Source organism: Flavisolibacter ginsengisoli DSM 18119 (assembly GCF_900129295.1).
GTDB lineage: Bacteria > Bacteroidota > Bacteroidia > Chitinophagales > Chitinophagaceae > Flavisolibacter > Flavisolibacter ginsengisoli.
Genome location: NZ_FQUU01000005.1, coordinates 173,015 through 229,743, shown reverse-complemented (window position 1 = coordinate 229,743; position 56,729 = coordinate 173,015). Strand labels below are relative to the sequence as shown.

Sequence of the window (56,729 nt, the reverse complement as noted above, 5' to 3'; positions counted from 1 at the left end):
TTGCATATACACAGGCAATGTTCTTCCTTGCCAGAATTTGAAACACTTTTGAAAGAATCGATATTCAGAAAGTATGAGCGGTATAGTATTGTTTACCTGGCCTTCCATGGCCACGAAGGGATATTGCAGGTAGGAAAAAGATCCACTATCTCTATTGATGTTATAGCAGAAATGCTCCAGGGTAAAGCTCAAAACAAGATCATTCATTTTGGAAGCTGTGAAACACTGAAAGTAAAAAAGCCACAACTGAACCGCTTCCTGAAAACTACAGGTGCACTGGCCGTATCTGGCTATGAAAAAAGCATTGATTTCATGCCAAGCACCTTCCTGGACCTGCTCTATTTCCAATTTTGCCAGCAATACCAAAAGATGTACCTGGTGGAGCAGGATGTGAAGCAATACTATGGCAAACTGGCAAGAGAGCTGGGTTTTAGATTGATCTATGAGAAATGATCAACTAAGATCCCTGATAACCTAACCTATCACATCTTATCAACTTTTCAACCTATTCTTCTATTCCCCCCAACTTTACCGCTACAAATTTGTTTCATAGCAGATGAAGCTGGCAATACTATGGTTGAGAAGAGACCTGAGACTGGAGGATAATACAGCCCTGCTGCAGGCGATGGCCTCAGGATTCCCGGTGCTTCCCCTTTTTATTTTTGACGAAAACATATTGAAGGAATTGCCGGAGGATGATGCCCGGGTAAGCTTTATATTTCATTCGCTGGAGCATATACATCAGCAACTGGAACAAGAAGGAAGTTCATTGCTTTGCAAAAAAGGTGATCCCCTGGCTGTTTGGAAAGAGTTGATCAACGAATACGATATAGCGCAGGTCTTCACCAATAAGGATTATGAGCCCTATGCCAGGAAAAGGGATGCAGCTATTGAAGCCCTTCTCAGTAAGAACGGCATTCCATTTCATAGCTATAAAGACCATGTGATATTCGAAGAAGGTGAAGTGGTAAAAGATGATGGAAGACCCTACACTGTATTTACGCCTTACAAGAATAAATGGTTACAGTCATTGGAGCGTTCATCCGCATTAAAATCCAAGCCTATTCAATGGGATAGATTTTACAAGGGCAGGTTTCCTATGCCACGGATCACGGATATTGGTTTCCGTGAGTCTATAATAAAAGTGCCCGGTTTTGATACTACTGTTTTGGATGACTATGCTGCCAACCGTGATTTTCCCTCACGTTCAACTTCTCACATTGGCCCACACCTGAGGTTTGGAACAATAAGCATCAGGCAGGTAATTTCCAGTTTGAAACCTATCCACGCTACTTACCTGAGTGAATTGATCTGGCGTGAATTCTTTATGCAGATCCTGTTTCATTTTCCCCATGTGGTACATCAAAATTTCAGGGGAGCGTACAACGGAATTCAGTGGAGGAATAATGAGGCTGAATTTGAGAAATGGTGTAGTGGTCAAACAGGTTACCCGCTGGTAGATGCCGGCATGCGCCAGCTGAATGCCACCGGTTTTATGCACAACAGGGTGCGTATGGTAACAGCTTCCTTCCTCTGCAAGCATTTATTGATAGACTGGCAATGGGGTGAAGCCTACTTTGCCAAAAAACTTTTGGATTATGAACTGGCATCCAACAATGGTAACTGGCAGTGGGCGGCAGGAACCGGATGCGATGCCACTCCCTACTTCAGGATCTTTAATCCCATGACACAGGCAAAAAAGTTTGATAAGGACGGAATGTATATCCGGCAATGGGTACCTGAACTGGATGGCTTTGAGTATGCCGAACCGATGGTGAACCATGAAATGGCAAGGGTACGTGCGCTGGAGGTGTATAAAAAAGGATTAGAGAAATAGAATGAAACCCACCCGCGGTTGAAACCCCTGGAATGCATCAGGAAGGCATACCATTCTGATCACACATAGGGCGCATGTTATAGAAGACTATTTGGGCAAAAATACATATCAGCTTTTCCACCTGTAGTCACATTGACCAGGGGTTTTGGAGGGGAAGATGAAGTTATACTTACTAAGCTTCATCAGTTCCAATAGCTTTGTGGCACTTACACCATATACCTGGGTAATTTCCTGGTATTCTTCATCACTGAGACCCATATGTTGCATGATAATTTGTTCGGAGGCTGTTTCAATGGCAGCCGCGGACAGAAGCCGCCTTTTTGTAAAAGAAGTTTTCATAGGCTGGAATAGGATAGTGACACAAATTAATGACTCCTTTAACACGGACATCATTTCTACCAGACGAATATAGAGCGCTAGTGGTTTTTACTTATTTCTATAAGCAATAATTATAATGAGAGCTAAGGTAAACTGCTGTAACTGCAGAGGTTTGTGATAAATCCTGGTACTTACGTCACCTCTTCCCGCATTCATTATAATGAGAAATGCAACGAAGGAAATATCATGCCTTTCTAATACTTTTTATTACATCTTAGCTTACATGTAATCAGCTTGTTAGTTTATCAACCTTACCACCTTTGACAAAGGCCTGCAACAGGTCAATAGGCACAGGGAAAATAGTGGTGGTATTATTTTCCGAGGATATTTCAACCAGTGTTTGAAGGTAGCGCAGTGTTAGTGCACTTGGATGGCTGCCAAGTATTTCCGCGGCATCTGCCAGACGCTGTGAAGCCTGGAACTCACCTTCGGCGGATATAACTTTTGAACGTCTTTCTCTTTCAGCTTCTGCCTGCCTGGCCATAGCACGTTGCATTTCCTGCGGCAGGTCAATCTGTTTCAATTCTACATTCGAAACCTTAATGCCCCATGGTTCTGTATGGGCATCAATGATCTGCTGTAATTGCTGGTTGATCTTATCCCTTTTAGAAAGGATCTCGTCAAGCTCTGATTGTCCCAATACACTGCGAAGCGTGGTTTGGGAAATTTGCGAAGTAGCAGTGAGAAAGTTCTCCACCTGCACAATAGCCTTTTGAGGTTCTATCACCCGGAAATAAACAACGGCATTTACTTTAATAGAAACGTTATCCTGCGTAATGACATCCTGTGGGGGCACATCCAATACCACTGTTCTCAGGCTCACCTTCACCATTTTATCAATGATTGGAACTAAAAGTATCAGGCCGGGACCTCTAACGCCGTCCCTGCCAGCCAGGCGCCCCAGCCGGAACACCACACCCCGTTCATACTCGCGGAGTATGCGAATGGCATTACTTAAAATGATCAGTGCAAAGACAACGATTACAATGAGCACAATGGGATACTGTTGCATATTCTTTCATTAAGTGGTTTGAAGAGGTTCGACAGTGAGGCGAAAGTTTTTCATGGAAAGCACGCGTATTTTTGCTCCAGCTTCAATACGCCCTGTAATGGACTGAGCCTGCCATATTTCCCCATGCACCCTTACGTTACCCAATGGGTCCAAAGGTTCCAGCACTATCCCTGTTTCCCCGATAAATCCTTCAAGGCCCGTGACCGGCTTGCCACGCTGGGCCCTGATGCCAGCTCCTACTACGAATAAAAAGAACAAGGCAGTAACAGCAGTGGTGGAGATGATGACAGTGGTGGATATTTTAAGAATAGGAAAGGCGGTATCATCGCGGATCAGCATCAGTGATCCAAGTAATAAGGAAACGATGCCCCCGATAGTTAAAAGGCCATGGCTGGTGATCTTTATTTCAAGCAGAAAGAGTATGATCCCAAAGATGATCAGGGCAAGGCCCGCATAGTTCACTGGCAATGTATGCAGTGCATAAAGACCCAATACGAGTCCTAAAACACCGGCAATACCCGGAAAGATGGCACCCGGATTATATAACTCGAAAAGCAATCCATAAAATCCCAGCATCAGGAGCATATAGGCCAGGTTAGGATCACTGATGATATTGAGTACCTTTTCAGAAAAGCTCATTTCCAGCGGTTCGACGGAAGCTGCGCGGGTGTGTAAAGTGGCAGTTCCGTTAGTGAGTTCTACTGTTCGGCCATCAATCTGCTCCAGCAGTTGTCGTGTATCTGTAGCCAGCAGATCCACTACTCTTTGTTGCACGGCCTCGCTGCCAGTCAGTGATACACTTTTACGTACGGCTTCTTCCGCCCAGGCTATGTTGCGTGATCTCTTTTCAGCAATGGTGCGCACAAAGGCAGCGGCATCATTGGTTACCTTCTCGTTCATGGTCGTATCCATCTGACCTTCTGATACCGGGTGGGCAGCACCAATATTAGTGCCCGGCGCCATGGCAGCCACATGTGCCGCCAATGTAATAAATACACCTGCGGAACCGGCATGGGCTCCACCGGGAGAAACATAGACAACTATGGGTAAAGGTGCGTCCAATATGGTGCCTACTATGACCCTGGTTGATTTTAATAACCCCCCTGGAGTATTTAAATGGATTAACAGGCATTGTGCATTCTGATTCGCTGCTTTTTGGATACTTCTTTCAATAAAGCTGGCCGAGGCGGGGTTAATGGTCCCATCAATTGTAATGGACATTACTTTTTGCGCTGGTAACACAAAAGGAATAGAAAAAAAGAACAGTAAAAGGATTGCTTTCACAATACTGTAATTTACAAAAAAGAAAGTGCAACCATACTATATAGTTGTAATTGGTTTAATATTTGCTCAGGAGGTGGAAGCGAACTGGCCTATGTGAGCGGCAATAGAGCAGAAGACCGGAACTGGCAACCTTTTTCTTCATTGAAAACCACCAACATGCAACTGTCCACCCGGTTAGCAAGGCTGATCTTTATAGCCACCGCCTGCATACTGCTAATATTATCCTTTATATTATATGCACAGGTAAAAGACCTTATTACTTCCTATAACCAGGTCAATGAAGCAACTGTTGTCAACTTAAAACTGGAACAGGTACTCTCCACCTTGAAAGATGCTGAAATAGCCCAGCGGGGTTTTCTGTTGACGAAAGACTCAGGGTTTTTAAAACCCATGGAAGGGGCTAATGAAAGATCCGAAAACCTATTAAAACAATTACATAATCTCACCCATAATAATGCAGAACAACAAAAGAACCTGGATGCGCTTGAAACTTTTGTCAGGATCCGTTTCCGAAACTTCAACACAGTAATAGAGCAATACAGTATGGAAGGCATCAGTGCTGAGACCAGAAAAATGCACCTCCTGGCCAGTGCCAGTTCCATGGACAATATCCGCCAACATATCGCAGCCGTACAGGATATTGAAAAAAAGCTATTGTCAGAAAGAGAGCGTATTAAAAGAAAACATAGTTTGCTGGCGCCCTTTTATGCTTTCATACTCATACTAACGGCACTGAGCATCCTCATTTTCTTTTATGACAGAACCATGAAGCAACTCTTACGCACCAGGAAGTTACTGGCAAAACTGAGAATTGTAAATGGGAAGCTGAGGCAAAAGAACCACGAAATGGAATTGTACAACAAGGAACTGGATTCCTTTACTTACATAGCCAGCCACGATCTGAAAGAACCGTTAAGAAAAATAACCACGTATTCCAATCTTGTGGCCGAGGAGGCCGGTGAAAACCTAACGGAGAAGCACAGGTCCTATTTTGAAAGGATACATAATTCTGTAAAGCGGATGCAAAACCTCCTTGACGACCTGTTGCTGTATTCACACAGCACAAAGCCCACTGCAGATTTTGAAGCCGTTGACCTCAATACCATCATTAAACAGGTAGAGGAAAACCTGGCTGAGGAAATTAAAGAAACTAAGGCCAGTGTGTATACTGAAACCCTGCCTGTGATCAGGGGACTTCCCTTCCAGCTAAAACAGCTCTTTGAGAATCTTTTTCTCAACTCCCTCAAGTATAAACAATCTGGTACGGCACCAAGCATAACCATAGAAAGTTCGCTGATTGATAAAACAAAGATTAAAAAGGCTGGTTTTACAAAGGCCAACCAGTACTATAGAATAGTTTTCAAGGACAACGGCCTGGGATTTGAACAAACCTATGCAGAAAAGATCTTTCAATTATTTCAGCGGGTACATACCAGCCAGAGCGATGAAAGTACAGGCATCGGACTTACCATCTGCAAAAAAATAATAGAAAACCACAATGGATTTATAAGAGCTACAAGTAAGGTCAACAGGGGCACTTTGTTTGAAATCTACTTTCCTTATAATAAAATATAAATAAAGAAGATATTTTAATAAGTATAGCACAATTATTGCTGTTATTAAATCAGTTTTCATAGGGTACGGATTATAAACGGGCTAAGGTTTCTACCTTGAGCCCTATTTTTTTGCCCGGGCACAAGGAATGGCCACCTGTTTATAGACATAGAGAAAAATATGGCATCTGAGGAAAGGTAAAAGATCAGAGACTGATGGAATTGTAATGGTTGTTCTTTTTAACCAGGCCGGTTTGGATAGTGCCCAGCAAGGCTTCTTCGGTAAAGGGTTTGAATAAGAATTGATGTCCCTCATTTACCATGCGGGTGCGCACTTCAGGACTAGGAAATCCTGCCGTGAAAAATATAAGAGGAATTCCAGCAAGGTTACCGTCTTCCTTTGCTAATTGTAAAAAAGCATTCCCGTCAGTTTCGGGCATCATCATATCACAAAGGATCAGGTCGGGCTGGTATTTTTTTGCCAGCTCATAGCCAATATAACCATTGGCAGCAGTAAATACTTTGTAATTACTGAGTTCCAGTAACTCCGCTGTATTTTCTCTTACCTCCCTGTTATCCTCTATGATCAGAATATTGTTCACAAAAACAAAACTACTTTTCCCCGCAAGAGAAAATAATGAGTTTAATCAGTCTTTTGTCTAACTATGGACAGTAAAAAGGGCTTTTAAGAATTCGTTGTGAACCTTTTAAGACGATGATCAGAATTTTAGAAGAAAGATATAGACATGGGCGGGCTAATCATTTACTTTGGGGATCTCAACTGTAAAAGTAGATCCCTCATTCTCCTTACTTACAAATGAGATATCTCCTCCAAGGAGTTCTACGTATTTTTTTACGATATTCAATCCCAGCCCGGTTCCCTGGATCGCATAGGCATTGCTGGCCCTGAAGAATTTGCCGAAAAGCTCTTTCTGCGCTTCTTCGGGTATACCGATTCCCTCATCCCTGACAGAAAAAATGGCCTGGTCGCCTTTTTCATCTACTTCCACATAAATATCTTTTCCTTCGGGAGAATACTTTACAGCATTGGAAAGCAGGTTGAGTAATATGTTGCGCAAGATCTTTTTGTCCTGGTATACCTCTCCTGGTCCATTGAAATTTACATGGATATTTTGATTCTTTTTCCTCACCATACCTTCCATTTCCTCCACTATATCTTTAATAAATTCCGGCAGGCTTATTTCCTGGCATATCACTTCTGTCTTACCCTGTTCCAACTTATCCAGGGATAGAAAATCATCCAGGATATCGGTAAGGTTGCGAACAGATGCTTTTATACGGTCAATATGTTTCTTCCGCTTCTCTTCCTGTTCCGTTGTTTTATAGTGATCTACCAGTGAAATGCTGGAAAGTATAGCACTTAAAGGAGTGCGGAACTCATGTGATGCCAGGGATACAAAACGGGATTTCATTTCACTCAGCTCCTGTTCTCTTTTTAATGCTTCGGTAAGCTCCAGGGTTCTTTCTGTGACTTTATTTTCCAGGTCCGCATTGATCTGTAATATTTCTTCTTCTGCCAGCTTGCGTTGCGTGATATCAGACCTGATGGCTAAATACTGGTATGGCTTGCTCTTTTCATCCAGGAAAGGAACAATAGTGGTATCTACCCAGTAAAAAGATCCGTCTTTAGCCTTATTCTTCAATTCTCCCCGCCAGATCCTCCCGTTTGCGATAGTTACCCATAGGTCACGAATAAACTCTTTGGAGTGATAACCGGAATTAATGATCCGGTGGTCCTGGCCCATTAATTCCTCAGGGGCATATTTAGAGATCTTACAGAAATTCTCATTCACATGCTTTATCACGCCCTTCTGGTCAGTTATAGCCACTATAGATGACTCATCAATAGCATATTTATAATAAGAAGTCTCAGACTGACTTTTCTGTAGCCTGTTTTCCAGTTGAGCATTCAGACGCTTGATCTCTTCTTCAGCCTTGTGCCTCCTGGTAATGTCCCTTGTAACTTTTCCAAAACCTACCAGTTTACCTTGTGGATCTCTCAAGGCCGTAAAAACAACGCTGGCCCAGAACTTTGAACCGTCCTTACGAACACGTAAACCCTCCACTTCAAACTGTCCCAATTCCCTGGCCAGTTGAAGGTTTCGCTCTGGTTCATCATTTTCTAATTCATCCGGAGTATAAAAAATGGATATGTGCTTGCCAATGACTTCAGATGCGGTGTAGCCTTTGATGTTCTCTGCCCCTTTGTTCCAGCTGATGATATGACCACTGACATCGATCATAAAAATGGCACAATCCTCAACGCTTTGAACTAACAGGCGATAACTTTCACGGTCAATATGAATTTTTTCGTCCAGCATAATGCTCTATCCGGGCTCTTCCCTGGTTTGTAAAAGTAAGTCCGTTGTGCGTTACACTATTACTAAACTTCAATTGCAGTATTATCAATGGTTTTCAGCCATTCTATCACATAGGAAAAATACTTAAATTAGATAAATATTCCTTTTGAAATATTTACCATGGGGCATTAGTTCATATTGCCGGTTTCCTTAGTAACTTTGTTAACCAATTGGTTAAATCTTATGGTTAATACCCGTGACAGATCAACCGAAGAAAAGATCCTGGCGGCAGCCCGCAAAATATTCCTTAACAAGGGTATGGACGGTGCACGCATGCAGGATATAGCCGACGAGGCGGGGATCAATAAAGCCTTGCTACATTATTATTTCCGAAGCAAGGATAAACTGTTTGAACAAATATTCCTGGAGGTAGCCTCCTCCATGCTCCCACGCATATTTAGCATCTTTCAATCGGATGATACACTGTTTACCAAGATCGAAAAGTTTTGCGACACCTATATAACCCAGGAGATCAAAACACCCTACGTTCCCATTTTTATCTTGAATGAAGTAAACCGTCAGCCCCAGGCCTTTTTGAAAAAGGTGCTGGGCAATACAAGACCTCCTGTAGAAAAACTATTACAACAGATAGAACAGGAAACAAAGGCAGGTCTCATTAAACCTATAGATCCCCTGCAATTACTATTGAATACGTTGTCTCTCTGCATATTTCCATTCCTGGCCTCCCCTATGATACAGTTGCTTACAGGAATGGAAGCAAAAAATTTCAGGGCCCTGATGGAAGAAAGAAAAAAGCTGGTGCCCCAACTCATTATAGAATCCATTAAAAACTGATGGTATGCCCCTGATATCAAAATGGTTGTCCCGGTTAATGAAAATGGTGCCACTGATACTGGTCGTCCTGGCTCCGCAACTGTTAAAGGCACAAGGAAGGGAAAGTCTTTCATTGTCCGAGGCTATTCAGCTGGCACAAAGCCATTATCCCATGCTGGGACAAAAAGACCTGGTGCAATTAACAGAAAACCTCTCTACTCAAAATATAAATACCGCCTTCCTGCCGCAGCCAACCATCAGCGGGCAGGCCACTTACCAATCAGATGTCACAGGCCTTTCCCTGCCAATACCTGGATTCAGCATTCCCTCCCCGCAAAAGGACCAATACCGTATGGTAGCCGGGGTGGAACAACTGGTATACGACGGTGGAATGGTAAAAACGCAAAAAGAGATACAGCAACTCAATACGGCTGTGGAGCAAAATAAAGTGGAGGTGGAGTTATATGGACTGAAGACCAGGATCAACCAGCTTTACTTTAATGTGTTATTGCAGGAAGAACTACTGAAACAGAATGAGCTGGTATCAAAAAACATCCAGGCAGGCATAGCCAAAGTGGAACCCCAGGTGCAGAATGGAAACATGTTGCGCTCCAACCTATTGGTGTTGCAGGCAGAACGGCTGCAAGTGAAGCAAAAGAACATAGAAATAACTGCTGCCAGGAAAGGATTGCTGGAAATGCTTTCCATTTACATCGGGCAGCCATTACCAGTAAACCTTCACCTGCAAAAACCTCCCGGGACCTGGGTTGCTGATACCTTGCTGCTTCGGCCTGAATTACAATTATTTCAAAGCCAGTCGGACCTGGTGGCGGGACAAAGAAATCTGATCCGGTCAAGGAACCTGCCAAAGGCCAATGCTTTTTTCCAGGGTGGCTATGGAAGGCCAGGGCTCAACCTGCTTTCCAATGAATTTAAACCCTTCTACATAGCTGGCTTTAAGGTAAACTGGCCATTGGGTGGCCTGTATACATCGGGCAGGGAAAAAAAGCTGGCAGTCATCAGCCAGCAAACTATTGACCTTCAAAAGCAGACATTTTTATTGAATACCAGTTCGCAGTTGCAGCAACAGCAGGCAGATATAGATAAGTATGAAGCCTTGCTGGCCACAGATAAAGAGATCATAGAGCTCCGCCGCCAGGTGACAGAATCGGCAAAGGCCCAATTGGAAAATGCTGTAATCACCTCGAATGATTTCCTGATCCAGGTGAATGCAGAAGATAGTGCGCGCCAGGCAATGATCCTTCATGAATTACAATGGCTGCAGGCACAGGTAAACTATCTAATCATATCGGGTAAATTATAAACTGGCTTTTATGAAGCGTATTGTTTTTTTATCTCTGGTTCCCTTCATTTTCTCCTGTCATTCCAACAAAAAGGAATTTGATGCCTCGGGTAGTTTTGAAGCCGACGAAGTGGTGGTGTCATCACAGGTTAACGGGCAGCTACTGAATTTTTCAGTGAATGAAGGCGATTCTCTGGCCCCGGGGCAAGTGGTGGGTACCATTGATTCCAGCTCCCTGTCGCTGCAAAAAGCCCAGGTCAATGCCACCATTCATTCCCTTTCAGAAAAAACACAAACCGTGGCCCCGCAGGTACAACTGCTCAATAACCAGTTAGCGGTTCAACAGGCGCAATTAAAGAACCTGGCACATGAAAAAGAAAGGATAGAACGCCTGGTAAAAGCTGATGCAGCCACCGGCAAGCAACTGGATGATATCAATTCTCAAATAGAGGTTACCAAACGGCAGATGGAAGTGACCCGCCAGCAGATAGCCGTGCAACGTTCCAATGTAGCCACGCAGAACCGCGGCATCCTGAGTGAAAAAGCACCCCTGGAGAAACAGGTAGCCCTGGTGGAAGAACAATTATCCAGGGCAAGGATCACCAACCCCACCAACGGCATAGTGCTCACCAAATACGCCGAACAGGGAGAGGTAACCACGGCCGGTAAGCCCTTATATAAGATAGCGGACCTTTCTGTAATGACACTAAGAGCCTATGTAACAGGGAGCCAGCTTTCACAACTAAGGCTTAACCAACAGGTAAATGTGGGTATTGATGATGGCAAAGGAGGTTATCGCATGTATAAGGGAACCATAACATCGATATCAGACAAGGCAGAATTTACTCCAAAGACCATCCAGACAAAAGAAGAAAGGGCCAACCTGGTATATGCGGTAAAAATAAGGGTGCCCAATGACGGCTACCTGAAAATTGGCATGTATGGGGAGGTAAAATTTCCAAACCCGGCGCCATGAGTGCTGTACAAGCATATGGGTTGCACAAACACTATAAAAGCGGAAAAGCTTCTGTTGAAGCTGTCCGCAATGTATCATTTGAAGTGTCGCGGGGAGAATTGTTTGGCATTATTGGTCCTGATGGTGCAGGTAAGACCAGCCTATTTCGCATGCTGACCACCCTGCTGCTTCCCGATAAAGGAACTGCCACGGTTGATGGCTCGGACATTGTAAAAGACTATAAGGCTATTCGCAATAAGGTGGGCTACATGCCCGGGAAGTTTTCTTTGTACCAGGACCTGTCAGTGGAAGAAAACCTGGAATTCTTTGCCACGCTTTTTAAAACCAGCCTTGCCGAAAACTATGATCTTGTCAGGGATATCTATGTACAGATAGAGCCTTTTAAGAAACGTAGGGCCGGAAAGTTATCCGGGGGTATGAAGCAAAAGCTGGCGCTTTGTTGCGCCCTTATCCACAAACCCGTCGTATTGTTTTTGGATGAGCCCACAACTGGGGTGGATGCCGTGTCAAGAAAAGAGTTCTGGGATATGCTCAGTAAACTAAAAGCCCAGGGGATCACCATTTTGGTTTCAACGCCCTATATGGACGAAGCGTCCCTTTGCGACCGGGTTACCTTAATGCAGGAAGGAAGATTTATGACCACTGGCACCCCCGGTGAGATCAGGGATTCTTTCAAAAAAACTATCCTTGCTGTCAGGTCAGCCGATATGTTTCGATTGTTACAGGATCTGCGCTCCTTTAAGGAAATAGAAGATGTGTATTCTTTCGGAGAGAGCCACCATGCAGTTATGAAGGATGGTTATTCGCTTGTCAATATGGAATCATTTCTAGCAAGCAAGGGACATACAGAAATTTACATCCAAACTGTCCCTCCTTCTATTGAAGATTGTTTCATGCAACTAATGCAATACCCGCATGAATGAACAATCTATCATACACGTTGAGCAGCTGACCAAACGCTTTGGTGACTTCACCGCAGTAGATGCTATCTCCTTTGAGGTACAGAGGGGTGAGATCTTTGGATTTCTCGGCGCCAACGGCGCTGGTAAGACCACTGCCATGCGCATGCTCTGTGGCTTATCGATGCCCACTTCGGGGAAGGCCTTTGTTGCAGGATTTGATGTGTATAAACAAACGGAAGGCCTGAAAAGAAACATAGGATATATGAGCCAGAAGTTCTCGTTGTACGAGGACCTGACCATCAAAGAAAATATCCGGTTTTATGCGGGTATCTATGGAAAAAGCGATGCCTTCATTAAAGATAAAACGGCCAGGTTGCTGCATCAACTGCACCTGGAAGACCAGGCAAATAAACTGGTAGGCTCCTTACCACCTGGATGGAAACAAAAGCTGGCCTTCTCTGTGGCTGTTTTTCACGAGCCACGTATTGTATTCCTTGATGAGCCAACGGGTGGGGTTGACCCCGTAACCCGTCGTGAATTCTGGAACCTTATTTACGAGGCTGCGGCCACAGGCATCACCGTATTTGTAACTACCCACTATATGGACGAAGCTGAATATTGCAACCGGGTGACCATTATGGTGGATGGCAGAATAGAAGCACTGGACACACCATCTGCATTAAAACAAACCTATAATGCGTCGAGCATGAATGAAGTGTTCCTGCAACTGGCACGCAAAGCAAAAAGAAATGGCGATGAAGTAAAAACAGCATAACATTTTCTAACAATTGGGGTTAAACGTAAATGGGATAAACAAGTATGAAACAGTTTTTATCATTTGTACGGAAGGAATTTCACCATATCCTGCGAGACAGGCAAACCCTGCTCATCCTGCTAGGCATGCCCATAGCCCTGATCATGATCTTTGGCTTTGCACTGACTACCGAGGTCAAGAACGCCCGCTTTGCGGTGCTTGATTTTTCCAAAGACAACGCTACAAGAGAGATCACGAATGAAATGGAAACCAGTCGTTATTTTGACCTTGCTGCTGAAATTCATGGCTATAATGAAATTGAGGACATCTTTCATAAAGGCAAGGCAAAGCTGATCCTGGTTTTCCCTCCCTCCTTTGAAAGCCAGTTACAGCATGTGCACAATCCACAAATACAGATCATAGCAGATGCTTCAGATCCCAACGTAGCTACCACGCTCACCAATTATGCCGGCAACATCATTATGGATTTCCAAAACCGCTATAACCAGGAAAGGAAATATCCATATACCATTCAAACGAGGGTGCGCATGCTCTATAATCCGCAGCAGAAAGGCACTTACAGCTTTGTGCCCGGTGTCATTTCCATGATCCTGATGCTGGTGTGCACCATGATGACGGCCATAACGGTGGTAAGGGAAAAAGAAACAGGGACCATGGAAGTATTGCTGGTATCTCCTGTATCACCCATTAAAGTCATCGTTGCCAAGGCCGTTCCCTACCTTATTATATCCATAATCAATATCATCAGCATATTGTTACTGAGTTATTTTGTACTAGAAGTGCCCATTCGCGGAAGCTTGTTCCTGTTAATGAGTGAAAGCATTTTGTTCACCATCACCTGCCTTTCTTTTGGTTTATTGATATCTACAGCGACGGATTCCCAAATGATGGCCATGTTCATATCTCTTACCGGTTTATTCCTGCCTACTATCATGCTCAGTGGTTTTTTATTCCCCATTGAAAACATGCCAAAAGCTTTGCAGGTAGCGTCCAATATTTTCCCTGCCCGCTGGTTTTACCAGGTGGTACGCGCAGTTATGATCAAGGGGTTGCCACTAGCTGCCGTTTGGAAAGAAACAGTGATACTGGGTGGAATGGCAGTTATGCTTTTGCTGGCAAGCCTGAAAAATTTTAAAACAAGACTGGCATGAGAACACTCCGTTTTTTACTGGAAAAAGAATTCCGGCAGATCTTCCGGAACCCGGCCATCCTGCGCGTGATCTTCGTAGTGCCCATACTTCAATTATTGCTGTTACCCTGGGCTGCTGATTATGAAGTGCGGAATATAAAACTGGCCGTTATCGATCATGACCATAGCAGTTACACCAGGCAGATGATCTCAAAGATCACATCATCTGGTTATTTTTTACTTGACCAATACACCAATTCCTATAAAGAAGCCCTGGTGGATATTGAAAAGAACAGGGCTGATATCATCCTGGAAATACCGGCTCACTTTGAAAAAGACCTAACGAGGGAAAATGAGGCCATTGTGCTTTTATCCATTGATGCCATCAATGGCGTCAAAGCCGGACTGGGAGCCTCTTACCTGCAATCGATCATTCATGATTTTAATAATGAAGTACGCAGCAAATGGATACAGCTGCCCCGCTTCAATCCTGAAGTCAATATAGACATCAGGCCTTCCAATTGGTACAATCCCCTGATGAACTACAAGTTTTTCATGGTACCGGGTATCCTGGTGATGCTGGTAACTATTGTCGGCTCCTTCCTTACCTGTCTCAACATTGTAAAGGAAAAGGAAGTAGGGACTATAGAGCAGATCAATGTAACGCCCATAAAGAAATACCACTTCATTTTGGGTAAGCTGATACCATTCTGGTTTTTAGGTATTATCATATTATCCATAGGATTGTTCATCGCCTGGTTGCTCTATAGCATAGTGCCCGTTGGCAGCCTTTTCACTATTTATGTTTTTGCTGCAGTGTACCTGCTGGCTGTGCTGGGTTTTGGCTTACTCATATCCAGTTTTGCATCTTCTCAACAACAGGCCATGCTGATCACTTTCTTTTTGTTCATGGTGTTCATCTTGTTGGGAGGTCTATATACTCCCATAGAAAGTATGCCCATTTGGGCTCAGTGGTTTACCCGCTTCAACCCTGTGACCTATTTTATTGAAGTTATGCGCCTTGTCGTATTAAAAGGGAGTGATCTTTCTGATATCACCAGGCATATAATTACTGTTTTCGGGTTTGCTATTGTACTGAACACATGGGCTATTATAAGCTATCGCAAAAGAAGTAGTTAGCACTGCAATTTGCTAATGACTATTCATTACAAAAGCTGTAACTTATACTATTCTTTCCTTTATCCCCCTGTTGAAGACGAATAAAATAATTACATATGGCTACTCAACAGGATATAGATTTTACCTATTCCACCATGGACCGCATATTCCGCCAAAGCATGGGCGAAACGGCAGACTTTAGCGGCGCCATGTACAATGGAAATTTTAAGCTTTCACTGGAAGAAGCACAGGCAGCCAAGCATGGTTATATGGCAGAGCAACTTCATATTGGAAAGGGCAGCAGGGTACTGGATATGGGATGTGGCTGGGGGCCCTTCCTGTCCTATATCACTAAACGGGGAGCAGTAGCTACAGGCCTTACCTTCTCCGAAGGACAGTATAAGGCATGCAGGAAAAATGGATTTGATGTACATATCAAAGATGCCCGCTCTATTCAGCCTGGAGATCTTGGAACCTTTGATGCCATCGTTTCTGTAGGCGCCTTTGAACATTTTTGTTCCTACGCAGAATACCAGGAGGGTAAACAGGAAAAGATCTACCATGATTTTTTTGAAAGGGTTTATAACCTGTTGCCCCCAAAAGGAAGATTTTACCTTCAAACCATGGCATGGGGAAAGAATATGATACCAGTGGATGCACTGGATGCAAATGCAGCGCCGGGGTCTGATGCTTTTCTTATCAGGTTGATGACGGACCACTTCCCTGGTTCCTGGCTACCCTATGGAAAGGAAATGATCTTTGATACTGCCGCACCTTTCTTTAACGTAATTGATTACAGCAGCGGCCGGCTTGACTATATTGAAACCACCAAACAATGGAGAAAGCGTATCAGGCAATTCAGCCTGGAGAAATATGCACTATACCTGAAATTATTACCCAGTTTCATTAAAAACAAAGAGTTCAGGTACAAGCTGCAGGTATTCAGGCATAAGGCCAATCAAAAATGTTTTGAAAGAGAATTGATGGATCACTTCCGTATTGTTTTTGAAAAGAAATAAAGGATAATAAGAATTATAAGACTGAAGAAAATGATAAACTTATCAGTGGTCCTTTTTTTGCAACTCATAAACAAAAAACTACTTATGAATAAATTATTACTCCTGCTGCTAATTAGCTCAAGCTTATCTATATCTGCAAAAGCCCAACGCGGAACCTATGACTTTCTTTTAGGTGTGGAAGCTGCCTTTCCTACCGGTGATTTTAATTCTTATAAAACAGGTGTTGGCGGATGGGTGCAGGGACTGTTGGGTGTAGGTGAATCAGGACAGGTTTCTTTTACCACCGGGTATAATACGTTTACGTTCAAGACCCCTCCTGCCAATGAAAAAATTAAAACTTCTATCATCCCCTTGCTTATAGGATATAAATACAACTGGTCCGTATTTTATGCGCATCCGCAGGCTGGCTTGGGATTGTATCGCTTTAAAACAAAAGTTGATAATGGTGGTACCAGCACAACAACAAAAAGTTCAGATTCCGGGTTCACGCTCGGCTTGGGCGCGGGTGTCAAAGTCAGCCGTTTAGACCTGGGATTACGCTACCAGGCAGGCTTCCCGGGAGGTGGTACTATTAGCTATTTTGGCATTAATGCAGGGTATAGCCTCGTCAAACGATAACCGGGTATCATACTGGTGACTTCAAACTGCGTAATGTAATAGAATAACGGACTTCTTTTACAGGCGAGGTGCTATGTTGCCATTCTGTTCGGGCTGTTCCCTGGATGATGTACAGCGAACGCCTTTGAACAGTAAATGAAATAACAGACTTCCTGTTTTGTTTGGCTTTTTCCTGTGGTCGCAGGCGAAACACACAATCGGTATGTAATGAAATGCCCGCAATAATATCAAATGGCGGAGCATCCCGGTGCCAGTTGATCACGGAACCCACGGGGTATTCAGTCACCAGCAGTTCTGCAAAATGATCAGGGGTTATATCCATGAATGCAGCAACTTTCTGAACTACCCAGGAAAAGCTTTGCGGGATTTGCTTTCCTTTTGACAGCACTCGTTTTTCAAAGCTCCAGTCATAGCCAAAACTGGCCACCTTCCTCTTCGCTTCATAGCCCTGGAAATGAAAAGTATGCAATGGTGTTTCTCTTATGGCAGAAACTAACTTCGCCTCTTCAGCTTCATTGATAAAATCAGGATAATAGTGAAACCCAGGTGGAAACTCAGGCGCAACAGGGAATAAGGTGTTCATATAATCATTGAAGTAAAAGCTATGCCAGCATGTGAAACTAGTTTTTATAATTGCCTTAACAACAAAGAACGGATAGCCTTTCACGTTATATTTCAATATTTTAAGTTAATGATTCCATCACAGGAATTTTTAAAATTGTTGGCAATAGTTTCCCATCAATAAACCTTTCAACCACTGATTAGTCATACGGCCATGCATCCAAAACAATACAGGCATTACGCCCTTTTTCTAATCATACCTGCTCTCCTGGCCATACATACCCAGGCCCAGTCATTCAAAAAACTCGATAACTGGATGGAAGAAAACACCCCGGCATTGGGTGGACGCTCGCTGCTATTGATTTATAAAGATGGACAAATAGTCTATTCCAAAGCCGTGAATAAAATGAGCCCCAAACAAAAACTGGGCAACCGGCTGATTGCCCGGCGACAGGGCAAAAATGCCAATATAGAAGATTATGATGTGAACACCAGGCAACCAATTGCCAGTTGCAGCAAATGGCTAAGCGCAGCACTGGTGATGACCTTTATTGATGATGGAAGCCTTACACTCTCAGACACAGTGGGGCTGTATTTACCAGTGTTGACCGCGCATGGAAAAGGTGGTATTACCATTAGCCAATGCCTGTCGCACCTTACAGGCATCAATGCTCCTCCATTGAAGGAAAGCCTGGCCGGGATGAAGCAAATACAAACTATGGATGAAGCCATTGAGCTAATAGCAGACATGCCAATGGAAGGAAAACCAGGTTCAGTTTTTCATTATAGTAATGCTGGCCTGCAGATAGCAGGTGCAGTCATTGAAAAGATCAGTGGCAAAAGCTTTGAAACGCTGTTTGCTGAACGTATAGCAAAACCTCTTGGTATGACGAATACTGATTTCGGGAAAAACAAAGTGGCACTGCCGGCGGGGGGAGCATACAGTACACCCAATGATTATTTGAACTTTCTTGTTATGATACTTAACAAAGGAATGTTCAAAGGCAAAAGAATATTGAGCGAAAAAAGTATCAATGAAATGCAGGTAAACCGGCTAAATGGTCTAAGGATCGCCTATTCTCCGGCTGAAGCTGGTGGATTTGGCTATGGCTATGGAGAATGGATCATGGACAAGACAACAGGATCAGCTAATGCCCGTGCCGTATCAAGCCCGGGACTGTTTGGTTCGTTCCCCTGGATTGACAATGAAAAGCATTATGCCGCTTTTTTAATGACCTATAACCTGAGGAATAAAGGAAGGAATGAAAAGTACCAGGAATTAAAAACCCTGGTCGATGAGGCTTTACAATAATATCAATCATCCATTATAACAGCGGCCTTGGTGGGGCTTTTGATACTGGCTTTCCGGAAAAATTTATAGGGCCGATAATATCTATATTTTGAAAAAGCATCGGATCTATCAGAAGCTCCGTTCCGGTTAAATTGTAATAAAGGTTTTGAAGTTTGTGTAAATAAAGTGGCTGGTATATCAACCTGAAATCCTTCAAAAACCAACCTTCCTTTGGATTCCAGCTTAAGAAAGGTTGCTCATCTTCCCAGGGAAGGTTTACAGGATTGATATACCAAACATTTTTATTGAATGTAAAACCGCATTTGCTGAGTAGTTCGGGTGACAACTTTATTGGAAAACAGAATTTCGCCCAGGTAAAAAAATATTCATCTATAGCAACAGGAGTGTATTCAAAAAATGATTTGCCTGTAACGTCTTTACCCGTTACCCTTAATACCATATTACCCGGCCGTATGTCCTTTGGATCTACCATATCATATTCTTTCAATTAATAATCATCAGGCTGCAGCACGGAAATGAATATATATAATAGAACATTCTCCGGAAATGACAGCAAGCATCGCGATTTCTTTAGCTAATTCAGTATTTATCAACCTTATAAGTAGAAGAAAATACACAGCGGAAGGTAACCCTATTCTAATGAACGGGGTGTTAATGCATTGCTTTGCATACCAGTTTCTCACAACTTGACAGCGGATAAACAAATACAACAAAACAAATACTAAGAATAGAGAAGATAGGTCTACCTTGTGCTGTTCTCATCCCTCGTTTCCGCAGTTTAGCCATATCTTTTTTTATACCTTTTTACGCAATTCTATGTTCGAATATCCAAGGTTTTTAGTCAAAGACACAGATCAGTTCAATTCATATAACTTCCCAATGATTGAAGATGACATTGCAGGCATCAATGCAGGTACATCACAATTTCCTGGTATATACAGGCAGGAAATGCTGATTTCCTTTATGAAATATAACAGCATGAACGAGAAATGGGTGGAAGCAAATCCTCAGTTGGCATCCGCTATTACATCAGGTACCCTACCCCTGGATAATATTGGTTCACTCTTAAATTGTAGTAAAAACAATAGTGTTTTCAGCGACCAGGTTGCTGAATACCTGCAAAGCAAACTTACCTGATTGACCACATAACTATCCATGAGATGCATCATATGCTGCGCATGAGCAAATAATTAAATTTATAACGCACTACTTAAGTGTAATCAAAAATCACCTTTCATGATAACTCCCTTTCAAATCATCTTAATACTGGTCACACTGGCTTTAGTGACCTTTGCATTGATAACCAGCTTGAGTTCTTCTAAAGCTTCATTAAGTGTAATGGCATTAACAACCTATTTGAAAGATATTCAAAACAGGCTTTGGAATAATGCACCTATAGATGCAGCAAAAGAAAGAGCCAATATGGAAATACTTTTCAATAAAGTGAAATCAGATTGTGGCGAAGCTATTATTTCCGGCAACCTCGATTTGAAAGGCCTTGTTAAAGAAACCAGCGATAAAATCAGCTTCATCTCAGACAATAATGTTTCAGACAAAAAAACTGCCTGGTTGCAATATAAAGCTTCCATCATGGGCTTCAGGGACATTTATTACAAAGGCTGATTATAATTGATTCTTCTATAGCTGGTTGCAACACTTTCATTTTTACATAATGCATTAGCAGTTATGCATTCCTGCCCTGTTACAGTTCTATAGATTTTCTATACAGGTGGATCTGGAATGATTTTTTAAGTGTTTATCCTTTAACTCATCTATCATTAAAAAAGAATTGTATGCAAACAAAGGACGATAAAACAAATGTGGGTAAAGAGGAACCAAAAATGCCCAACCCCAGTCACCAGGAAAAAGCAGATCCTAACCTTACAGAGTTGAGAGGTTTTACAGATCCCAATGAAAGGCTTGAACCACTTGATGAGGGTAAAGAAAACACTTCCACAAAAGAAGATAAATAATATCCGCATCTGTCAGGCGAAATCCAGGCAATCATCAGGCATTGCGATGGGCCAGAAGCTGTATGGAGATACAGGGAAGGAAAATGGCAGGGGTCATAGTTTTATTGACCTAAGTACTTTTTATTTGCATTCATAATAATGCACCTCAATTAAATATTTCCAAATGAATAAGGCCTTTTCCTTTCTCCTGTTGCTGATGTTAACCGGCAGTATTGTTATTGCCCAATCCATTTCCTCCCCGGATGGACAACTGCAATTGCAGTTCTCTATAAAAGACAGTGTACCCTATTACCAGTTGAACTATAAAGGCACTGCCGTTATCAAACCAAGCAAATTGGGTTTGTCAACCGTAGATGTTCCCCCATTCCTTTCAGGATTTGCACAGGTAAACCAAAAGACCGCTTCATTCAACGAAAGCTGGCACCCGGTGATGGGTGAATTCAAAACTATTGTCAACAATTACAATGAACTGGAGGTGACACTGGCACAACCAGGAGTTGCCAACAGGCAATTGGTTTTACGCTTCAGGGTTTTTAATGATGGCCTTGGATTCCGGTATGAATTCCCGCAACAAAAGAACCTGAATTACTTTGTTATCAAAGAGGAAGAATCACAATTCGCTCTATCTGGCGATAACAAGACCTGGTGGATACCTGGGGATTATGATACGGAAGAATACAGCTACACCACTTCCAAACTTTCAGAGGTATCTAAGCTGTTTGATAAAAGCTACGATGGCAATGCTTCGCAAACCCTTATTCCAATGGGATTGCAAACACCCCTGATGATGAAGACCAATGATGGTCTCTATGTGAATATTCATGAAGCGGCCTTATTGGGTTATGCAGGAATGAATGTGACTTTGGATGATAAAAACTTTATTCTGAAAACGCACCTCACTCCTGATGCACAGGGCAATAAAGGATATATACAAACACCGTTTCATACACCATGGCGTACGGTGGTGGTCTCCCCACATGCAGAAGGGATACTGGCTTCTAAACTCATATTCAATTTGAATGAGCCTACAAAGTATGCTTCCACGGATTGGATCAAGCCAGTAAAATATGTTGGGGTATGGTGGCAGATGTTCTTGCCTGGACAGGGATCATGGAGCTATGCCGACACCAATAATGTGCACCTGGGTATCAGTGATTATACAAAGATGAAACCTAATAAGACCCATGCTGCCAACAATGCCAATGTTAAAAAATACATAGACTTTGCGGCTAAGCATGGCCTCAATGGCGTGCTGGTAGAAGGATGGAACCAGGGTTGGGAAGACTGGTTTGGTCATTCCAAAGAATATGTGTTTGATTTTGTAACGCCATATCCTGATTTCGATGTGGACATGCTTACCAAATATGCTGACTCCAAAGGCGTCAAGATCATCATGCACCATGAAACTTCTTCATCAGCCACCAATTACGACAGGTTAATGGACACAGCCTACCGCTTTATGGTGAACCATGGCTATAATGCAGTAAAATCAGGCTATGTAGGTAATATCATTCCCCGTGGCGAGCATCACTATAGCCAGTGGATGGTAGATCATTACAACAGGGCCATACAAAAAGCAGCCACCTATAAGATCATGGTGAATTCTCATGAATCGGTGCATCCAACAGGGTTGAACCGCACCTATCCTAATTCCATTGCAGCAGAAGCAGCAAGAGGAACCGAATTTGAAACTTTTGGTGGCAACAATCCAGAACACACAACAATCCTTCCTTTTACCAGGTTGATGGGTGGACCCATGGATTATACGCCCGGCATTTTTCAGACAAGACTGGACTACTATCAGAAAGGCGATACCCGCTATGTAAAAACGACACTTGTAAAACAGCTTGCTTTATATGTTACCATGTATAGCCCATTGCAGATGGCTGCTGACCTGGTAGAGAACTACGAGCGCTTCCCAGATGCTTTTCAGTTCATCGAAGATGTAGCTGTAGACTGGGACGACACCAAGATCCTCGGCGCTGAACCCGGCGATTACATCACCATTGCACGTAAAGCAAAAGGAAAAGATGAATGGTATGTGGGTGGGATCACCGACGAAAATCCCCGCACCAGCTTAGTGGACTTTAGTTTCCTTGATCCAAATACCTCTTATGTAGCTACTATATATGAAGATGGCAAGGATGCACATTATATTACCAATCCACAGAGCTACCATATTTATAAAACAATCGTAACAAGCAAATCGAAGCTAAAACAGAAACTGGCAGCAAGTGGCGGCTTTGCCATCAGCCTAAAGAAAGCAGGGAAGGATGACATGAAAAAATACAAGAAGCTGAAATAACTACATCAAAAGCCCGGCACCTCCGGGCTTTTTTAATGCAATCAATGAAACCTGGTCAATGACCGGTTACTACATACAAAGGCATTTCTGTAAGGGCTTCCTTACATAGCAGCATGTCGCTGTATCACTTAGCTATTGCTCCACCAATTCAAAATGCTCCTCGCGCTCCTGCACTTCTTCCACATTCTCCAGTATGCGCTGGTGCCGTGCATTGCTGGCAATGTAAAGAGCAAAGGCTGCCAGTGCAGAGTCCTTGAGTAAATTGTACAATGCCATTTGGCGGTAAGCCTTATCTGCCGTATCCAAAAAGTTAGGCAGGTGAATAGTGAGAACAAAACTAAATAGCATCAGGGCCAACAGGTAAGCTGCGGTTTTCACCCAAATGTTGGTCATGAAGGAAATAGCCGCTAAAATAAAAGCGGTTCCCACCAGGTAAACCCAGGCTATGCCTCCGGGCAAAAAATCAGGGACTTTGACCAGCAGATCGTAAGGGTGGATGAAATGTTGAATTCCAAAAACGATCATTGCAATAGCTAAAATGAAGATGGCGATCCTCGAAACAATGTGTTCTTTCATCACCATAGATTTTGTTCTGTAAAGTTACCCCTTTTAAATAGGAGCATACTCCATAATGGATAAACGGGCGGCCTTCCTTCCTGGCAGGTGCCTCCCGTTAAACTGCTTAACAATTCAAGCCATTTATCCTGTATTCCTTTTGCCTGTCAGTAGCAGCACAGCAGTACCTATTGATTCAAACTTGTGTAGAAAAAGGGAATACCCTCCAATAACCGCACAAAACAACCGGGCTATTTGACCACCTGAGGCAGCAATTGCTTTTTATCCAAACCGCAGTCTTTTCCAAAGTTGGTGCGGATATGATTCATAAGGCACTCTGCACGTAAAGAAGAAAATGGGTGCGTACGAAAGAAATCTTCCAGTTCATTATAGCGGTTCTCATGACTTGCCATTTCTTTCCAGAACGAAACGGCCGTGCAGACATCATAACCGAGTTCATTAGTTAGGTTGATGCCATAATAATCTGCTTCCAGCTCGTTCTTTTGGTTAAAGGAAGCCGTGAGAAATTTTTTCAATTCAAATACGGTAGCTCCTGTTTGTTCACCAAAGACCTTGGTAGATAATTCCATTTCCTGTATGGTTGACTTGATATGTCCCATTTCTGAATGACCTATTTCATGTCCTATAATAGCATACAGCAGGTCATCCTTGCCCTTGCATTTTTCCAGCATGCCTGAGGTGACATAAATGCGGCCACCAAAAGTAAAGGCATTGATCATGGTATCCTTCAAAGCATAGATGGCATATTGAATATGTGAAGGATCTTCCCGCACACTCAATAAATCGTTCATCACTTTGGTAAGTTTTGTTTTCAGCGCAGCATCATTAACCATTTTAAACTCGCCTTCCTGCACCATCTGCTGATGAAACATCAATCCATAGGCTGTCTGCACACTGTCTGTGATGGATTTGCGGGAAACTCCAAGGTTGCGGATCAGGTCACCGGCCTTCTCCAGCTTGCGGCTGATAGGCTTGGCCGCTACACCACTGTCAATGCAACTGTAAGAATAAGTCTGTGCTCTTTTGTTGACAGGTTTTTCAGTATCCTGCGCCAGGTTATCGCAGGCCATCAATTGAAATAATGCAACAAATAGTACCAGGTAACGTATCATGAGTTGTAGACTGCAAAAGGAGCGCCAATTCACTTACCGTTTCTTTTGAATATAATGTAGATATCAAAGCTTGACCCTGGAAACGAGAAAGGGCGTTAAACAGCATGGATATTTGAAAAACCTCAGTTCAGCCTCTGTTCGATTTCTAATAAAAATATAATATTTAGTACCTCTTCAAAAGTCCATGTTGCTTGAAACCTATGTTTGCGACAGATCCGTATCCAGGCAGCTATCTATTATTGTTCCTTTATTGCGTCAAGATCTTTTCTTCGCTGTGCAAGGATTTGTAGGTACAACATCGCTCCTGCCAATAATGAGAACGGAATTGTTTTTGGCTTATATATTATCTGCACAATGATGGTTGTTATAAGCAAAAGAGTTAAAACTGCTATAAAGTATTTTCCAGCTTTAGTAGCGAATAGGTTTGGTATTAGTCGAATCTTTTGTCCCTCTGCCCTAGATTTATTAAAGATTCCTATTGACTTGTGTAGGATATCAACAATATCATCTTTGCCACCATATTGTTCGACAAAAGTATACTTGGTCTTTGTGCCATCGGCTAGAATAAACTTTATGCTTGAAAAGTCATTTTTGCTGGATGCCCATGCTTTATAAGACTTAATATCATTGAAAGGTAACTCTGCCACATCATCAGGCTCATTGTCTGAAAAACGATATTGTTTTATCTGAAGGCAATCAGAAGCAAATACGACAGTTGCCTTTTTAATAAACCTTTTACGAAACTGTTTTTCAAAAAATAGGGGACTAATCATTACCGTAATGTAACCTCCAACACCTATTATTACTGAATGTAACGACAATCCCACAAGCATAAATAAGGCTATTCCTCCAAAGATGTAAACGAAAATAAATATCCCGTAGTTTTTGTTATTTATAGTTGTCGTCTCAATAGTTTGTATAAGTTCCAATTAATTTTAAATTTTCTATAGGAGTAATGATTTGCCGCTAACAGTGACATTTACGCCATCATACGCACCATCTGCGCAGCTTCAATCGCTTTCTTCTGGTTAAATTCCAATGTCAGTCTTTTAATATTTACCAGGTCAATGATAGTACCCACACCACAAAATCCAAGTGTGAAGAGGTAAAGTATTCCAAGTGCTGTTTCACCTGTTACCAGCCGGTGTATCCCAGCCACACCAAAAAAGCCGATAATGGCCATGATCATCAGACTTTGTTCTTCCTTTCGCTTTCCACTGTAAAATAAAATGAATTGCCGTTGCTGATCTTCAGTCATGTCCCTGGTAATGTCCTGGATAGTTTGCAATTCATCGGGCTGAAGTCCCGGCAACATCATAAGCATTCTTTGATCCATATAATTGGTTGGTTGTTTTGGTTATAGAATATATGCTTTTGGCAATATGTGAAATCAGTAACATAACAGCAGGCAGTCCAAGCATATGATAATTAAAAGACGCCTTCCAGTTGCCATGCAAGGCTTCGTGCATGGAATGACCCAATCCACATCCCGGGCAGGAATGAAAACCTATCCAACGAAACAGGCATAGGGAAGGTCCACTGGTATCCATGCAAAACAATACGACCAATACCCCCAGCCATATGGCAGGTTCCCTGTAACGTTGTATGATCTTTAGAATTGGCATTTGCAAAATGATCCGGAAAGGAAAGTAAATATAAACCAACCATCAAGCAAGCTACCTGTTCATTTCTTTACAACTCCTCGTCCTCCAGCAGCTCCTTAGTGGTCACATTCGACAACACCACCTGCGCCTCTCCATCCTCCAGGGCTTCCACTCCTTTCAGCTTGCGTTGAATGGCACGTGTGCGCTTGCCCATCACCTCATCCAGTTGGTTGCTGGCAGTTTGAATATTTTTCTGTGCTTTCTCCAGCATGCCACCAAAGGCCTCGAATTCCTTCTTCACAGCTCCCAGTATCGTCCATACCTCGCTGCTTCTTTTTTGAATGGCCAGGGTGCGGAAACCCATTTGCAAACTGTTTAGTATAGCCGCAAATGTGGTAGGTCCCGTTACTACCACTTTACAATTCTTTTGAATATCCTCCAACAGGCTGGCCTTTCGTACTACCTCCGCATAGATACCTTCAAAAGGCAGGAACATGATGGCGAAATCAGTGGTATTGGGCGGGTCAATGTATTTTTCGCAAATATCCCGCGCCATCTTTTTAATGGTGGCCTCCAGGTTCCTTTGCGCTTCTTCTATTCTTACTACATCATTGGTGTCATATGCTTCCTGCAAATATTCGTAGGCATCCCTTGGGAACTTTGCGTCCACCGGCAGCCAAACATAATTACGGTCTTCATCGCGGTTGGGCATCTTGATGGCAAACTCAACCACGTCAGAACTACTTTGCTTGGTGCGCACATTAGCCTCGTACTGGTCAGGCGCCAGGATATTCTCCAGCAGCATCTCCAGTTGCACTTCTCCCAATCCACCACGCATCTTCACATTACTCAGCACTTTTTTTAGTCCTCCTACATCCTGTGCCAGCGTTTGCATTTCACCCAATCCTTTCTGAACACTTTCGAGCTGCTTGCCCACCAGTTCAAATGACTGACCCAGCCGCTCATTGAGGGTCTTCTGTAACTTCTCATCCACCGTTTCCCGCATCTTTTCCAGCTTCTCCTCGGTCTTTTGCACCAATTCGGTCTGCTTCACCTCCATCTGTCCAAACTTCTCGCGCTGCAGGTTGTTCATATCCTCCACGCTTTTAGAGAATGTTTCTCTAAAGCCCTTGAAGGAAGCTTCCAGTGCCTGGCGCATCTGGTTACTGTCCGCTTTTGATTGTTCGTTGACAGCGGTAAGCTTTTCTTCCACCCGGGTGGTGATCTTGTCCAGTTGCTCCACTGTATTTTTCGTCCCTTCCTTTTGCAACATCTTCCATTCGTCAAACTTATTACGCTGCACCAGTGAGAATTCCTTCCAGTCGGTGCTGATGGCTTCCCGGCTTTCCTTATGGCCGCTTTCCACCTTTTGTACCAGGGCGGAAATCCTGTCTTCCAGGGTCTTGTTAATGGTGTCAGCACCCACACGGTTCTGTTCTGTTATCAACCGAAGTGTTTCATTCATCTCGGTTTTAAAATTCAGCAAAGTCTGGCTTAATTCTTCCCTGTTATCCCTTGATACCCGGGAGATCTCCTCCCGGTTGGTCCGGAAATCCTCTTTCAGGTTATCGGTTATCCTATCCAACCTGGAAAACAATTCATCAAGCTTACTGGACAAGGCAAAAAGGTTGTTATTAGGACGTGGACGGAAAACGATGATCAGCACAATAGTCGCAACCACCAACGCACACAGCACAATAAGAAGGATATCCATAGAGAAAAGTATAGGGAAAAATGAATGAATAGATAAATTAAACGAATATAATTGAGAAATGGTATGATGCAGAGCCAACTAGGCTGACCTTTTGCCATTATAAGCCATTCTGATTCAAAAGGTTACTCCTATTTATAAGGCTTATAGCCTTTGATTATCCTTAATTTTACCTGAAACCAATGAAATTATGGCAACAACAAAGCTCGTGATCAATAGCAATGGATCTACCCGCATTGAAGGGGATTTTGAAATAGTGGACAAGGACGGCAATGCCTATGACCTGGGAGGTCGTACGGTTGTTTCCCTTTGCAGGTGTGGTCTTTCTAAAAATAAACCTTTCTGTGATGGATCGCATAGGGGGCATTTTGAACATAATGCTGTGGCCTTTGCACTGCCTCCCAAAAAAGAAGCTTAAACCAGTTATCTATTTGTAACCAGGACCGTCAACCAATGGCGGTCCTTTGAATTTATAGCCTTTTTAACCTATACCTAAGGCATAGCTCCTCCCTATCAACTCCCTACCTAAGGTATAGATACTCCGTGCGGGCACGGAGTATCTATACCTTTCCTATACAGTAGATAGGGCGTAGCTATAGAGGAAGCATACAGCAGGATGGGCCAAAATGGACGCAAACTGGTTGGAGGACCATTTATTTTACTGTTGAAAGCCCATGGCGAGGCGGCTATAATGCACAAGCCACCGCAATGATAGTAAGCGTGAAAATGAGTGCCAGGGAACAAACAATTAGGGCGATGCCGTCAAGCAGCAGGGCTACCAGGCGGTTGGTTTGATAAAGATTGACCAGGTGTTTCATAGGATTTAGTTTAAGCGTGGTGTTTTCTTCCAACAATTTACAGTGGCCCATGATGAAAAGAAAGCAAATAGAAAAGAAACATGCAGAGTCACAAACATTTACCTCGTGGTATTCCGGAACGGGGAAGGGGCTGTTACTAGTTACCCAGACAGTTATTTACTAAAAGGTAAAAAACAGCTGTTTTTATACCGGGTTTAGACCCCGCTTGCCAGTAACATATTTGAATAATTTTCATAATTATATTAACGGGTAAAGCCAAGGCTATGTAGATTATAAGTCAGTACATTTTATAATCTGAATGCTTTGCTTTATATAAAGTAGGAACTTTAGGTAAGGATCAAATAACAGAACTACTGCTCATGAAAAAGTTACTTCTTTTATTATCCTTCCTGGTGACACAGGTGTTACAGGCGCAGGAAATCAAATCTTCGTTTGGACTGAAAGCAGGGCCTAACTTTTACACACTTAGCCCAGGTGGTGATGGAGTTTCCGGCCGAACGGGGCTTCATGCTGGTGTATGGTACAGGCAAACCCGAACCCCGGTGTTCAGTTTTCAAACAGAATTACTCTTTTCTATGGAGGGGTGGAAGTTTTCAAATAATGCTGAAACCATCACCAATAAATTCAATTACCTGCAACTGCCCATTCTTTTACAGTTCAGGACACGTTATGGCCTTTACATTGAAACCGGCCCGCAGGTGGGGCTCCGCCTTAGTGGCAAGCAGGAAACTGATAACAATAATGGAGCTATTGACTTTATTCCCATTGACACCTGGACCAACCGCTGGATCTTTTCAGGGGCAGTGGGTGGCGGCTACCTGAAAGGAAGGTTTGGCTTGGGCGCCCGGTACAACTTTGGCATCACTTCACTGTTAAAAAACGAGGACGGAAATTCTAACGGTTTGGCTGTAAGCCTGTTATATGCATTTCAATAACTTGTTCCCAATCAATAACCTATTTGATCATAAATCATTAACAGCGGGCGGGGGCTTAATTATTTAAAAAGGCTTTACTTTGCTTTTAATGTGTACACAATACACACCCTCTAAACATGACTACAAGTAAAACAGCAATAATAAAATGTGGCGTAAAAGCCCAGGAGTTCAATTTAAATAATGAGCTTCATCCCCATACATCAGTTAGTAAACTGTACATCCCTGCAGAGGCGGATGCTTCTTTCTTTAAGAATCGTTACCCGCAGGCTGAGATAGTGGATCAGAAAGAATTCATTCTTGAAGATGATCTTATTGACCATGTGATCATCTTCACCCCTGAAGTGAATGATATGCCACTTATACAGGCGGTGCTGCAATCGGGGAAGAATGTGCAGATCATGCACAATTAAAACAGTTTCATTTCTTACAACCCATTTCTAACGGTTGGTGCTTTTATAGAGAATCTTCATCACCTATAAATTGTGATCAATGGATTCATTAAGGAAAATGCAGCCGGTAAAGCGTATTGCGCTGGTAGCACACGACAATAAGAAAGCAGACCTGCTGGACTGGGTCACTTACAATAAAACTGTCCTGGCAAGCCATAAGCTCATTGCTACAGGGACTACAGGCACCCTGCTGGAAAAGATCCTGCATGTACCGGTTAAGAAACTTATGAGCGGGCCTCTTGGCGGCGACCAGCAATTAGGTGCCATGATAGCCGAAGGAAAGCTGGATATTATCCTGTTTTTCTGGGATCCTATGATGGCCCAGGCTCATGACAGTGATGTAAAGGCCTTGCTGCGCATTGCAGTAGCCTGGAATATTGTCATAGCCTGCAACAGGAGCACCGCGGATTTTGTATTGACCTCGTTATTGATGGAGGAGGAACATGCCATCAGCATCCCGGATTATTCAGGTTACCTGAATCGCATGAAGGAATAAAAATGGCCCGGTATCCCAGGCCATTATATTGTTGAAGCAAGTGAACTGTATCAATATGCCCTTTTTTCCGTGACCGGAACCGCCGGGGCCTTGAAACCTTTAGTCTTTAAAAGGTTCTTTATTTCGGTTATAGCCCTTTCCAGTTGCGGATCTGTTCCTTTGGCCATGGCTGCCAGGTCTTCATCTACAGCTATGTCCGGGTCAACACCATGTCCTTCCCTGAACCAGGTTCCATCCGGATTATACATGCGGAAAGTAGGAACTGTAATGCTTCCTCCATCAACCAGGTTAGGAACGCCAGAAATCCCTATCAATCCGCCCCAGGTGCGCGCACCGATCAATGGTCCAAGGCCTTTTCTCTTGAAATAATCGGGGAAGGCATCGCCACCGGAACCACTCCAGCCATTGATCAACATCACTTTAGGGCCAAAATTGGCATAAGGAGGCCATGGCCAGGAACTGCCATCCCTGATAGCCCAGAAGGCCAAAGGATCGCGGTTCAGCATTTCGATGAATCGGTCAGGTATCTGTCCGCCATTATTGAAACGTTCATCTATAATAAGCGCTTTTTTGTCCCACTGGGCACTGAATTGCCGCATCAGCTCATTCTGCCCATCAATGCCTGTACTGGGCACATAGATATATCCTACCTCGTCATTGGTAGCTTCCTCTACCCTTTTGCGCATGCCTTCAATCCAGGCCAGGTTGCGCAGGCGCGATTCGTCATCCAGGGTTTCCACTATAGCCGTTTTAGCGCCATTCCAGGAAGGAGTAGTGTTATAAGTGATCTCCACTGCCTTTTTAGACAAACCTGCAAAGGCTGCAAAAGGTTCCTGCGCGGTGGTCAAAGGCACTCCATTCACTGCCAGGATATAATCACCTGCTTTCAGATCTACACCTGCCTTGTCAAGCGGTGAACGCACCTCAGCATCCCATTCGGCTCCCCTGATGATCTTTTTGACTTTATAATGATCGCCATCGGCTTCCCAGTCAACACCCAGGTAACCTACCGACTTTTGCTCAGGATGCTCCATATCTCCGCCACCATGATAGGTATGCGAAGCATTGAGCTCACCGATCATCTCGCCTATTACAAAATCGGCTTCCTCTCTTGTCATGGCTCCCGCCAGCATTTTAGAATACCGCTCCTTCACCCCATTCCAGTCCACACCATGCATTTTGGGATCATAGAAATAATCCCGTTCCAGGCGCCAGGCGTCAAGGAACAATTGCTTCCATTCTTTTGCCGGGTCCACCATCACCTGCATTTCTGATAATCTCAGTGGCTTTTCAAACTTCTGGCCTTCTTCAGGCTTAATGATGGCAAAGGCATTATTAGGACGGAACACCAGGATCTTCGCCTTATTCTCTGAAAGCAGGAAATAATTGGCATCTTCCAGGATGGTCTTTTCCTCTCTTTTCTCCTTATCGTAATATTTTATCACGCCTTTCCCTTCACTGCTGCCGGTGTTGGGTAGCTTCAAATAAATCACCTTATCTTTTGTGGCGGCCAGTGTTCCATAATTTCCCGGTGTTGCAGGCAGCAGCACCAGTCTTTGTTCAAGGCCATCAAAGTCGATATCCACCTTTGCTGCTTCAGGCAAAGGCTGAACAGACAGTGAATCCTTCTTTTCCTTGCGGGCTTTTTTCTTCAGGGCTTCTTTCTTTTCAGGCGACTGAAGGTTCAGCGTCACCGTATCATTCTTTGGTGCCAGCAAGGAGGGCGTAGTCTTTTTCAAACTGATGGCTGCCACCTGCTGGGTATTGGCATAGATGAATGTATTATCAACATCACTGTAATTAGGCTGAAAGCTTTGAGAGGTAATGAGGTAGAGGTATTTACCCTCAGGGTCAAACACAGGGTTGGTAGTGTTATAATAACCTTTAGTTACCTGGTGCAGCTTTTTATTGGGGTAATCATAGATGAAGATGGCCCTGTGGGAATTATCAAGGTCACGGCTATAGGTTAGCCAGCGGCTATCCGGCGACCAGTTGAAAGTAAATCCCGAAAGATCGCCATGCATAAATCGAAGGGCTTTATCAATATCAGTAGTGCTTTTGCTGGCAATATCATACACCCTTATGTTCATGGCCTTGTCTATAAATGCCAGCTTCTTACTATCCGGGGACCAGTATAGATTGTACCGGAAACCAGGTCCATAACTGGTAAGCTTGCGGGCGCTGTTTTCTTTTGCCGGTTCGGCCAGCCACAATTCATATTCACCTGATTCATCGCTCCAGTAGGCAATATGTTCACCATCAGGAGACCAGGCTGGTGATCGCTCTGCAGATCCTGAGCTGCGGGTCAGGTTCTTAACAAAGCCATTTTCTGCAGGTACAGAGAAAATATCTCCCCTTGCTTCTACCAGCACCCGGTTGCCATCAGCGCTTAGCGCCACATTCTCCACCAGCTTTTCTGCTGTTTCCATCTTTGGCTTCAGCATAGCCCTGTCCGTAACCACGCTCACCTTCACTTCTTTTAGCTGTGCAGATGAAAAAGGAAGGAGCCATAATTTTCCTCCTGCTTCAAAAACAATATCATCTGGGCCCTGGGAGGGATAATGCACATCATAGTCTCCAAAATGGGTTACCTGTGAAAATGCCTTGGTGTTAATGTCGTACTTCCAGATATTCATACGCAGTTCGGGGCCGCGGTCAGAAAGAAAGTATATGCTGTTGCCATGCCACATCGGAAATTCGGCACCTGCATCCTCATTGCGTGAAATGTTTATTGAAGTATTGTTCTGCAGGTTGAATATATGGATGTCGGCCTTCCATCCACCGCGGTAGCGCTTCCAGTTGCGGCCTACCTGCGAACGAAACACCAGCGCCAGCTCTTTGCCATCAGGAGAATAGGATCCATATTCCGCATAGGCAAGGGGCAGCTTCTGCTCCGCCCCACCCGTAGCGGGCACCCTATAAAATTGGTTGAACCTTGCTTTGCCGCTTTCGCGACCGGAGGCAAACAATACATTTTTACCATCAACGGTCCAGTCCACCACCCTGTCAGGATAACCATGGGCAGTCAGCCGTACCGGTATACCACCGGTTACGGGAATCGTATAGGCATCGCTGTTACCATCATAATTACCGGTAAAAGCAATGGTCCTGCCATCAGGGGAGAACTTGGGATAGCTCTCCACGCCTGCAGGTGAACTCAAACGGGTAGCCTGGCCACCTTCTTTTGGCATCACCCATAGGTCATTGGCATAGGTAAAAACGATCTGCGATGCAGAAACATCAGGAAACCTGAATAGACCGGCATCTATCTGCGCATGAACAGAAAGGAGTATAAACACCCCCGCCAGCAGGGCAAGCAATTTTCTCATAATATCTGTTGAGTGTTTTAAAAAATGTTGAGGTAATGAATTTAAGAATTATAGAACTAAAGAGAACTAAGATTTATGGGATTGAAAGGATTTTGAGGAGGAATGGCAGGTACAGGTTGACAGGTTGACAAGTTGACAAGAGAGAGAGTCGGGAGTAGAGAGAGGAATATTGAATGTCGAACAAAAGAATATCGAATGATGAAAGGAGAGAGAGGAACCACGGCGGCAGAGCGTCACAAAGAGGCACCGCGCCCTCTGCGGTTATTAAGTGGAATATTGATTGATGAAGTGTTTAGGTCAGAGCGTCTTTTTTAATTACAGTCTTTACAAAACGGGCAATGCTCATTGTGCAGGAGAGAATACATGATTGTAGTTTTGGAGTTCTGCATGTTCCATAGGAACATTTTGTTGGTAGCAAAAAAGATCGTGGATAAATCAGCGTGCCGTAGGTACGCCTGGTGGGTTAAGCTATGAAATTTCAATGGCCGCGAGTCCTTTGCTTATGATTATGTTCGATGAATACATGTTAACCCATGCAAAGAGACTCGCTGGCGAAGTAGAGAGAATGCCGCAAAGCCGCGAAGGCTCTAAGAAACACAAAGAACCAGAAGAAGTACAAAGAATTTAAGGTCGGCCCTTGTCAACTTTTCAACTTGTCAACTCACATCCTTATCTCCTCGCCCTACCTACAAAGGGGTAATTTTTAGCGCTGTTCGTTTAATACTATAACAAAGTATATTTTTAACGCTATAGTTTTTGTGAACAACATTCATACATACCATAAACGGCTGCTATTCATTTTGGTGTTCCTTACTGGCAGCTTTGCCGGCAGGGCTGGTGTCAACCTGTTTTTGAATGAACAACCCATCAACCCGCAGCTATTATCACTGCGCTATTCCCTGGATAGTAGCTCAGAACGCAGCTACGATCGCTATCGTTCCATCATGACATTGATGCAACCTGTTCCGGCATCCCTAAACCTGAGTTATAAGAATGAACAGGTATGGCTGTACCTTGACCTCTCTGCACTGCCTATAAAAGATTCCGTTGTGTACCTGGAGATCAATAACCCACATATAAATTTCCTGGGGGCCTGGCTATTGAAAGATAGCAACCTGTTGATGGAATACCCAATGACCGGTGATCATCTTCCATTCAGTACAAGGAACATGAACCATGCGCAGTTTGTATATAAGATCAACCTGAAAACTGACCATCTCCAGTTACTGCTACTTGTAGATAAAAGAAATGAACAGCTGCACCTCCCGCTTAATTTTTTCACTGATGATGAATTCATGGTCTACAACCGTCAGAACAATCTGCTACAGGGATTGCTGGTAGGCATCAGCATATTCATCCTGTTGTTTACATTATTCCTGTACTTCAATATGCGTGACAGGCTCTATGTTTATTATAGCCTGTATGTGTTGATGGTGGCAGGATATATATTCACCGACTTTGGCTTAAGCTTTATGTTTTTGTACCCGAACCATCCGGGCATAGCGGATTTCATTCGTCCGTTTACCATTTCCCAGGCTCCCCTCTATTACATTCTTTTTTCAAGGGCTTTACTGAAAACCAAAGATCACTTTCCCCGTATCTACCAATTCACTAACTGGTTTATCGGTTTTTATTTACTCTGTTTTGTGCTGGCTTTTACCGTAATCCCCAATACAGGGATGTTGCGTATTTTCTGGCTGGTGTTTATGCAGGTGCTGATGGTTGCCTCTATTATTCCCGTATTTGTATTTGCGGCACTGGGTTACACCAGGAAAATCAGGTATTCAGGCTATATCTTTTTTGCCTCACTACTTTTCACCATCTCCTCGCAGGTGTATATGCAATACATCACGGGCAACCTTTCCGATTCATTGTTCACCAGGAATGCAGTGAACATTGGATTTTCTGTAGAGATCTGCCTGCTGGCCCTGGCCCTTTCAGTTCGATTCAAAAACTACAAGCTCCATGCAGAAGAATTGCTGGTTGAATTGAATCGTAGACAGGAGAATATATTCAAGTCTGTAAGTGAATACCAGGAAAAGGAAATGAAACGATTATCAGGCCTGTTGCACGACTCTATTGGTGCAGGACTTTCTTCTATCAAATACAACCTCGAAGCACTGGGCGATAAGCCCTTGAATAATGCTTCCTTGCTTCAGCATACCATTGAAGATGTGAGCAGCCTGACGGATGAAGTGCGGAATATTTCGCATAGCCTCTCGCCAGTGATCCTGCAAAAGAAAGGATTGATGCAGGCCTTACGTGATTTGATAGAACAATACAACCGGACGGGAAAGATCCATATCCACCTTGAATCTATCGGAACTTTGGAAGCATCGGCCTTTCAAAACGAGTTAATGGTTTACCGCATACTGCAGGAATTAATGCAGAATGCCGTCAAGCATGCTCATGCCACGGAAGTAATGATACAGGTGATGCTGGAGCCTGAACTGATTTCCATTTTTGTGGAAGACAATGGGCGCGGATTTGATAAGGCGAATTGGAAGGAAGGATTAGGATTCTCCCAGATAAAAGGTTTGGTTACATTTGTGAATGGCCGGTTTGAAGTGGACAGCCAGGTAAATAAAGGCTGCCGCATATCGATCGAATTTCCCATCATACCTCATGAAGCAACGGATAAAACTATTATTAGCAGACGATCACCCTATGTTCCTGGAAGGGGTTAGGAATGCCCTGCAAAAATTTGATCACCTGCAGATCGTTGCGGAATGCACCGATGGAGATGCAGTAGAAGAATATATCAGCCAGCACCCGGTGGATGTGGCCGTATTGGATGTGAACATGCCTGGTAAAAATGGAATTGTATTGTCAAAGATCATCAGGAAAGACTACCCGCATACCAGGGTGGTGTTTCTGACCATGTATCACCCAGGCGCACTGGCAAAAGAAAATCTCTATGCACCTTTCGCGCATGGATATGTTTTGAAGAATTCTGGAAGCGCTGTTCTTTGCGAGGCCATTGAAACTGCCTACAGTGGCAACACTTACCTCGATGCAAGGTTGAAGGACCTGGTGCAATTGCCCCCAACTGATTTCATCCCCTCTCCTGTCAAATTAAGCAGCCGCGAAAAAGAGATCATAAAGCTGGTGCTGCAGGGAAAAGGCAACCGGGAGATAGCAGAAAAATTATTTCTCAGCGAGCTAACCATCAAGACCCATCGTAAGAACATCAATCAAAAACTGGAAGTGAAGAACGCCGTGGAGCTGTTGCAGACGGTGAACAGGTTGGGGATAGACCTGGAAGGATGAGTCGGGAGTCGGGAGGCGGTAGTCGGTAGTCGGGAGATCTTATCTAATCAAGTGAATCTTGTAGGTTTAAGTAGTTTGCTATTCTCCTCTATAATCCTCTTTAAGCTATTAATCTTAGTGCTATGGTATTTGTAAAACCTTTTTCGCCAGTTCTATGGCATCGGGTTCGCCGGTGTACTTTGCCGGCTCGTCAGAAAGTTTCACCACTGGTGTCCATGCTTCATTTTCAGGCATGGCTTCAGTCATTTTAATAACGATATTCATGGGGGTCAGTCCTACATCGTTGGAGAAATTGGTTCCTATTCCGAAAGACACACCGATCTTGCCCTTGCAATAATTGGCGATCAGTTCCACTTTTTTATAATTCAGCGCATCAGAGAAAATGATTGTTTTTGTCATCGGGTTGATACTGAGGGAACGGTAATGCAGCACTGTTTTTTCTGCAAAGATCAGCGGATCACCACTGTCATGACGAACACCGTCAAAGAGCTTGGAAAACTTCCTGTCAAACACCTCAAAGAATTCATCCGTGGTAAAAGTGTCTGATAAGGCAATACCCAAATCTCCCCTATAGATCTCAATCCAGTTTTCCAGGGCGATGGTATTGGCCATCTTGAATCCATATTTAGCGGCATGAAACATGAACCATTCATGTGCATGGGTTCCAATTGGTTTGGTGTTATGCATTCTTGCCAGGTGCACATTGCTGGTACCTACAAAGGTTTTTCCCCACTGCTTTAATGTTCTTACCACCATGTCCTGCACTTCAAAGGAATGCCTGCGGCGGGTACCAAATTCTGCAATGGTCACACCCAGTTTGTCATAGGCTTCTATTTTCTCCTTTGTTTTTTGTGCAATGACCTGGTCGCTTTGCCTTTCTCCATTATGCAGTTTGTAAAAATTTTCTGATATCAGGCAAAGCAATGGCACTTCCCAAAGTATGGTCCGGTACCAGTAGCCTTCTACATGCACTTCCACGTCCTGTCCATTTTGTACAATGCTCACTTCTGATGGATCATAGCGGTACCCTTGCAGGAAGTCGAGGTAAACAGGATCCAGATAAGGACATGTTTCACCCAGCCATTCTTTCTCTTCTCCTGACAAGGACAATCCTGACATTGAGCCTACAGAAGCTTTCAAAGCCTGTGCAAAGCCTTCAGGGAAAGCATGGTGTCCGCGATTGATGAATTTATAGCGTGCCCTGGCCCTTGGAAATAATTTCACTACACACTGCTGCATAGTGAACTTGTAGAAATCATTATCTAATATGGAGGGTAATGTAACCATGGGCTGATGTATGCAAGTATCATACAAATTTAACCAAACTGGTTAGCGTTGCATATAATGAAATGATGTGAGTTACATTTAGTCAATGATATTTCTTATGACAATAAGATTATTATCACATTTCTATGATGGAAAAGAATCAGAAAATAAAAGATATCGTCATTTATCTCCAAACAAAATATGGTGCAAACAATATTTTAATACAAGACCATTGGGAATCTTCTGAAAATGCTATTGGTTTAATCGACAACTCGGGAAGATACTTAGCATATATTTCTATTCGTGAAGACGAAGACAATTATTATTTAGCGTTAGAAGATCCTCCGATTGATAATAGTTTTCCTTATTCGCCAGCAGGAGAATTTAATAATATTAGCTTAATGAAACTTGAAAACCTTATATCAAAACATTTACGATTGCGCAACTGACCGTTTCCCAATTGTATATCATCTTCTATATTTAGAAACGTCCCTTACACACTACTCATGTTTTGTTAGATTTACACCTCAACAACATCCTTTCATACATTAAAAACCATTTCATGAAGTTTACGCTTTCTTTATTAGCTATTGCACTGTCATTTGTTGGCTATTGCCAGCAGGGGTTTAATGGTCTTGATATGAACATGGGCAATTTGTCAAGATTAAGTGATGCTAAAACCCGGTCCATCTCTCCTGAAAATTATACTGGTGCCAAAGGAAAGGGAGGTATGGCAGATCCAAAACTGGATAGCGGCAAAAGGAACCTGGCCAACTCTGCCCATGCAGCGCGTGATCTTGGTAAGGGATGGAAGGTAAATCCCTTTATAGAGATAGTGGGTAAAGAAACCATGACCATTGCGGAAATAGAAGGCCCCGGCGCCATCCAGCATATCTGGATGACACCTACGGGCAACTGGCGTTTTTCCATTCTCCGTTTTTATTGGGATGATGAAAAAGAGCCTTCCATTGAAGTGCCTGTAGGTGATTTCTTTGGTATGGGATTGAATCAATATGCACCATTGAACTCACTGGCAGTAACGGTCAATCCCGGCAGCGCTTTTAACTGTTACTGGAAGATGCCTTTCCGTAAAAAATGCCGCATCACCATGGAAAACCTTGACAATGCTCCTATGCGTTTATACTACCAGGTGGATTATACACTTACCAAGGTTGGTGATGATGAAGCTTATTTGCATGCCCAGTTCAGGCGATCAAACCCAACTACAGGCTCCTTACATACATTAGTGGACGGCATCAAGGGAAAAGGCCAATATGTAGGTACTTACATTGCTTGGAACGTGAACAATAATGCCTGGTGGGGTGAAGGGGAGATCAAGTTCTACATGGATGGAGATTCAGACTTTCCCACCATCAATGGCACAGGCACTGAAGATTATTTTTGCGGATCATACAATTTTGAGAACCCAAAGACACACCAGTATGAACCTTTCTCCACTGCCTATGCTGGCCTGCACCAGGTGATCAAACCGGATGGCCTGTATCTTTCACAACAAGGATTTGGCATGTACCGCTGGCACATCATGGACCCTATACGTTTTGAAAAGGATCTGAAAGTTACCATACAGGACCTTGGATGGAGACATGACTGGCGATATTATCCCCAGAAATCGGACATTTCATCTGTAGCTTTCTGGTATCAACGTGAACCACATGCGCGTTTTCCCAGGCTGCCCTCAAAGGACGACCTGGAAATACCAAAGTGGTAGCAGTTAAATGAAAATCAACTTTCTTAATGATATATATCATATCCTTAAGAATTTTCATGAGCTTACTTGCACCCTAATTCATTATCTATGGATCCTGTGATCATCCGGTTTATGCAAAGGCAGACAGTAGCTTCCTTTACCTGTATTGATGAAGAAGGTCTGCCCTATTGCTTCACCTGTTTTTACGCCTTTGACGCAGAGAATGATTGTATCTATTTCAAGTCATCATCTTCATCAAAGCATGCAGGTTTGCTACAGAAAAACGGAAACCTGGCAGGCTCTGTCTTACCCGATAAGCTGAATGTATTGGCTATACAGGGCATTCAATTCACAGGGCATATTGCCACCATGAGTCATGGAAGTAGTTTTTATCACAAGAAGTTCCCAATGGCTGTGGCCATGCCGGGAGAAGTGTGGACGGTGTGCCTGGATACGATCAAGATGACGAACAATAAAGCCGGATTTGGAAAGAAGTTAACCTGGAACAGGGAAGAACCCCTGACCTTAAAGAAGACCTTCCTGCCGTCCATATACTAACGAGTTTTTTTCATGTGTATTTAAGTGTAAAAAAAGCCGCTTCATTCCTGGAGCGGCTTTTGCTTTTTTATGTGTATTGCTTATTAGAAGTTTAAACCAAGACCTACTTTAAATGACCTGTTGTACGAATTCAGGTTCTGGTTGGCATCCACTTTTGATAAACCATGATCGTAAGCGGCTGTAATATTCAATCCGTTGGAGAACTGGTAACCTATACCACCTGTCAACCCCATATCCCACCTGTTAAACTGGGAAGTAGCATCACTGGTACTATTCACCACATTGAAGCCCAACGCACCTGCAGTAGTATGCAGAGACGCCTTAGTAAGATAAGAGATCTGTGGTCCTGCAAAAACCTGCAACCCTCCCATAGTTCCTTTCAAAACCACAGGTACGTCTATGTATTGTGAATTCAATTGTGCCTTACCATTTATACCTAAGAAATCTGCACCCTTGATATTCAATTTACCAGTCATTGTATATCCCTTCTGGGTATAATACATGGCCGGCTCAACTGATAATTCTTTGGACAAAGGAATGTTTACATAACCACCCCCGAAAAACCCGCTATGGCTGGTAGTGCTGATAGCACCATTGGTGAAATCCAAAAGGTTTTGAAGACTGTTTACAGCATCACCTTTCATAGAGGCAGAAGAAAATCCACCACGCACACCAAAATGAGGTTTGTCCTGGGCCATTGCCAGCGTGGAGATGATGACAGAAGCTAAAAGTAAAATTTGCTTTTTCATATGCCGATGGGGAACGTGGTTTTTCTTTCGTTCCGTTATATAAGAAATGAAACAGGTTCGCAGGATTAATGCGGCTTAGGTAAGCTTATGTTAAAGGAAGATGGGTAGTGTTAAGGGAATGAAAAAGGGGTTGACAAATTGATAAGTTGATTGGTGGGTAAGGAGGGAGAAAGGCAAAATAAAAAGTTGAAATGTTTACAGGTTGACAAGTTAATAAGGAAGCGCCTTAATAATTGGATGGTCTTCCCTATGAGTTCGCGAAGAAGACCCGGTGATACACTGAGATAATTAAATAGAAGCCCGCTAAACACTTTCAACACACCAAGGGATTGAAATGTTAACATCTAGAAAGTAAATGAAAAGGTATAGTTTCGATCTCTTTAAAAGAGACGACTAAATCCTTATGAACAACAGCCTTGATACCATTAAAAAGCAGGTAAAGATCCTAACGGTGTACGCGGTAGTTTCCTCCCTGCTGTTACTACTTGCCTTGTTCCTTATTTTTAAGCAGGGAACCAATGGAAAGAACTTATCTGTTGACCAACTTACAGCGAAACGAATCAATATAGTTGAACCAAACGGGCAGCCCCGCCTAATTCTTTCCAATATGGAAAGCTCGCCTGAAAATTTATACTACGGAAAGCCTTATGGCCTTCCGGGAGGTGGCAGACCTGGCCTCATATTTTATGATGACAATGCCACTGAATGTGGAGGATTGGTATTCACAGGCAGAAAAGACAGCAGCGGAAAATATTTTGCTTCAGGGCATTTCTCTTTTGATCAGTACAACCAAAACCAGGTCTTGTACCTTCAATACCTTGATGATAATGGAGACAAGAATACAGGCCTGTATGTTGACGATTGGCACAACAGTCCTCCCTTCCCAGAGTTTCGACGTCAATACAAAGCTGCTCAGAAACTGCCTGAGGGCCCGGAGAGGGATGCAAAAATTAAAGAACTATTAGAGCCGGCAAACAGCGATCCGGCGTTTGCCCACAGGGTCTTTATTGGAAAGGATTCGGATAAATCGGCATTGATCAACCTGGCAGATAAAAAAGGCAAAACAAGAATACGCCTCATTGTTGATTCCACTGGCAGTGCAAGAATTGAATTTCTGAATGAAGCGGGCAAGGTAGTTTCCAGCTTACCCAAACAGTAAATATTAAATTATAAGAAGCGTTACTCTTTCAACTGCTATCACGTATTGTTGATTACCTCCATAGCAATTTGGATTTCTTTATAACCTGCATGCAGGATAATCCAAACCAATATCTTTACCTATAATATTACGAGCATGAAACTGCTATCACTTGAACCATTCATTCCATCCGGAGAAAATTTCGAAGCATCTAAACGGCTTTTCCAGGACCTGGGTTTTCACATTAACTGGGACGCGGGAGATTATGTGGGATTTGAAAGAGATGGCTGCAAATTTATCTTGCAGAACTTTGCTAATAAAGAATTTGCAGAGAATCTGATGATCAATGTCAAGATCAGTAATGCCAATGAATTTTATGAGGAGGTAACTGTTAGAGAGCTGGCTAGTAAATATAGTATCCGCGTTAGCAAACCCACACAACAACCTTATGGGAAAGAGGTGAACCTGGTAGACATTGCGGGTGTTTGCTGGCATTTTGTAGAATAATGATTCATGAGATGAATCAGTGAGGGTACTTATGCATTAACCTTAAGAGAGTAGCTCCCAGGGTTCGATGGAACCTGGCACCATCATAAAGATTTTATGCACGTCAATGATACCTGTGCCCACGAACGCATTGTATCTAACTATATCTCTTTCACGTAGTTTTTTAAGTAAATGACTGAATTCATATTTCACCTGGCCTTCGGTAACTGGTAATAGTAATTGGCCCGGGATGCTTTCAAACTTAGTATCATCAAAATTATATTGCCTTGCCTGAGCTTCTTTATACACTTCTTCCAGGTATTGATTAATGGCCTGCAAGGGATGGCTACAGGCTTTGAACCTTTTAAGCTGGGGATGATTAACGTATCCCTTTGTTTTACCCTTTAATACATGCTTTGCCAGCAGCGTTTCTCTCCAAAGAGCTACCAACCCTACCCTATCAAGATACTTAGGATGTATAGACCAGATCATCATTGTTTGAAAAGTTGCTGCAATTTCTTCAATTGTTTTGTCAGGCCCGTTGCCACCCACCTATAATGCAATAATTGTACAGCCTTTTTTTTGATCTCCCATTCATTGCAGGGCTTCTTTACAGTTACACTCAAACAGTATACAGTCATATTTAAGATGTAGAACCCATCATGGATGAAAACCATTCGCACTTGTAGTGATAGCTATCACAGGTTAGACTAACCATCATCATTTTACAGGATCATGGATTGACAGAACTTAGAATTTGCTCTTTAAATCATCAACCATGAGACCAGTAAAAATTCAAGAGGCAAAAAAAGCAGCTGCTTCACAATGGGTTAACCTACTGCTCACCTGCGGCATCATTGCTTCCCTTTTGTATATAGCCATGAATATCATTGTTCCTATGTTCTACCCGGGCTACAATCCTGCTTCACAGGTGGTAAGTGAATTGTCAGCCATTGGTGCGCCAACCAGGGCTATATGGCTGGTACCAGGTATTCTATATTCCCTGCTGGTTGCTGCATTTGGATGGGGGATCAGGCTTACGGCAGGCAAAAGCCGGAACCTACGCGTACTTGGAACATTGATGATCATTAGTGGGCTTGCTGGATTGGCATGGACCCCTATGCACCGGCGGGAGATTCTTGCAGCCGGTGGCGGCAGCTTCACTGATACCTGGCACATTGTTATGACCTTTATCACTTTAGTGTTGATGTTAGCATTGATCGGCTTTGGTGCTGCAGCCATGAAGAGGCCATTCAGGATCTATTCAGTGTTAACAGTTGTTGTGTTTATGGTATTTGGCATCCTTACCTGGCTAGCATCACCAGGCATTTCATCCAATCTTCCTACCCCAATGATTGGTGTGCGGAACGCATCAACATAGGCGCCTATATGCTCTGGATGATTGTGCTGGCAGTGCAGTTATTGCAGAGGGCAAAAGACAAAAGATTACTCATGAAAACCCCTGGTGAAAGTTTTAAAGGAAAAATAAAGAGTAACGGTCATCCACAACCTAAGATCAAACACAGCATTTAAGCACTGTGAACCTGGTCATTACCATATTAAGCACACTGGTAGTTATAGCGGGTAGCCTGGCGGCTCTTCTGAGCAGTACCCTTTTCATGCGCCTGCGCTGGCCGGCACCACTACTTTGGTTCGTTAAACTATTTGCATGCGCACTTTCTCCATTTTTAATGTTGGTGGGCCTACTTACCCTGGTTGCAGGATTGGCAACCGGGTCCTTCATTACCAGTTGCATCGGCGTTTATGATATCTTAATTTATGGTATCCATATTTATAAAGTTTCCCGGCCGCCTGCTTCACCCGGAAGCTTTGAACAGGCTTTTGGCGCTGGCTGGAAAGAAAAAATACCTGGAACGCAAAAGACCCGCTTCCTGTCAAGGCGTTTCCAGTTTATATTACCGTCAGTCCCATCCCCTCGATTCGAACAGGATATTCCATTTGCAAGCATACCTGGCACAGACCGGAAGCTCTTGTGTGATACCTGGCAGCCGGCACCTGGTATCACACCCACTGGCCTGACTTTTATTTACCTGCATGGCAGCGCTTTTTACTTTCTTGACAAGGATTTTCAAACAAGACCTTTCTTTACCCACCTGGCAGCACAGGGACATGTGATCATAGACGTAGCCTACAGGCTGGCTCCTGAAACCGGTATTATGGGGATGGTAGATGATGCAAAACGTGCCATAGCCTGGATGAAAGAAAACGCAGCCCGCTTCGGTATTGATCCGGAAAAGATCACCATTGGCGGAGGGTCTGCAGGTGCGCACCTGGCGTTGCTGGCAGCCTATACCGACGATGACCAGCGGTTTATACCCATAGACCTGGCAGGAAAAGACCTCAGTGTCAATGCTGTGATCTCACTTTATGGGACCAATGATATGGAAGCACTGTACTATCATACCAACCAGCATATCACTACCCGAAATATTCCCGGAAAGCTTAAGAAAGCTGTTCCCACAAAATTGCCCGGATGGATCATCAAAAAAATGGGCAAGGATTATTATCGACTGGGGATGAATAAAAACTTTGAGCAAATAGGTTCTTTACCGCAATTGCTTGGTGGACATCCTGAAGAAAAACCGGGGGCTTATACAATGTTTACGGTTATTACACATGCGCACCGCAACTGTCCTCCCACCTTGTTCATTCATGACGAAGACGATATTATGGCACCGGTAAGGACAACCCGTAAACTGTTTAACCGACTGTTGGAATTAAAAGTACCGGTAGTAATGCATATCATCCCTCATACAGATCACGGTTTTGACCTGATACTACCTAAAGTATCACCCTGCGCCCATACTGCAATGTATGATGTGGAACGCTTTTTAGCTTTTATGGCAAACCAGCCATCACCTGTTAACAGGTTGATACCAACAACTAAGCTCACCCCTCATGGTAATTGATTTCCAGCTTTCCATTTTTCCATTTATGAACTTATAATGCTATATTCAATCAGCCCTTATTCCTTGTGTTTTTTGAAATAAAAAGTCTGCTTTAATCACCTTAAATCCAACAGTATGTTGAAGCTTTCATCCTTCCTGTTTATTGTAATCTGTTTTTCACTAACAGCTTGTGAGTCAAAAACCAAAAACTCTGCAATTGATAAGACTACCCAACCAGGTTTTGATCAGCAACAAGCCAGGTCATTCATTGACAGTATCAATGCTAAGTTTTCACAACAACTGGCAGCCGGCGATTCCGCTGCACTGGCTTCACATTACTGGCCCGATGCAGAATTGTTGCTGGATAACAGTGAGCCTGTTAAAGGAAAAGATATTATCAATGCCTGGGGTGGCGCCATACGTATGGGTATGAAAGAAATAAACCTAACTACTACAGATATAAAAGGAGATTCCCTTTTCATCATTGAAACCGGTAATTACCAAATGAAGAATGACAAAGGTTCCTTATTAGACAAAGGCAAGTATGTGGTGGTCTGGGAACAGCGTAATGGAGAGTGGAAACTATACAGGGATATCGGGAGTACAAGTATGCCTGCAAGGCCATAATTTCAGGATCTCAAAAAGGAATAAAGTAAGTTTTGCATTAGTGTAATAGAGATAGTTTACAAGGAATTTGGATGTCTCATCAGGTAATGTATGTTTGTCATGTCGATGGCAATTTTACATTATGGAAAAGAGAACAAAGATTGCTGCAGGTTTATTACCCAATTATTTCCGGAAAGCAGGAATAGCAATTATAGTGCTGGCATTTGTTCCTCTGGTTATAGTCAAGACTGTAAACGTTACACAATCCCCGGTAAGTAAAGAAGTCTTCAGGTTACAATCTATGAACGCCTTTATCTTAGGGCTGTTATTTATTGCCTGGGCAAGAGAGAAGGTCGAAGATGAACTGACCATTGCTATACGCCAGCATTCTATGTTAGTGGCATTTATCTGGGGTGTACTGAATGTTATGATCAAACCCTTTATTGACATGCTTGTAAAAGATCCTGTTACTGACCTAAAAGCCCAGGAACTTATTTCAAGTATGCTCCTTATTTACCTTGTCTTGTACTTCGTTCAAAAGAAAACCAGGAATTGAGGAACAGAATAATAGTTGAATGTTCACATTCGAATATTTGTTTATAGCAGTTAGCTGATAATGTCGATATTCCAGCCAAACTATAAACCCTTTTTGAAGCGGAAACAGGGTAACTATTAGTTCTGCTTAACTGTAACCTGCTTGTATATTTTACCTTCTTTCATTTATTTTGTTTATACTCTTTTCTTGCAAAGAAGAGATGCACTTTGACTTACCATCAATGCTCAATTTTCAAGTGAGGGAGAAATTAGAAGAAGCTTATATAGAACACGGCATCCATCACCTCACGATCATAACCCAGCCTGTGCGTTTGATGCCTATATCTTTTACCTGGATGATATAAGGATAAATGCCTACCGGAAGGTCACTGCCTTTGAAACGTCCATCCCAGGGAGAACTATTATTTTTTGCATGGTAGACTACTGCTCCCCAACGGTTGAACACCAGGATGTCAACATTAGTATAAACCTGCAACACTGGAATGTTCCAGGTGTCATTTTTACCATCACCATTAGGTGAAAATGCGTTGGGTATATAAATATCATTAAATACGCTAACCTTAACTGAATCTATAGCGGTGCCGCAACCATCATTGGAAACGACTTCAAGCTTATATGTAATGTCAGCATCCGGATGTACATGGGGCTCCAGATCAGTAGCATCATCCATATAAGTAGTTGGTGACCATGAAAAGCTGGTATTGGTGCCTGAAGCACTCCCCTGTAACTGAATGACCTGTCCCACCAGTAAAGCTTTATCAGGACCAGCGTTGGCCCTTGCCTTCTTACTAACATTTACCTGCACATAACCAGTATCCGTGCATTGGAAATCATTGGCAACGATCACCTGGTAGAGCGTACTGTCTACAGGTGAGGCAACTGGTGCCGCGTCGGAAAAGGAAGATAAGTGCAAGGCCGGACTCCATGTATACGAATTGCCTCCAGTGGCCTGCAGGTTGGTGGTGGCGCCTTCGCATATGGAAACTGACCCGGGACTAACCGAAGCTATGGGTGTAGGGTGAACAATGACTCCTGTGGAGTCTGTTGCCTTACAGCCAGCGGCTGAGGTAACCTCCACAAAATATTTCCCTGTTTGTCCTGCCTGGGCATTGTCCAGGGTAAAACCAGGTGCAGTACTGGTAAAGCCATTGGGTCCCGTCCACGCATATTTCTCTCCGTTAGCTGCTGAAACCAATACATTCGCGCCGCTGCATATTGGGCTGTTATTGGAAGCAGAAGGCACCGGAGTAGGGTTGACAGTAATGCTGATCACATTTGAATTAACCCTGCAAACAGCGTTGCCTATATTTTCCTGCTGGGACACAGATAACCTGTATTCATAGACTCCAGGTGCTGTATTAGCTGATAGATCTGTTTGCAGGTTAACATCATTAGCCCCGGGAATATCTATCCAGGAAGTGGCACTGTTGATGCGTTGCTGCCATTGGTAATGAGGATTAGAATAACCTGCGGAAACCTGGCAGGTAATTGTTTGGGGTAATACCTGTCCCTGGCAAAAATTCATGGAAGTACCGTTGCCGGTAATGGCTGCATTTAACCGGGGGCCGCAGGGACGGAAGGTAATATCATCCAGTGCCAGGTCATTTCCGCATCCACCCATTGCATTATTGATGATTCGCAAAACGATCCTGCTAGTGTTGGTAGGCGTGTTGAAAAAAAAACCGTACTGGCGCCATTCGGGTCCGGTCTGCGGGCCAATATCACCTGAGTTGCCGCTTTGCAATACCTTACCATCCACTGTCTCAATGTTAAAGGTCAGGTTAGGTTTATTTGGATTGCCGTTGCATTCGAAAGGCCTGTTCATATTCACCACCCAGGCGGCAAATTCATAAGTCGTGTTATTGCATTGCAGGTTTACTGTATCCACATAGAAAGCACTGGGCTGCTCGGTTGCATTCACCAGCATAAAATAGCCATTGCCATTACCGGTATGGTCCGCCGTCAATGTATGCCAGCCTGTAAAGCACTGGTCGGTTCGGTTGCGAACCGTATAAAAACCATCGCTGGGACAATCATGTGAAACATATTGATAGGAAGTAGAAGCTGCTGCAAGCGGTTGGCCTGGGTTGGAGCCAGATCCAAAGGTAATATTGACAATTGGATCGCCCAGGCTCCCCTGGCAAAGCTGGGCACCACAGATCTTCACCAGCACAAAGGAAATCAATACCAATAACACCCGGGGCGGATTCATGCTCTTTTCCTGCTATAATTCTTTTGATGCTAATTATAGCCGGGAAAGATACAAATTAGAATGCTGATTTTTTATGATCCGGAAATAGAAAGGCAAGGTGCGTATTGAATTTGAATGGGGTTACAGGGAGAGGAATCTGGTCTTTTCTCAGGTAGATGCGAATAAATTCAACAGGCAATGCTCAATGAAAACTTAGGTAAGCTAGAAGTGGGACTACATACAGGCATCCCCGTTGCTGTTTACTATAATATTTAATAAACACCTGAATTGGGTTGTACTAAGTGGAATTACTGTAAACATTGCCTAAACTGGGCATTATACGTATAGGCAGAACTTTTTTCACGTTGATTCACTTAGGATTTGTTTGTAAGCGTGAATGATTTTCTTCGATTTGCTTTTTGTTACCGATCTGGCAGGCTACTTTCAGATTGTAATTGCTGACTAACGTTTTAACCCTATTAAGCTGACCTATGAAAACACTACTTCACATCTACAAAGTAAATCCTATTGTAAGCCTGGTTATTAATTGCATTGGCTTTTTCATCTGGGCTACCACACTGATCTTGATGATGGTTATACTAACAGTGGCTTTTGCTGGTTAGAGCTGCTGTACTTTAGGTTCATACAAGGCCTTCTTCGGAAGGCCTTTGTATTTAATAGTCTTTAGGAATGTGCCTTCCTGTATTTTTTATCCTTATGACGTCCATAGAGATACCCGGCTCCGGCACCTACGGCTCCGCCTATCAATGCACCTTTGCCTTTCTTTTTACTGACAATGGCACCTGTGCCCGCACCTGCTGCCGCACCAATCAATGCATACTTGCCTTTCTTACTCTTTTGTACTGTTTTGTGCTCCTGTGCATGCAGCCCATTAAAACCTGCAGAAGCACAACTGAAAACAAAGACCATACTCAAGACATACATCCACTTTTTCATAAAATACATTTATGATGATTAAATAATGAGGCGACATCCATAGTCGCTTTTTATCCTACTTCCAACTTCGGGCCAATATGATCACCAATTATGGCAGGGCCTGGTCATGCAAAATCACAAATGCTTAAGGTTTATTAACTTGTAGCATGTGCCGCACGATCATTTGTTTTATAATAGGCATGGTACTTACTCCCGGGAACAACGCTTTCAGTAATGGGCTACAGGGGGATACGCTGCCCCATCAACATTCCTATCTGCTGGATCATGGTGCTATACGCAGGGGCGACACTTCATCCCGGAAGATGGCCATTGTTTTTACCGGGGATGAATTTGGAGAAGGAGGGAAAACCATCTTAGCAGCCCTTCAGAAAGAAAACGTAAAAGCATCCTTTTTCTTCACGGGCAGGTTTTACCGTAACCCAGGATTCAGGAGCCTGACCAGGCGCCTGCAGGCAGAGGGCCATTATCTAGGCGCTCACAGCAACGAGCACTTGCTTTATTGCGATTGGGTAAAGCGTGATAGCCTGCTGGTAACAAAAAAACAATTCAATGAGGACCTCGACAAGAATTATTCAGAGCTACGGCAACTCGGGGTAAGCGCCCCTAATGCCCGCTATTTCCTCCCACCCTACGAATGGTACAACGATTCCATAGCCTCATGGACAAAGGAGCAGGGCCTCCAGTTGATCAGTTTTTCACCCGGCACCCTGAGCAGTGCAGATTACACAACCCCGAAGGACAATAATTACAGGAGCTCAGAGATCATCTACACTTCCATTCTCAACTACGAGGCCAGGCAAAGTTCCGGGCTCAATGGGTTTATTCTGCTGCTGCACATAGGTTCAGGACCAGGACGGACAGATAAGTTCTACAAGCGATTACCCCAACTCGTTAAATGGCTAAGGAAAAGGGGCTACGAACCGGTGAGGATAGATCAATTGCTGGATCAAGGCGGTAAAAGCTTTTTAAAGCGGAATTAAACGAAGGTTGACCCGTCCAGGGCTTGTGAATAGAAAACTTAACCTTAAATTTAGAGGTGTTCGGGCGAATAGCCATTCGTCAAACCAAGGCAGATTGTAAATTTGCCGTAAATCCATCGTTGATGAAGTTTGAGAAAATTCATAATAAGGGCCAGGCGCAGCTTTTCCAGAATCCTTACCTGGAAATGCTTACCAAGGCTAATCCACTGGTGATCTGGAGCATTTATCTTCCATTTATCATTGGTTTGCCTGTTTATGCTTTTTCCAACCGCGGATTCAGCGGCGGTAAGATCGCCCTGCTGTTCTTTACAGGCATGTTCTTCTGGACCTTTTTTGAATACCTGGCGCACCGGTACGCCTTTCACTGGGTGGCCAATAGCAATAAAGCCCAGAAACTTGTTTATATCATGCATGGCAATCACCATCATTACCCCCGTGACAGGGACAGGCTGTTCATGCCTCCTGTGCCCAGCATTATCCTGGCCTCTGTTATTTTTGGGCTGGAATACCTGGTGCTTAGGGAGAACGCTTTCGCTTTCTTTCCTGGTTTCATATTGGGCTACCTGATCTATGCTTCCATGCATTATGCCATCCACGCCTGGAATCCTCCGTTCAAATGGATGAAACCATTATGGAGAAACCATCACCTGCATCATTATAAGGATGAACATAAAGGCTTTGGTGTAAGTTCTACGCTGTGGGACCTGGTTTTCGGGACCATGTTTGACCTGAAAAAAGAGAAAGAGGACAAGCAGAAGGTGCAGGAACTGATGTTCACAGCCCGCAGTTCCAAAAGAGAAGAGACAGGTGCTGCACACTAATATTTACCAATAAGATTCATTCATAGCTTACCAAGACAGGTAAGTATCAGTAGCCATCCAGGCATAGAACGTAAAGTATATGGGTCAAAAGAAGCTGGTACGTTTTGCTGAACTGGAAACCTTTTCCAATGTATTACAGTATCCTGTGGCTATGCCCGGGACATGGAGTGGATTTTTTGGCAACAAAAACCCATTGGTGCTGGAACTGGCTTGTGGTAAAGGAGAGTACAGTATTGGCCTGGCACAGATCTATCCTAATAAGAATTTCATAGGCATAGACCAAAAGGGCAACCGTCTTTGGGTAGGTGCTAAAAAGGCAACCCAACTTGGTTTAAAGAACGTCGCCTTCCTCCGCATACAGATAGACAGGATCACTGAATTCTTTGCTACAGAGGAAGTGGATGAAATGTGGATCACTTTCCCAGACCCGCAGTTACGCATTTCCAAGTCAAAGAAACGACTGACACACCCCAAGTTCCTGCGCTTGTATTACCAGTTCCTGGTACCTGGGGGCAAGATCCATTTAAAAACTGACAGCCCTGACCTGTACCAGTTCACTAAAAAAGTGATCGACATGTATGGCTGCACACTACATAAAGACATGGATGATGTGTATGCAGAACCTGGAGTTTCCAAAGATCTGCAGATCAAGACTCATTATGAGATGCTGGATATAGCTGGAAGCAAGAAAGTGCATTACCTGTGTTTCTCTATGCCCGAGTTTTTGCCTTCTAAAGAAATGGATGCGGTATTACAACAATTTTTAAAAGATGAAGCTGGTGTTGACTGAAGGTGTTGATTATTACCTGAATGATAATGGCTTGCTGACATTCACAGCTAAATACCTTTCAGAGCGTGGCTATTGTTGCGGGAATGGATGTAAGCATTGTCCTTATGAGTATGAAGCAGTGCCTGAACCAGGGAGGAGTGAATTGATGAAAAGGCAGGACCGTTGATTAATTTGATTTGAAGGATTTAATTGATTTGATAAAGGTGGATTATTTAGATGTATTTGCTTTGATGGCAGTGTGGGTGGTATTTGGATTATACTTTGGATTGATCAGTCGTCTATATTCAAGGCTTTTGGCTCCAAAGTTTAACAGCATACCAATTTCAAGATTATACGCTTCCAAATAATTGATGGCTTGCGCAAGGTGCGCATCTTCCATTTTGATCACAGCCTTGATTTCAACCGACACAACATCCTCTATCAAAAAATCAACTCTACGTGTGCCAACAATTTTTTCTTTATAAAAGACATTCATGCCAAACTCACGCACAAATGACATTCCCTGTATGTTAAACTCTTCTTCCAAAGCCCTTTGATAGATCACTTCCTGGAAGCCATTGCCCAGATGTTTATGAACTTCCATAGCGCCACCAATGATTTTGGCAGTTATAGCCGAATATTTATATTTAGTGTCAATCATCTTTATTAAAATAGCGTAATCAATGTAATCAATTTAACCATCTAAATCAACGGTATGCCGTCCAAGAATATACCCCTCCGTGAGAAATTAAAAACCGTTACGCCATCGGGTAAAAAAGATGAAAGCTTTTTCGAGCTGGTGTTTGATGTGGTAATGGAAATTCCAAAAGGAAGGGTCACTTCCTATGGTGCTATTGCGGCAGCACTGGGTACCCGTTCCTCATCACGTATGGTAGGCTGGGCCATGAATGGATCGCACAGGGTAAGGCCCAAGGTGCCGGCACACAGGGTAGTGAACCGCCAGGGTTTATTGACAGGTAAGATGCATTTTGAATACCCTGATCAGATGCAGGAGTTGCTGGAAAAAGAAGGTGTTCAAATAGTGGATGATAAAGTGGTGGACTTTGCCAAAAAGTTTTGGGACCCTGTAAAAGAACTGGGGCTGGAATAATTCCAATCCCAGTTCTATAGAAGATGATGCATGTTAACATCAATTACCTTTTCCTGAAGTATCTGTTGCCGCTTTCTTCTTTTTGAATAAGCCATTGAAGGTATTCTTAAGGGTTTCCGTGGCTTTTTGTTTGGTGCCTTCCACGGAAGGTTTATTAGCCGAATCTTTTCCTAATAATTGTTTGGCCACTTCTCCCTTCACATCTTCCAGCACCTGCTTTTTCACCGCAGTAAGAGAATCTTTAATGGTTTGCCTGGCACTATCGGTCTTTTGCTTTACAAATGCTGTTGCCTGCTGTTTCAGTTCTTTGGTGACGTCGCCTGCGGCCTGCTTTAGGTCCGTTTTGATAACAGGGTTGGTAATGCTGCCCTGCATCTTCACATTCAGGTCAATGATATCCGAAAGGGTTACTGGTATGCCTCTGGCCGATGCTTGTGCCGCCAGTTTGTTGACCAATGCATTTCCATTGGCCCCAAGGTATTTTCTTGGCACCTTCATGGCAATGATATAATCCAGGCTTTGATCAAACCCGTGCATACCTCCAACGTCCATGTCAATGTCTTTCACTTTGATGGTAAATGGCTTCACCAATACTTTACCATTTGCAAATTCGAAATGGCTCTTGATATCTTTTACAGGAATTTCTTTCAATGCATCAATATTCAGCATGTTGGCCAGCTTTTCCAGGGGTTGAAATTTGCTCAGTATACCTTGTATCAACAACAAATTGCCATTTCCTGTAAGGCTGGTAAGGTCAGGAAACATATCACCTTTCAAATTGCCGGTCATGCTGAATTGCGAGCTGAGTTTACCCGCCAGGAACCTGCCCACAGGCATCAGCTTCTGAATGGTATTGTAGGCAAAGAAGGCTTTCTGCACATCTACATCTTTGATGTTATAGTCAAGACTTATTTCAGGTTTTTCCTTGTGCTTCCTGGTGCTGTAAGAACCATTAAAGGTGATCGTTCCATCCAGTGCCTGCGTTTGCACATTTAGTAGCTTTACTGTTTCATCCTTAACCTGCAAAGCTCCTTTTACATTGTTATAGGTGACCTTGTCATACTTTACCGCATCCGCTGTAGCATTCACGGTAATATTCATTTTGCCCGGAACCTGGAAGGGGGCAGATAAAGATGTAGCAGTTGAGGTAGAAGTATCTGTGCCCATCCAGTCATTCAAATTGATCCCATCAGCCTGCAGGTTCAGGGTCCCACCCAATTCGCCTTTATGCATAGCATACACGATCATATTATCCAGCATACCATTGGCAGTAAGGTTGGTATTCATAAACCTGCCGGAAAAGTTTTGCAGCGAAGCATGCTGGGGGCTGAACACCAGCACGGCGTTTTGTACCTGCAACCCTGCAGGATATTCCTTGCTGGTATAGTTTACATTAGAGACATTGATGCTGCCGGCAGTGTTGATCTGTTCATAATTTTTTTTATCAATAGCTGCCTTGCTACCGCTAAAACTCAGGTCCATATCCATCAATCCCTTGATGGCAGTTCCGGGTTGGAGGGATACAAACTGGTTAATATGATCCAGCGTTATGTGTCCTTTCGCAGTACCTGAAAAATCAACCGCCGTAACAGGCTTGCTGATCTTTAATGAAAAGTCAATAGGGTCATTGGCTACTTCCAAATGACCCGAGGTTATATTGATGGTAGTAGCATCGGCTATGCCGCCTTTATTATCCAACTCTATTTTGAAATTGCCATTTTGTATCGGATGAACAAAGTCATGGGATGCATAATACAGGTTGCTGATGGTGATGAATCCACCGGCTTCGAAAGTTTTATCTATCTGTTGCAGGTTGCCAACATTGCCCCTGGCAAATGCATCGGCCGACAGTGATCCGGATAATTTAGTACCGGCATCAAGCTTGACAATCTTTGTAAAATCGGCCAGGTTGATCTTTCCTTTTAGAGCACCATCTACATACCGGCTGGTTTCTGGATTTTTTACCAATAGCCTGAAATCAAAGGGCTCAGTGCCCATTTCAAGGTGGGCTTTAGAAATGTCTATTACAGTATGATCGGTAATACCATCAGGATTGGATATATGGGCTGAGACCTGCACATTCTTTACTGGTTGTGGCAGGTCGGGGTATTGGAAAAAGCCATCTTTAATGTCCAGGTTGACATCATATGATGGTATCTGCGTTGGGCTGTACACACCTTTTACAAAACCTTTGAATCCCGCCGTGCCACTTGTCTTTAATTTGGCGAAATCATTCTGGTAGATGGCTGGTATAAGCGAAAGGATGGTCTTGAACTCATTGGAAGGCGCATCAAATTTAATATCCATGGAATAGGTGCTGTCATTATCCAGTTGCATAAATCCATCAGCCACCAGCTTCAGGTCATTGACCATGATGGATGCATTCGAAAAAGAGTAACGACTTTTTTTGTTGT

61 protein-coding genes (2 of these 61 running past the window's edge) are annotated in these 56,729 nt (G+C 43.4%); 39 read left to right on the top strand and 22 right to left on the bottom strand.

The annotated features are described in order from the left end of the window. Both BUA53_RS08375 and BUA53_RS08370 read left to right on the top strand, forming a co-directional pair. Window positions 1-453: the 3' portion of a DUF6642 family protein gene (locus BUA53_RS08375; protein ID WP_072834908.1), read on the top strand. 135 nt of this gene lie to the left of the window's left edge; 453 of the gene's 588 nt are visible here — the last part of the coding sequence; its start codon lies off the left edge, out of view; the stop codon is at window positions 451-453. A gap of 103 nt (window positions 454-556) precedes the next feature. Next, a complete protein-coding gene (locus BUA53_RS08370; protein ID WP_072834907.1) occupies window positions 557-1,837 on the top strand; it encodes a cryptochrome/photolyase family protein in 1,281 nt (426 codons plus the stop codon). A 108-nt stretch (window positions 1,838-1,945) separates the two neighbouring features. Here BUA53_RS08370 and BUA53_RS08365 read toward each other — a convergent pair whose 3' ends face one another. From BUA53_RS08365 to BUA53_RS08355, 3 genes are all read right to left on the bottom strand, one after another. After that, entirely contained in the window at window positions 1,946-2,176 is a 231-nt protein-coding gene (locus BUA53_RS08365) for a hypothetical protein (protein WP_139256381.1), read from the bottom strand. Between the two features lie 268 nt (window positions 2,177-2,444). Continuing rightward, entirely contained in the window at window positions 2,445-3,227 is a 783-nt protein-coding gene (locus BUA53_RS08360; RefSeq protein ID WP_072834905.1) for a slipin family protein, read from the bottom strand. Between the two features lie 9 nt (window positions 3,228-3,236). Next, complete coding sequence (locus tag BUA53_RS08355; protein WP_072834904.1) at window positions 3,237-4,511, bottom strand: NfeD family protein; 1,275 nt, start codon at window positions 4,509-4,511, stop codon at window positions 3,237-3,239. 93 nt (window positions 4,512-4,604) lie between these two features. Between BUA53_RS08355 and BUA53_RS08350 the strand changes: the two genes are divergently transcribed. Continuing rightward, window positions 4,605-6,086 (top strand): sensor histidine kinase, encoded by a 1,482-nt coding sequence (locus BUA53_RS08350; RefSeq protein ID WP_139256380.1) that lies wholly within the window; start codon window positions 4,605-4,607, stop codon window positions 6,084-6,086. Window positions 6,087-6,270: 184 nt separating this feature from the next. Here the strand turns inward: BUA53_RS08350 and BUA53_RS08345 are convergent, their stop codons facing one another. Then, window positions 6,271-6,666: a response regulator gene (locus BUA53_RS08345; protein ID WP_072834902.1), complete on the bottom strand. Its 396-nt coding sequence runs from the start codon at window positions 6,664-6,666 to the stop codon at window positions 6,271-6,273. Between the two features lie 153 nt (window positions 6,667-6,819). Next, window positions 6,820-8,406 (bottom strand): sensor histidine kinase, encoded by a 1,587-nt coding sequence (locus tag BUA53_RS08340; RefSeq protein WP_072834901.1) that lies wholly within the window; start codon window positions 8,404-8,406, stop codon window positions 6,820-6,822. A gap of 222 nt (window positions 8,407-8,628) precedes the next feature. Between BUA53_RS08340 and BUA53_RS08335 the strand changes: the two genes are divergently transcribed. From BUA53_RS08335 to BUA53_RS08295, 9 genes are all read left to right on the top strand, one after another. After that, on the top strand, window positions 8,629-9,240 hold the full coding sequence (locus tag BUA53_RS08335) for a TetR/AcrR family transcriptional regulator (protein ID WP_072834900.1): 612 nt from the start codon (window positions 8,629-8,631) through the stop codon (window positions 9,238-9,240). A 4-nt stretch (window positions 9,241-9,244) separates the two neighbouring features. Then, on the top strand, window positions 9,245-10,543 hold the full coding sequence (locus BUA53_RS08330) for a TolC family protein (protein ID WP_245793061.1): 1,299 nt from the start codon (window positions 9,245-9,247) through the stop codon (window positions 10,541-10,543). A gap of 10 nt (window positions 10,544-10,553) precedes the next feature. Beyond that, window positions 10,554-11,498, top strand: a complete 945-nt coding sequence (locus tag BUA53_RS08325; protein WP_072834899.1) for an HlyD family secretion protein — start codon at window positions 10,554-10,556, stop codon at window positions 11,496-11,498. After that, window positions 11,495-12,421 (top strand): ABC transporter ATP-binding protein, encoded by a 927-nt coding sequence (locus tag BUA53_RS08320; protein ID WP_072834898.1) that lies wholly within the window; start codon window positions 11,495-11,497, stop codon window positions 12,419-12,421. The genes BUA53_RS08325 and BUA53_RS08320 overlap by 4 nt, the downstream gene beginning before the upstream one ends. Beyond that, window positions 12,414-13,175 carry an ABC transporter ATP-binding protein gene (locus tag BUA53_RS08315; RefSeq protein ID WP_072834897.1) on the top strand — a complete coding sequence of 254 codons (762 nt, stop codon included), beginning with the start codon at window positions 12,414-12,416 and terminating at the stop codon, window positions 13,173-13,175. The genes BUA53_RS08320 and BUA53_RS08315 overlap by 8 nt, the downstream gene beginning before the upstream one ends. Window positions 13,176-13,219: 44 nt before the next feature. Next, window positions 13,220-14,326, top strand: coding sequence for an ABC transporter permease (locus tag BUA53_RS08310; RefSeq protein ID WP_072834896.1), 1,107 nt, complete (start codon window positions 13,220-13,222; stop codon window positions 14,324-14,326). After that, window positions 14,323-15,444: an ABC transporter permease gene (locus tag BUA53_RS08305; RefSeq protein ID WP_072834895.1), complete on the top strand. Its 1,122-nt coding sequence runs from the start codon at window positions 14,323-14,325 to the stop codon at window positions 15,442-15,444. Before BUA53_RS08310 ends, BUA53_RS08305 begins: the two co-directional genes overlap by 4 nt. 95 nt (window positions 15,445-15,539) lie before the next feature. After that, window positions 15,540-16,442 carry an SAM-dependent methyltransferase gene (locus BUA53_RS08300; RefSeq protein ID WP_072834894.1) on the top strand — a complete coding sequence of 301 codons (903 nt, stop codon included), beginning with the start codon at window positions 15,540-15,542 and terminating at the stop codon, window positions 16,440-16,442. A gap of 84 nt (window positions 16,443-16,526) precedes the next feature. Continuing rightward, window positions 16,527-17,060, top strand: a complete 534-nt coding sequence (locus tag BUA53_RS08295) for an outer membrane beta-barrel protein (RefSeq protein WP_072834893.1) — start codon at window positions 16,527-16,529, stop codon at window positions 17,058-17,060. Between the two features lie 7 nt (window positions 17,061-17,067). Here BUA53_RS08295 and BUA53_RS08290 read toward each other — a convergent pair whose 3' ends face one another. Continuing rightward, the gene (locus tag BUA53_RS08290) at window positions 17,068-17,643 is read right to left on the bottom strand and encodes an alpha-ketoglutarate-dependent dioxygenase AlkB (protein ID WP_072834932.1); all 576 of its coding nucleotides are present in this window, start codon (window positions 17,641-17,643) and stop codon (window positions 17,068-17,070) included. Window positions 17,644-17,835: 192 nt separating this feature from the next. Between BUA53_RS08290 and BUA53_RS08285 the strand changes: the two genes are divergently transcribed. Continuing rightward, window positions 17,836-18,933: a serine hydrolase domain-containing protein gene (locus BUA53_RS08285; protein ID WP_072834892.1), complete on the top strand. Its 1,098-nt coding sequence runs from the start codon at window positions 17,836-17,838 to the stop codon at window positions 18,931-18,933. A gap of 13 nt (window positions 18,934-18,946) precedes the next feature. Here BUA53_RS08285 and BUA53_RS08280 read toward each other — a convergent pair whose 3' ends face one another. Next, on the bottom strand, window positions 18,947-19,405 hold the full coding sequence (locus BUA53_RS08280) for a hypothetical protein (RefSeq protein ID WP_072834891.1): 459 nt from the start codon (window positions 19,403-19,405) through the stop codon (window positions 18,947-18,949). A 407-nt stretch (window positions 19,406-19,812) separates the two neighbouring features. Here BUA53_RS08280 and BUA53_RS08275 point away from each other — a divergent pair, with 407 nt between their 5' ends. From BUA53_RS08275 to BUA53_RS08260, 4 genes are all read left to right on the top strand, one after another. Beyond that, window positions 19,813-20,070 carry a hypothetical protein gene (locus BUA53_RS08275; protein ID WP_072834890.1) on the top strand — a complete coding sequence of 86 codons (258 nt, stop codon included), beginning with the start codon at window positions 19,813-19,815 and terminating at the stop codon, window positions 20,068-20,070. A gap of 99 nt (window positions 20,071-20,169) precedes the next feature. Beyond that, window positions 20,170-20,556 carry a hypothetical protein gene (locus BUA53_RS08270; RefSeq protein ID WP_072834889.1) on the top strand — a complete coding sequence of 129 codons (387 nt, stop codon included), beginning with the start codon at window positions 20,170-20,172 and terminating at the stop codon, window positions 20,554-20,556. A 170-nt stretch (window positions 20,557-20,726) separates the two neighbouring features. After that, window positions 20,727-20,906 carry a hypothetical protein gene (locus tag BUA53_RS08265; protein ID WP_072834888.1) on the top strand — a complete coding sequence of 60 codons (180 nt, stop codon included), beginning with the start codon at window positions 20,727-20,729 and terminating at the stop codon, window positions 20,904-20,906. A 163-nt stretch (window positions 20,907-21,069) separates the two neighbouring features. Then, window positions 21,070-23,211: a glycoside hydrolase family 97 protein gene (locus BUA53_RS08260; protein WP_072834887.1), complete on the top strand. Its 2,142-nt coding sequence runs from the start codon at window positions 21,070-21,072 to the stop codon at window positions 23,209-23,211. Between the two features lie 132 nt (window positions 23,212-23,343). Here the strand turns inward: BUA53_RS08260 and BUA53_RS08255 are convergent, their stop codons facing one another. The 6 genes from BUA53_RS08255 to BUA53_RS08230 form a co-directional block, all read right to left on the bottom strand. Next, window positions 23,344-23,787 (bottom strand): DoxX family protein, encoded by a 444-nt coding sequence (locus BUA53_RS08255; protein ID WP_139256378.1) that lies wholly within the window; start codon window positions 23,785-23,787, stop codon window positions 23,344-23,346. A 230-nt stretch (window positions 23,788-24,017) separates the two neighbouring features. Then, entirely contained in the window at window positions 24,018-24,899 is an 882-nt protein-coding gene (locus tag BUA53_RS08250; protein WP_072834885.1) for a M48 family metallopeptidase, read from the bottom strand. A 236-nt stretch (window positions 24,900-25,135) separates the two neighbouring features. Continuing rightward, window positions 25,136-25,828 (bottom strand): hypothetical protein, encoded by a 693-nt coding sequence (locus BUA53_RS08245; RefSeq protein ID WP_072834884.1) that lies wholly within the window; start codon window positions 25,826-25,828, stop codon window positions 25,136-25,138. 50 nt (window positions 25,829-25,878) lie between these two features. Beyond that, entirely contained in the window at window positions 25,879-26,235 is a 357-nt protein-coding gene (locus BUA53_RS08240) for a TM2 domain-containing protein (protein ID WP_072834883.1), read from the bottom strand. Next, complete coding sequence (locus tag BUA53_RS08235) at window positions 26,189-26,524, bottom strand: DUF2752 domain-containing protein (protein ID WP_072834931.1); 336 nt, start codon at window positions 26,522-26,524, stop codon at window positions 26,189-26,191. The genes BUA53_RS08240 and BUA53_RS08235 overlap by 47 nt, the downstream gene beginning before the upstream one ends. A 67-nt stretch (window positions 26,525-26,591) precedes the next feature. Beyond that, window positions 26,592-28,217, bottom strand: coding sequence for a DNA recombination protein RmuC (locus BUA53_RS08230; RefSeq protein ID WP_072834882.1), 1,626 nt, complete (start codon window positions 28,215-28,217; stop codon window positions 26,592-26,594). A 187-nt stretch (window positions 28,218-28,404) separates the two neighbouring features. On the opposite strand from BUA53_RS08230, the gene BUA53_RS08225 reads away from it, so the two are divergent. Beyond that, the gene (locus BUA53_RS08225) at window positions 28,405-28,632 is read left to right on the top strand and encodes a CDGSH iron-sulfur domain-containing protein (protein WP_072834881.1); all 228 of its coding nucleotides are present in this window, start codon (window positions 28,405-28,407) and stop codon (window positions 28,630-28,632) included. Window positions 28,633-28,900: 268 nt separating this feature from the next. On the opposite strand, the gene BUA53_RS21640 is transcribed toward BUA53_RS08225, so the two are convergent. Continuing rightward, a complete protein-coding gene (locus BUA53_RS21640; protein WP_262494390.1) occupies window positions 28,901-29,032 on the bottom strand; it encodes a hypothetical protein in 132 nt (43 codons plus the stop codon). A gap of 359 nt (window positions 29,033-29,391) precedes the next feature. Between BUA53_RS21640 and BUA53_RS08220 the strand changes: the two genes are divergently transcribed. The 3 genes from BUA53_RS08220 (at window position 29,392) to BUA53_RS08210 (ending at window position 30,912) form a co-directional block, all read left to right on the top strand. Beyond that, window positions 29,392-29,967, top strand: coding sequence for a porin family protein (locus BUA53_RS08220; protein ID WP_072834880.1), 576 nt, complete (start codon window positions 29,392-29,394; stop codon window positions 29,965-29,967). Between the two features lie 116 nt (window positions 29,968-30,083). Next, window positions 30,084-30,377: a hypothetical protein gene (locus tag BUA53_RS08215; protein ID WP_072834879.1), complete on the top strand. Its 294-nt coding sequence runs from the start codon at window positions 30,084-30,086 to the stop codon at window positions 30,375-30,377. A gap of 79 nt (window positions 30,378-30,456) precedes the next feature. Beyond that, complete coding sequence (locus BUA53_RS08210) at window positions 30,457-30,912, top strand: methylglyoxal synthase (RefSeq protein WP_072834878.1); 456 nt, start codon at window positions 30,457-30,459, stop codon at window positions 30,910-30,912. Between the two features lie 50 nt (window positions 30,913-30,962). On the opposite strand, the gene BUA53_RS08205 is transcribed toward BUA53_RS08210, so the two are convergent. After that, the gene (locus BUA53_RS08205; protein WP_072834877.1) at window positions 30,963-34,241 is read right to left on the bottom strand and encodes a S41 family peptidase; all 3,279 of its coding nucleotides are present in this window, start codon (window positions 34,239-34,241) and stop codon (window positions 30,963-30,965) included. 758 nt (window positions 34,242-34,999) lie between these two features. Between BUA53_RS08205 and BUA53_RS08200 the strand changes: the two genes are divergently transcribed. Both BUA53_RS08200 and BUA53_RS08195 read left to right on the top strand, forming a co-directional pair. Further along, window positions 35,000-36,928 (top strand): sensor histidine kinase, encoded by a 1,929-nt coding sequence (locus BUA53_RS08200; protein ID WP_072834876.1) that lies wholly within the window; start codon window positions 35,000-35,002, stop codon window positions 36,926-36,928. Further along, window positions 36,867-37,511 (top strand): response regulator, encoded by a 645-nt coding sequence (locus BUA53_RS08195; RefSeq protein WP_084079899.1) that lies wholly within the window; start codon window positions 36,867-36,869, stop codon window positions 37,509-37,511. The genes BUA53_RS08200 and BUA53_RS08195 overlap by 62 nt, the downstream gene beginning before the upstream one ends. A gap of 120 nt (window positions 37,512-37,631) precedes the next feature. Here BUA53_RS08195 and pncB read toward each other — a convergent pair whose 3' ends face one another. Next, window positions 37,632-38,798, bottom strand: a complete 1,167-nt coding sequence (gene pncB / locus BUA53_RS08190; RefSeq protein ID WP_072834874.1) for a nicotinate phosphoribosyltransferase — start codon at window positions 38,796-38,798, stop codon at window positions 37,632-37,634. A gap of 125 nt (window positions 38,799-38,923) precedes the next feature. On the opposite strand from pncB, the gene BUA53_RS08185 reads away from it, so the two are divergent. From BUA53_RS08185 to BUA53_RS08175, 3 genes are all read left to right on the top strand, one after another. After that, window positions 38,924-39,226, top strand: a complete 303-nt coding sequence (locus BUA53_RS08185; protein ID WP_072834873.1) for a hypothetical protein — start codon at window positions 38,924-38,926, stop codon at window positions 39,224-39,226. A gap of 113 nt (window positions 39,227-39,339) precedes the next feature. Further along, a complete protein-coding gene (locus BUA53_RS08180) occupies window positions 39,340-40,506 on the top strand; it encodes a glycoside hydrolase family 172 protein (RefSeq protein ID WP_072834872.1) in 1,167 nt (388 codons plus the stop codon). 87 nt (window positions 40,507-40,593) lie between these two features. Continuing rightward, window positions 40,594-41,043 carry a PNPOx family protein gene (locus BUA53_RS08175; protein WP_072834871.1) on the top strand — a complete coding sequence of 150 codons (450 nt, stop codon included), beginning with the start codon at window positions 40,594-40,596 and terminating at the stop codon, window positions 41,041-41,043. Window positions 41,044-41,126: 83 nt separating this feature from the next. On the opposite strand, the gene BUA53_RS08170 is transcribed toward BUA53_RS08175, so the two are convergent. Continuing rightward, on the bottom strand, window positions 41,127-41,792 hold the full coding sequence (locus BUA53_RS08170) for a porin family protein (RefSeq protein ID WP_072834870.1): 666 nt from the start codon (window positions 41,790-41,792) through the stop codon (window positions 41,127-41,129). Between the two features lie 403 nt (window positions 41,793-42,195). On the opposite strand from BUA53_RS08170, the gene BUA53_RS08165 reads away from it, so the two are divergent. Beyond that, on the top strand, window positions 42,196-42,951 hold the full coding sequence (locus tag BUA53_RS08165; RefSeq protein ID WP_072834869.1) for a hypothetical protein: 756 nt from the start codon (window positions 42,196-42,198) through the stop codon (window positions 42,949-42,951). A 135-nt stretch (window positions 42,952-43,086) separates the two neighbouring features. Further along, on the top strand, window positions 43,087-43,437 hold the full coding sequence (locus BUA53_RS08160; protein ID WP_072834868.1) for a VOC family protein: 351 nt from the start codon (window positions 43,087-43,089) through the stop codon (window positions 43,435-43,437). A gap of 42 nt (window positions 43,438-43,479) precedes the next feature. Here the strand turns inward: BUA53_RS08160 and BUA53_RS08155 are convergent, their stop codons facing one another. Beyond that, complete coding sequence (locus BUA53_RS08155; RefSeq protein WP_072834867.1) at window positions 43,480-43,911, bottom strand: pyrimidine dimer DNA glycosylase/endonuclease V; 432 nt, start codon at window positions 43,909-43,911, stop codon at window positions 43,480-43,482. Window positions 43,912-44,194: 283 nt separating this feature from the next. Here BUA53_RS08155 and BUA53_RS08145 point away from each other — a divergent pair, with 283 nt between their 5' ends. The 5 genes from BUA53_RS08145 to BUA53_RS08130 all read left to right on the top strand — a co-directional run bounded on the left by BUA53_RS08145 (window position 44,195) and on the right by BUA53_RS08130 (window position 47,487). Further along, entirely contained in the window at window positions 44,195-44,797 is a 603-nt protein-coding gene (locus BUA53_RS08145; protein WP_072834865.1) for a DUF998 domain-containing protein, read from the top strand. An 8-nt stretch (window positions 44,798-44,805) separates the two neighbouring features. Then, window positions 44,806-44,949 carry a hypothetical protein gene (locus BUA53_RS21430; protein ID WP_217652958.1) on the top strand — a complete coding sequence of 48 codons (144 nt, stop codon included), beginning with the start codon at window positions 44,806-44,808 and terminating at the stop codon, window positions 44,947-44,949. A 5-nt stretch (window positions 44,950-44,954) separates the two neighbouring features. Then, window positions 44,955-46,346 (top strand): alpha/beta hydrolase, encoded by a 1,392-nt coding sequence (locus tag BUA53_RS08140; protein ID WP_072834864.1) that lies wholly within the window; start codon window positions 44,955-44,957, stop codon window positions 46,344-46,346. A 114-nt stretch (window positions 46,347-46,460) separates the two neighbouring features. Beyond that, a complete protein-coding gene (locus BUA53_RS08135) occupies window positions 46,461-46,952 on the top strand; it encodes a YybH family protein (protein WP_072834863.1) in 492 nt (163 codons plus the stop codon). A 121-nt stretch (window positions 46,953-47,073) separates the two neighbouring features. Beyond that, window positions 47,074-47,487 carry a hypothetical protein gene (locus tag BUA53_RS08130; RefSeq protein WP_072834862.1) on the top strand — a complete coding sequence of 138 codons (414 nt, stop codon included), beginning with the start codon at window positions 47,074-47,076 and terminating at the stop codon, window positions 47,485-47,487. 279 nt (window positions 47,488-47,766) lie between these two features. Here the strand turns inward: BUA53_RS08130 and BUA53_RS08125 are convergent, their stop codons facing one another. Then, window positions 47,767-49,698 (bottom strand): T9SS type B sorting domain-containing protein, encoded by a 1,932-nt coding sequence (locus BUA53_RS08125; protein ID WP_072834861.1) that lies wholly within the window; start codon window positions 49,696-49,698, stop codon window positions 47,767-47,769. Window positions 49,699-50,168: 470 nt separating this feature from the next. On the opposite strand from BUA53_RS08125, the gene BUA53_RS21635 reads away from it, so the two are divergent. Beyond that, window positions 50,169-50,300, top strand: a complete 132-nt coding sequence (locus BUA53_RS21635) for a hypothetical protein (protein ID WP_262494389.1) — start codon at window positions 50,169-50,171, stop codon at window positions 50,298-50,300. 61 nt (window positions 50,301-50,361) lie between these two features. Here the strand turns inward: BUA53_RS21635 and BUA53_RS20925 are convergent, their stop codons facing one another. After that, window positions 50,362-50,634: a glycine zipper domain-containing protein gene (locus BUA53_RS20925; RefSeq protein ID WP_217652957.1), complete on the bottom strand. Its 273-nt coding sequence runs from the start codon at window positions 50,632-50,634 to the stop codon at window positions 50,362-50,364. A gap of 146 nt (window positions 50,635-50,780) precedes the next feature. Between BUA53_RS20925 and BUA53_RS08115 the strand changes: the two genes are divergently transcribed. The 4 genes from BUA53_RS08115 (at window position 50,781) to BUA53_RS08100 (ending at window position 53,391) form a co-directional block, all read left to right on the top strand. After that, window positions 50,781-51,614 carry a polysaccharide deacetylase family protein gene (locus BUA53_RS08115; RefSeq protein ID WP_217652956.1) on the top strand — a complete coding sequence of 278 codons (834 nt, stop codon included), beginning with the start codon at window positions 50,781-50,783 and terminating at the stop codon, window positions 51,612-51,614. A 122-nt stretch (window positions 51,615-51,736) separates the two neighbouring features. Further along, window positions 51,737-52,435 (top strand): sterol desaturase family protein, encoded by a 699-nt coding sequence (locus BUA53_RS08110; RefSeq protein ID WP_072834860.1) that lies wholly within the window; start codon window positions 51,737-51,739, stop codon window positions 52,433-52,435. 79 nt (window positions 52,436-52,514) lie between these two features. Beyond that, window positions 52,515-53,225, top strand: coding sequence for a tRNA (guanosine(46)-N7)-methyltransferase TrmB (gene trmB, locus BUA53_RS08105; protein ID WP_072834859.1), 711 nt, complete (start codon window positions 52,515-52,517; stop codon window positions 53,223-53,225). Further along, complete coding sequence (locus BUA53_RS08100; protein WP_072834858.1) at window positions 53,206-53,391, top strand: C1orf53 family protein; 186 nt, start codon at window positions 53,206-53,208, stop codon at window positions 53,389-53,391. The genes trmB and BUA53_RS08100 overlap by 20 nt, the downstream gene beginning before the upstream one ends. Before the next feature lie 42 nt (window positions 53,392-53,433). On the opposite strand, the gene BUA53_RS08095 is transcribed toward BUA53_RS08100, so the two are convergent. Beyond that, entirely contained in the window at window positions 53,434-53,865 is a 432-nt protein-coding gene (locus tag BUA53_RS08095; protein ID WP_072834857.1) for a GxxExxY protein, read from the bottom strand. Window positions 53,866-53,919: 54 nt separating this feature from the next. On the opposite strand from BUA53_RS08095, the gene BUA53_RS08090 reads away from it, so the two are divergent. Next, window positions 53,920-54,315, top strand: a complete 396-nt coding sequence (locus tag BUA53_RS08090) for an MGMT family protein (RefSeq protein ID WP_072834856.1) — start codon at window positions 53,920-53,922, stop codon at window positions 54,313-54,315. 39 nt (window positions 54,316-54,354) lie between these two features. Here the strand turns inward: BUA53_RS08090 and BUA53_RS08085 are convergent, their stop codons facing one another. Beyond that, window positions 54,355-56,729 carry the 3' portion of an AsmA family protein gene (locus BUA53_RS08085; RefSeq protein WP_072834855.1) on the bottom strand. Its footprint extends 664 nt past the window's final position, so only the last 2,375 of its 3,039 coding nucleotides appear in the window; its start codon lies beyond the right edge, outside the window; its stop codon occupies window positions 54,355-54,357.

What these genes read in the sequence shown, in the direction of transcription:
- BUA53_RS08370 (WP_072834907.1), top strand. Translation starts at nt 557, where the DNA reads ATGAAGCTGGCAATACTATGGTTGAGAAGAGACCTGAGACTGGAGGAT.
- BUA53_RS08365 (WP_139256381.1), bottom strand. Translation starts at nt 2,176, where the DNA reads ATGAAAACTTCTTTTACAAAAAGGCGGCTTCTGTCCGCGGCTGCCATT.
- BUA53_RS08360 (WP_072834905.1), bottom strand. Translation starts at nt 3,227, where the DNA reads ATGCAACAGTATCCCATTGTGCTCATTGTAATCGTTGTCTTTGCACTG.
- BUA53_RS08340 (WP_072834901.1), bottom strand. Translation starts at nt 8,406, where the DNA reads ATGCTGGACGAAAAAATTCATATTGACCGTGAAAGTTATCGCCTGTTA.
- BUA53_RS08335 (WP_072834900.1), top strand. Translation starts at nt 8,629, where the DNA reads ATGGTTAATACCCGTGACAGATCAACCGAAGAAAAGATCCTGGCGGCA.
- BUA53_RS08330 (WP_245793061.1), top strand. Translation starts at nt 9,245, where the DNA reads ATGCCCCTGATATCAAAATGGTTGTCCCGGTTAATGAAAATGGTGCCA.
- BUA53_RS08325 (WP_072834899.1), top strand. Translation starts at nt 10,554, where the DNA reads ATGAAGCGTATTGTTTTTTTATCTCTGGTTCCCTTCATTTTCTCCTGT.
- BUA53_RS08320 (WP_072834898.1), top strand. Translation starts at nt 11,495, where the DNA reads ATGAGTGCTGTACAAGCATATGGGTTGCACAAACACTATAAAAGCGGA.
- BUA53_RS08315 (WP_072834897.1), top strand. Translation starts at nt 12,414, where the DNA reads ATGAATGAACAATCTATCATACACGTTGAGCAGCTGACCAAACGCTTT.
- BUA53_RS08310 (WP_072834896.1), top strand. Translation starts at nt 13,220, where the DNA reads ATGAAACAGTTTTTATCATTTGTACGGAAGGAATTTCACCATATCCTG.
- BUA53_RS08305 (WP_072834895.1), top strand. Translation starts at nt 14,323, where the DNA reads ATGAGAACACTCCGTTTTTTACTGGAAAAAGAATTCCGGCAGATCTTC.
- BUA53_RS08300 (WP_072834894.1), top strand. Translation starts at nt 15,540, where the DNA reads ATGGCTACTCAACAGGATATAGATTTTACCTATTCCACCATGGACCGC.
- BUA53_RS08295 (WP_072834893.1), top strand. Translation starts at nt 16,527, where the DNA reads ATGAATAAATTATTACTCCTGCTGCTAATTAGCTCAAGCTTATCTATA.
- BUA53_RS08290 (WP_072834932.1), bottom strand. Translation starts at nt 17,643, where the DNA reads ATGAACACCTTATTCCCTGTTGCGCCTGAGTTTCCACCTGGGTTTCAC.
- BUA53_RS08285 (WP_072834892.1), top strand. Translation starts at nt 17,836, where the DNA reads ATGCATCCAAAACAATACAGGCATTACGCCCTTTTTCTAATCATACCT.
- BUA53_RS08280 (WP_072834891.1), bottom strand. Translation starts at nt 19,405, where the DNA reads ATGGTAGATCCAAAGGACATACGGCCGGGTAATATGGTATTAAGGGTA.
- BUA53_RS08275 (WP_072834890.1), top strand. Translation starts at nt 19,813, where the DNA reads ATGATTGAAGATGACATTGCAGGCATCAATGCAGGTACATCACAATTT.
- BUA53_RS08270 (WP_072834889.1), top strand. Translation starts at nt 20,170, where the DNA reads ATGATAACTCCCTTTCAAATCATCTTAATACTGGTCACACTGGCTTTA.
- BUA53_RS08265 (WP_072834888.1), top strand. Translation starts at nt 20,727, where the DNA reads ATGCAAACAAAGGACGATAAAACAAATGTGGGTAAAGAGGAACCAAAA.
- BUA53_RS08260 (WP_072834887.1), top strand. Translation starts at nt 21,070, where the DNA reads ATGAATAAGGCCTTTTCCTTTCTCCTGTTGCTGATGTTAACCGGCAGT.
- BUA53_RS08255 (WP_139256378.1), bottom strand. Translation starts at nt 23,787, where the DNA reads ATGAAAGAACACATTGTTTCGAGGATCGCCATCTTCATTTTAGCTATT.
- BUA53_RS08250 (WP_072834885.1), bottom strand. Translation starts at nt 24,899, where the DNA reads ATGATACGTTACCTGGTACTATTTGTTGCATTATTTCAATTGATGGCC.
- BUA53_RS08240 (WP_072834883.1), bottom strand. Translation starts at nt 26,235, where the DNA reads ATGGATCAAAGAATGCTTATGATGTTGCCGGGACTTCAGCCCGATGAA.
- BUA53_RS08235 (WP_072834931.1), bottom strand. Translation starts at nt 26,524, where the DNA reads ATGCCAATTCTAAAGATCATACAACGTTACAGGGAACCTGCCATATGG.
- BUA53_RS08230 (WP_072834882.1), bottom strand. Translation starts at nt 28,217, where the DNA reads ATGGATATCCTTCTTATTGTGCTGTGTGCGTTGGTGGTTGCGACTATT.
- BUA53_RS08225 (WP_072834881.1), top strand. Translation starts at nt 28,405, where the DNA reads ATGGCAACAACAAAGCTCGTGATCAATAGCAATGGATCTACCCGCATT.
- BUA53_RS21640 (WP_262494390.1), bottom strand. Translation starts at nt 29,032, where the DNA reads ATGAAACACCTGGTCAATCTTTATCAAACCAACCGCCTGGTAGCCCTG.
- BUA53_RS08220 (WP_072834880.1), top strand. Translation starts at nt 29,392, where the DNA reads ATGAAAAAGTTACTTCTTTTATTATCCTTCCTGGTGACACAGGTGTTA.
- BUA53_RS08215 (WP_072834879.1), top strand. Translation starts at nt 30,084, where the DNA reads ATGACTACAAGTAAAACAGCAATAATAAAATGTGGCGTAAAAGCCCAG.
- BUA53_RS08210 (WP_072834878.1), top strand. Translation starts at nt 30,457, where the DNA reads ATGGATTCATTAAGGAAAATGCAGCCGGTAAAGCGTATTGCGCTGGTA.
- BUA53_RS08205 (WP_072834877.1), bottom strand. Translation starts at nt 34,241, where the DNA reads ATGAGAAAATTGCTTGCCCTGCTGGCGGGGGTGTTTATACTCCTTTCT.
- BUA53_RS08195 (WP_084079899.1), top strand. Translation starts at nt 36,867, where the DNA reads ATGAAGCAACGGATAAAACTATTATTAGCAGACGATCACCCTATGTTC.
- pncB (WP_072834874.1), bottom strand. Translation starts at nt 38,798, where the DNA reads ATGGTTACATTACCCTCCATATTAGATAATGATTTCTACAAGTTCACT.
- BUA53_RS08185 (WP_072834873.1), top strand. Translation starts at nt 38,924, where the DNA reads ATGATGGAAAAGAATCAGAAAATAAAAGATATCGTCATTTATCTCCAA.
- BUA53_RS08180 (WP_072834872.1), top strand. Translation starts at nt 39,340, where the DNA reads ATGAAGTTTACGCTTTCTTTATTAGCTATTGCACTGTCATTTGTTGGC.
- BUA53_RS08175 (WP_072834871.1), top strand. Translation starts at nt 40,594, where the DNA reads ATGGATCCTGTGATCATCCGGTTTATGCAAAGGCAGACAGTAGCTTCC.
- BUA53_RS08170 (WP_072834870.1), bottom strand. Translation starts at nt 41,792, where the DNA reads ATGAAAAAGCAAATTTTACTTTTAGCTTCTGTCATCATCTCCACGCTG.
- BUA53_RS08165 (WP_072834869.1), top strand. Translation starts at nt 42,196, where the DNA reads ATGAACAACAGCCTTGATACCATTAAAAAGCAGGTAAAGATCCTAACG.
- BUA53_RS08160 (WP_072834868.1), top strand. Translation starts at nt 43,087, where the DNA reads ATGAAACTGCTATCACTTGAACCATTCATTCCATCCGGAGAAAATTTC.
- BUA53_RS08155 (WP_072834867.1), bottom strand. Translation starts at nt 43,911, where the DNA reads ATGATGATCTGGTCTATACATCCTAAGTATCTTGATAGGGTAGGGTTG.
- BUA53_RS08145 (WP_072834865.1), top strand. Translation starts at nt 44,195, where the DNA reads ATGAGACCAGTAAAAATTCAAGAGGCAAAAAAAGCAGCTGCTTCACAA.
- BUA53_RS21430 (WP_217652958.1), top strand. Translation starts at nt 44,806, where the DNA reads ATGCTCTGGATGATTGTGCTGGCAGTGCAGTTATTGCAGAGGGCAAAA.
- BUA53_RS08135 (WP_072834863.1), top strand. Translation starts at nt 46,461, where the DNA reads ATGTTGAAGCTTTCATCCTTCCTGTTTATTGTAATCTGTTTTTCACTA.
- BUA53_RS08130 (WP_072834862.1), top strand. Translation starts at nt 47,074, where the DNA reads ATGGAAAAGAGAACAAAGATTGCTGCAGGTTTATTACCCAATTATTTC.
- BUA53_RS08125 (WP_072834861.1), bottom strand. Translation starts at nt 49,698, where the DNA reads ATGAATCCGCCCCGGGTGTTATTGGTATTGATTTCCTTTGTGCTGGTG.
- BUA53_RS21635 (WP_262494389.1), top strand. Translation starts at nt 50,169, where the DNA reads ATGAAAACACTACTTCACATCTACAAAGTAAATCCTATTGTAAGCCTG.
- BUA53_RS20925 (WP_217652957.1), bottom strand. Translation starts at nt 50,634, where the DNA reads ATGAAAAAGTGGATGTATGTCTTGAGTATGGTCTTTGTTTTCAGTTGT.
- BUA53_RS08115 (WP_217652956.1), top strand. Translation starts at nt 50,781, where the DNA reads ATGTGCCGCACGATCATTTGTTTTATAATAGGCATGGTACTTACTCCC.
- BUA53_RS08110 (WP_072834860.1), top strand. Translation starts at nt 51,737, where the DNA reads ATGAAGTTTGAGAAAATTCATAATAAGGGCCAGGCGCAGCTTTTCCAG.
- trmB (WP_072834859.1), top strand. Translation starts at nt 52,515, where the DNA reads ATGGGTCAAAAGAAGCTGGTACGTTTTGCTGAACTGGAAACCTTTTCC.
- BUA53_RS08100 (WP_072834858.1), top strand. Translation starts at nt 53,206, where the DNA reads ATGAAGCTGGTGTTGACTGAAGGTGTTGATTATTACCTGAATGATAAT.
- BUA53_RS08095 (WP_072834857.1), bottom strand. Translation starts at nt 53,865, where the DNA reads ATGATTGACACTAAATATAAATATTCGGCTATAACTGCCAAAATCATT.
- BUA53_RS08090 (WP_072834856.1), top strand. Translation starts at nt 53,920, where the DNA reads ATGCCGTCCAAGAATATACCCCTCCGTGAGAAATTAAAAACCGTTACG.